Raw genomic sequence first — 57671 nt, 5'->3', positions numbered from 1 at the left:
CACCCCGACACAACGCAGTCGATCCGAACCCGTTCGGGGACGAGTTCCTGGGATCTCCGCCACACTCTCCGGCAGGTCCGGAGATCTGACTGCGTTGTGCGCGGCTACCGGGTCGCGAAAGCCGGCAGGTCGAAGGCCTCGACGCGCGGGGGCTCGCTCGCATAGCGCTCGACGTCGACCCGGGCGGTCTGCGCCGTCGGGCCCTGCGCGAGCTTCGAGGTGCCGCGGTCGGCCGTGAGCACGTTCGGGTTGCCGTGGCGCTCGAGGCCCGTTTCGCCGTCGACGTCGAGCCACGCGCCGGTGGGCAGGGCGATGACGCCGGGCGAGACGTCGGAGGTCACGACGGCGCCCGCGAGGCACGCCCCCCGGTCGTTGAACAGCCGCACGACGTCGCCCGTGGCGATGCCGCGTGCGCCTGCGTCATCCGGGTGGATGCGGCACGCCTCGCGGCCGGCCACCTTGCCGCTGCGGCTGTAGTCGCCGACGTCCATCTGCGAGTGCAGGCGCGTCGTCGGCTGGTGCGAGACGAGGCGCAGCGGGTAGGCGGCCCCCACGGCGTCCTCGTGTTTGTCGAACCAAGCCGGATGCCCGAGGCAGTCGTCGTAGCCGAACGCGTCGATCGTGTCGGAGAAGATCTCGATCCTGCCGCTCGGCGTCGGCAGCGGCGTTCCTGCGACGAGCGCCGCCATCGGGCTGCGCGTGGGTGCGGCGGGCAGGCGCACGTAGCCCCGCTCCCAGAACGCGTCGAAGCCCGGCATCTCGATACCGCGCTCCGCCGCGCGGGCGCGCGAGAGCTCGTAGGCGCTGCGCAGCGTGGCACCGGCGTCGAAGGCCTCCTCGATGCCGAGGCGCGCCGCGACGCGGCGCAGGATCTCTTGGTCGTCGAGCGCTTCGCCCTGCGGCTCGATTGCGCGCTTCATCGCGATGATCCACGTGTCGTTCGATTTCGCCCCGATGTCGTCGCGCTCGAGCGATGTCGTCGCGGGCAGCACGATGTCGGCGCGCTTCGCGGTCGGGGTCCACCACGGGTCCTGCACGATGACCGTTTCGGGCTTCTGCCAGGCCCGCTCCATCCGGTGCAGGTCCTGGTGGTGGTGGAAGGGGTTGCCGCCCGCCCAGTAGACGAGGCGCAGGTCGGGGTAGGTGCGGCGCTCACCGTTGAAGTCGTACTCGGCGCCGGGGGTCTCGAGCGCGTCGACGAAGCGGGCGACGGGGATCTCGGTGCCGGCGAGCGGGTTGCGCAGCTTCGGCGCCTGCGGCACGGGGAACGGCTGCCGGTTCGAGCCGATGCCGTCTTCGGAGCCGAAGCCGATCGCGAAGCCCTCACCCGGCCGGCCGATGCCGCCGAGCATCGCGGCGACGGCGACCGTGAGCCAGTGCGGCTGCTCGCCGTGCTCTGCCCGCTGCAGCGACCACGTCGCCGTGATCAGCGACCGCGTCGACGCGAGGTCGCGCGCCAGGGCCCGGATGGTGTCGGCCGGGACTCCCGTGATGCACTCGGCCCACTCGGCCGTCTTCTCGACGCCGTCGGAGTCGCCCCGGAGGTAAGAGGCGAAGCGGTCGTAGCCGACCGTGTGCGCGTCGAGGAACGCCCTGTCGGCGAGCCCCTCGGCGTCGAGCGTGCGGGCGATGCCGAGCAGCAGCGCCGTGTCGGTGCCGGGGCGGATCGGCAGCCACTCCAGGTTGCCGTGGTCGACGGTCTCCCCGCCGATCGGGTTGACGCTGATGGCGCGCACACCGGCCCGAGCGACCTGCGCCAGGCCCGGCGCGCCGCGGTGCGAACCCATGCCGCCCGATTCGACCTGCATGCTGCGCGCCGGCACGCCCCCGAGCATGAGCCAGGTCTGCGTGTTCTCGGCGACCTCGGCCCAGGTGTGCGAATCGGCGACGTTCGCGTCGTAGCCGATCACGTGCGGCAGGATGAACGACGAGGCCGCGTGACTGTACGTGCCCGCGGAGTCGGTGAAGCCCCCGGTCGCGGCGAGGAAGCGCTTCAGGTGCGTCTGCGCGTGGTGGAAGCGGCCGGCGCTCGCCCATCCGTAGCTGCCGCCGTAGACCGCCGCGGGGCCGTATGCGTCGTGGACGCGTTCGATCTCCCGGGCGACCAGGTCGATCGCGGTGTCCCAGTCGACCTCGACGAACTCGTCATGCCCCCTCGGAGCTTCCCCGCGTGAGCGGCCCTCGAGCCAGCCGCGCCGCACGGCGGGGCGCTTCACCCGGTTCTCGGCGTGCACCGCGCCCGGCATGTTCTCCAGCAGCCCCGCCGGGTCGGCGTCGGCCTCGAACGGCATGGCCTCGACGAAGCGGCCGTTCTCGACCCGCGCCCGGAACGCGCCCCAGTGGGAGCTGTGGATCACGCCGTCTGCCATGCACCGATTTTCCCACAGCGGTCCGCCCGCGGGCATCCGGATGCACGTGGGCGGCCCACCCCGAACCGTACGCAGTCGACCGGCAGTCGCCCGAACCGCACTGCCGCGGGTTCCCGCGGCGAGGCGGCCCCCGCACCCGAGAGCTGACTGCGTTCTGCGCTGCGCTTCGGGGCATCGGGCTCGCCAAGTACCCTGGGAGGCGTGAAGATCCTGGTTCTCGGCTCCGGCGCACGCGAGCACGCCATCGTCCTTGCCCTCGTCAACGAGGGCGCCGGCCACGAGGTGTTCGCGGCACCCGGCAACGCAGGGCTCGGGCGCGACGCCCGGCTCGTCGACCTCGACATGTTCGACACCGACGCCATCGCCGGGTTCGTCGCGGAGAACGGCATCGCGCTCGTGGTCGTCGGCCCCGAGGCACCTCTCGTCGCCGGCGTCGCCGACCCGCTGCGCGAGCGCGGCATCGCCGTATTCGGCCCGGGGAAGGCCGCCGCGCAGCTGGAGGGCTCGAAGGCGTTCGCCAAGCGCATCATGGAGTCGGCCGGCGTTCCGACCGGCCGCGCCGCCTACGCCGCGACGCCGGATGAGGCCGCCGCCACCCTCGACGCCTTCGGCGCCCCGTACGTCGTCAAGGCCGACGGCCTCGCCGCAGGCAAGGGCGTCATCGTGACCGACGACCGCGCAGCGGCGCTCGCGCACGCCGAAGAGTTCCTGCCGGGCGGCCCCGTCCTGATCGAGGAGTTCCTCGCCGGCGAAGAGGTCTCGCTGTTCTTCCTGAGCGACGGCGACACCGTGCGCCCGCTCTCCCCCGCGCAGGACTTCAAGCGCGCGCTCGACGGCGACGAGGGCCCCAACACGGGCGGCATGGGCGCGTACTCGCCCCTTCCGTGGCTCACGACCCAGTTCGGCAGCCAGGAGGCCTTCGTCCGCGAGGTCACCGAACGGGTCGCGCTCCCGGTCATCCGGCAGCTCGACGCCGAGGGCACGCCCTTCGTCGGCCTGCTGTACGCCGGCCTGATCGTCACGACCGACGGCGTCAAGGTGATCGAGTTCAACGCGCGCTTCGGCGACCCCGAGACGCAGATCGTGCTGCCCCGGATGCAGACCCCGCTCTCGCAGCTGCTGTTCGCCGCGGCGACGGGCACGCTCGAGGATCAGCCGGCGCCGGCGTTCTCCGACGATGTCGCCGTCACGGTCGTCGTCGCGAGCGAGGGCTACCCCGCCGCGCCCGTGAAGGGCCGCGAGATCACGGGCCTCGACGAGGCCGAGAAGGTGCCGGGCGTGCACGTCACGCATGCGGCCACGGCCAAGGAGGACGGCGGCCTGATCGCGACGGGCGGCCGCGTGCTGAACGTCGTCGCGACCGCGCCGACGTTCGCAGAGGCCCGCGACCGCGCCTACGAGGCGATCGCGCTGATCGGCCTCGAGGGCTCCCACCACCGCACCGACATTGCCGCGAAGGTCGCCTGACGCGCGGCGCTCCCCGCAGCGATCGCCCGGCGGACCGTCAGCGGCGGCCGAGGCGGGCCGGCACGGCGAGGGCGACGGCTGCGACGCATGCCGCGAAGGCGACCGCCATGCCCACGACGAGCGGCCAGCGGCCGGCGTCCCACGCCCAGCCGAGCGCGAGCGCGCTCACGGACGACCCCGCGTAGTACGACAGCGTGTACCAGGCGGAGCCGACGACGGGCTTCCGCGAGACCGACGGGACGACGGCGCTCGCGACGGCGTGCGCCAGGAAGAAGCCGGCCGCGAGTGCGAGCAGCCCCACGACGATCGCAACGATGCTGTTCGGCAGCGTGAGCAGCTGGCCGGCCGCCATGAGCGCGGCGCCGAGCAGGATGGCGCGCCGTGCGCCGACGCGTTCGAGCACGGCTCCGGCGCGCATCGATGTGTACGTGCCCGAGACATATGCCAGGAAGAGCATCGAGGTCACCGCGACGCCGTACGAGAACGGCGGTTCGAGCATCCGGAAGGCCATGGCATTGAAGACGCCGATGAACGCGCACATGCCGAAGAAGCCGACGGCGAAGAGCGCGGTCGGGACGTACGCCGGTCCGGTGATGCGCACGGCTCCCGTGGTGGGGTGCGCCCCGGATGCCGCCGCGCGGCGGCGCGAGAGCGCCGCGACGAGGCCGACCCCCGCAACGGCGGCGACCAGCACCGCCCCGTCGACCGCGAGGATGCCGACGCGCCAGTCGAACCACTCGGTCATGAATCCGGCCAGCAGACGGCCGAGCATTCCGCCCGCCGTCGTGCCCGCGATGTACGCCGTCGCGACCCGCGCCCTGCGGCGACGGGGTACGGCCCCGCCCGTCCACACGACCGCCGACACGAGCACGCCGCTCATCACGAAGCCCAGCACGACGCGCGAAGCGACGAGGACCGACCACTCCTCGGCGAGCGCCGTGACGACCGTGATCGCCGCCCCGCCTGCCAGCGACACCGCGAGCAGCCGGCCGCGGCCGACGCGATCGGCGAACCAGGACGCGGGGAACACCCCGAGCGCGATGCCGAGCGTCGTCATCGACACGACGAGGTTCGCCTCGAACGCGCTGCGCCCGAAGTGCGCGGCGATCTCGGCGAGGAGCGGCTGCGGCGCGTAGATGGCCGCCATCACGGCGACGCCGATCAGCAGCGCCCCTGACTGCACGCCGCGCCAGCGCTCGTCGGGCGGCGCGGCGGGTGTCATCGCCCCATTGTCTCGCGCGACGGCGACCATGCGGCCCGTCATCACCGCCACCGGCGGCGCGGCGCGCGCCCCGCGCGCCTCTGTACGCGGGCCGCGCCCGGGGATACAGTTCCCGAAGCAACTCGATCTCATGTGCGGCGCACAGAGGGGTGGGCCGCACCGACGCGCAAGGAGCCCCCTATGTCCGCAGCACGCCGGGCCGGCGAACACGCTTCGCTCAACTCCCCGCTGCCCACCGCCGCCACTGAGATAGACCTGACCTCCCCCGGCGAACGGGCCGAGGGCTTCACGTCGCGCACCAATACGACGCGGTGGCTCGGCTTCATCGGAGGCTTCGTCCTCGCCGCCGCGCTGTGGCTCGCCATGCCGCAGGATGTTCCGCACGACGCGCGCCTGACCGCAGCGATCGCCGGCCTGATGGCCGTGTGGTGGATGACGGAGGCGATCCCGATCCCCGTGACGGCGCTCGTCCCGCTCGTCGCCTTCCCGATCCTCGCCGACGGCACGGAGGAAGCGCCCGTCACGGTCTCGTCCGTCGGCGCGAGCTACGGCGCAGACACGATCTTCCTGTTCATGGGCGGGTTCATGATCGCCCTGGCGATGCAGCGGTGGAACCTGCACCGGCGCATCGCGCTCCTGGTGCTGGCCGCCATGGGCGACCGGACGCAGGCGCTCATCGGCGGGTTCATGATCGCGACGGGCTTCCTGTCGATGTGGATCTCGAACACCGCCACCGCCGTGCTGATGCTGCCGATCGGGCTTTCGGTGCTCACCCTCGTCACGGAGGCGATGGAGCGCGACGGCGTGATCGAGAAGGGCGGCGGTCTCGCGGCCGTCGTGCAGACGAAGTTCGGCGCCGCGCTGATGCTCGCGATCGCGTACTCGGCGTCGATCGGTTCGCTCGGCACGCTGATCGGCACGCCGCCGAACGCCTTCCTCAACGGGTACCTCGAGCAGGAGTTCGGCATCGACCTCGGCTTCGGCCGCTGGATGCTCGTCGGTGTGCCGCTCGCGCTCGTGATGATGGTCGCCGCCTGGTTCCTGATCGCGAAGGTTCTGTTCAAGCCGGAGGTCGCGCGGATCCCCGGCGGCCGCGCCATGATTCGGGCGGAGCTCGCGAAGCTCGGCCCGACGTCGACCGGCGAGAAGCTCGTGCTGGTCATCTTCGCCCTCGCGGCGCTGAGCTGGATCCTGGTCCCGACCCTGTTCGACCCCGCACCGATCTCCGACGCCGGGATCGCGCTCGTCGCCGGCGTGCTGCTCTTCATCCTTCCCGCGGGCGCCGCCAGGGGCGTGCGCCTCCTCGACTGGGAGTCGGCGGTCAAGCTGCCGTGGGGCGTCCTGCTCCTGTTCGGCGGCGGCCTCGCCCTGGCAGGGCAGTTCTCGAGCTCGGGCCTGACGACGTGGATCGGCGAGGTGTCCGCTCAGCTCGGCACGCTCCCGGTCATCCTGATCGTCGTCATCCTGGCGACGGCGGTGATCTTCCTGACGGAGATCACGTCCAACACCGCGACCGCGGCGACCTTCGTGCCGCTCGTCGGAGGCGTCGCCGTCGGCATCGGCCAGGACCCGCTGCTGCTGACGATCCCGGTGGCGCTCGCCGCCACCTGCGCGTTCATGCTGCCGGTCGCGACCCCGCCGAACGCCGTCGTGTTCGGCAGCGGCTACGTCACGATCGGACAGATGATCAAGGGCGGCGTCTGGCTGAACGTCATCGGCATCGTGCTGGTCTCGACCGTCACGCTCACGCTCGCGGCGTGGGTGTTCGGCATCGCCTACTGAACCTGCCGTGCGGCGGCGCACCGGAGAGCGCCGCCGCACAAGCCCTACACCGTGACGTCGATGATGCCGCGCACGATCGCGGCCGCGCCGCCGAGGGCCGCCAGGAGCATCGCGAGACGCCGGGCCCGCGCCGCGGGCACGCGCCGGGCCAGGCGCGCCGCTACCAGCACGCCCAGCGCGACCGTGACGACGATGGCTAGGAACATCCATCCGAGCGACAGGCCGATGCCACCGTCGGTGTCAACGGACCCGAAGAGGAGCTTGCTGAGCACCGACACGGCGCCCATCGTCATGAACACGGGCTGCATCGTCGCGGCGAAGCCCGCCTGCTGCCAGCGCGACAGCCGCGAGTAGATGACCATGACGGGAGCCGCGACGCCGGATGTCGTGTTGAAGAAGCCCCCGATCGCACCCGCCAGCACGGCCGCGGAACCGCTCCGCCACTCCGGCAGGCGCCGCAGCGTCACGGTGACGAGCAGGGCCGCGAGCACGATGGCGCCGAGCAGGATCGACAGCCACCCCGCCGGGAGGCGCGAGACGACCCACGCGCCGGGGACGGCGCCGACGACGGCCGCAGGTGCGATCAGCAGGTAACGGCGCCAGTCGACGGCGGCCAGCACGCTCAGCATGATGATGAAGCCCGAGACGACCGTCGTCATGTTCGTGACCAGCACGCCGAGCGCGGGCCCGAACAGCAGCGACAGAACGGGCGCAACGACGAGCCCGACGCCCGTGCCCGAGAGCCGCTGCAGCATCGTGCCGACCAGCACGGCGGCAACGATGATCGCGAGATCCCATCCGGTCCCCATTCGACGCAGTCTAGGCCGACCGCGGGCGCCTCGCCTGGCGCCCGCTCGGCGGCGGGCGTACCCTCGCCGCATGGAGTTCACGGGCGTCGAAGACTGCGGAAATTCCCCCAAGAACCTGCGCCTCGCACAGTGGGAGCGAGCGCTCGCCCTCGGCGCATGGGGCGACGTCGCGGCGATGCTCTCCGACGACACGCGGCTCGAGATCGCCGTGCACGGCTCCCTCGACGCGGTCACCGGCGGCGACGTCTCCGACCGGCTCCGCGACATCCGGGGAGAGCTGGTGGGCGGCGCCGTCGAGGCCGCCCTGTCCCACGGCAGGGAGGGCGCGACCTGGGGCGTGTGGCGGCGACCGGATGGCGCGGTGCAGTTCGCGCACGCGTTCCGGTTCGCGACGGTGAAGGCCGACCGTTTCGCGCTCATCCGGTTCGTGCACGCCTGACCAGCGTCGGTCTCCCCGGCGAGCCTGGATAATGGGGGCATGAGCGATGCCCCGCAGATCCCCGGCTGGACGCACTTCTACTCGGGCAAGGTGCGCAACCTGTACCGACCGGCGGAGGGCACCGACGACCGGATGCTCGTGGTCGCGTCGGACCGCGTCAGCGCGTTCGACTTCGCGCTGGAGCCGCCGATCACGGGCAAGGGCGCGCTGCTCACGGAGCTGAGCATGTGGTGGTTCGACCAGCTCGCCGGTGCCGACGGCGGGCCAGCCGTGCCCAACCACCTCACGGGCGAGGAGCCGCCCGCCGAGGCCGCGGGGCGCGCCATGGTCGTGCGCAGGCTCGAGATGCTGCCGATCGAGGCGGTCGTGCGCGGGTACCTGACGGGTTCGGGCTGGCTCGAGTACTCCGAGCACGGCACCGTCTGCGGCATCGCGCTGCCGGCGGGGCTGAACGACGGCGACCGCCTGCCCGAGCCGATCTACACGCCGGCGTACAAGGCGCCCCTCGGCGAGCATGACGAGAACATCTCGTACGAGCGCACGGTCGAGCTCATCGGTGAGGAGCGGGCGCGCGAGCTGCGCGACCAGTCGCTCGCGATCTACCGCCGCGCGGCCTCGGCCGCCGAGGCGCGAGGGCTGATCCTCGCCGACACGAAGTTCGAGTTCGGCGTCGACGAGGGCGGGGTGATGCGCCTCGCCGACGAGGTGCTCACGAGCGACTCGTCGCGCTACTGGGACCTTCAGGCGTGGGAGAACGGCACGACGCCGAAGGAGCGGATGGCGAGCTTCGACAAACAGATCGTCCGCAACTGGCTCGCGGCGAACTGGGACAAGCAGGGCACCCCGCCCGTGCTGCCCGCCGAGATCGTCGAGCGCACGGTCGCGCGCTACCGCGAGCTGTTGGAGAAGATGACCGCGGCCTGAGCCCTGCCCGGCCGACCGGCCTCCCCGCCGCAGACGGGCGACGAGACGCCCGATGGGCACCTCTTCCGCTTGCCGCGGACCGCGGCGCCACGGCAGACTCAGGGTCATGACGAGCACCGGACGGGCCAACGGCGGCGACCCCAGACTCACGACCGTCCGGATGATCGCCGGCTCGTTCGCCGGCATGGTGGTGCTCCTCGGCGTCGTCGTCGCGCTCATCGTTCCGTCAGAGCAGTGGTTCACCGGCCCGGGCGCCATCGGCCTGGCGCTCCCGGCTGCGGGCGGCGCCCTCGGCCTCGTCCTGATGCTGACGATGGGGCACCACGTGCCCGCACTCCCGCCCACGACGCCGGCGGACCAGGCGGCGTCGACGGCATTCGCCGCCTTCCAGTCCACGCTCTTCGTCCGCCTCGCGGCGGCCGAGCTGCCCACGCTCGTCGGCATCGCCGCGGTCTTCATCGCCGACGAGCCGTCCGCGATCCCCTACCTCATCGGCGGTGCGATCTCCCTCGTCCTGCACGCCGTGTACGCGTTCCCGACCGCAGCGAGCGTGCGGCGCATCGAACGCCGCCTCGACCGCGAAGGCGGGCACTCACGCCTCGCCGACTCGCTCGGCCTCGGCTCCGGGCCCGGCAGCGGCTACACGGGCAGCGCGACGATCATCTGAGCGCGGGGAGGCGCCCGAGCGATCGACCGCTGCCTTCGCGAGACGCGCTTCGATATGCGGTGCGCCCCGCGTCACATCATCCGGAACCGGATGCGCGTGCCCGGCGGGGCCTGGGCGGCTCGTGACAGGTGGGCGCGGGCCACGACGCCGACCACCGGGTAGCCGCCCGTCAGCGGACGATCGGCCGCGAACAGGATCGGCTGCCCGTCGGGCGGTACCTGCAGCGCGCCCGTGACGGTGCCCTCGCTGGGCAGCTCGCCGCCGCCCGCGCGCTCGAGCGGGCGCTCACCCTCGAGCCGCAGCCCCGCGCGGTTCGACCGCGGCGAGACGAGCCAGTCCTGGTCGGCGAGCAGTTCGAGCGATTCCGGGGTGAACCAGTCGTCGCGGGGCCCGGGAACGACGTCGAGCCAGAGCGTCTCTCCCGGCGCCGGGAGAGGATCCGGGTGGCCCGCCCACGGCTCGACGGCACCCGCGATGCGCGATCCGATCGGCAGCACGGCGCCCGGCACGAACGGCGCGGGGCCCAGCCCGGCGAGCACGTCGCGCGATGCGCTGCCCAGCACGGGCTCGGCGTCGAAGCCACCGCGCGCGGCGACGTACGAGTACACGCCGCGCTCCGGCGCCCCGACGATGACCTCCTCCCCCGCGGCGAGCGCGAACGGCGCGTCGAACGGTGCCGGGCGCTCCTGCACGGCGGGCTGCGCCTCGCCGTCGGGCACGCTCCGGATGATCGTGAGCGGCACGGGCGCCCCCGTGACGGCGAGCGTCACATGGCCTCGTGCGCGCAGGCGCAGCCCGCCGAGCGCCGTCTCGATCGTCGGGCAGCCGGGGTCGCCGCCGACGAACGCGTTCGCCCGGCGCAGCGCCGTGCGATCCATTGCGCCCGACGGCGAGACGCCGAGCTCGGCCTTCCCGGGCCGCCCGAGGTCTTCGAGGAGGGCGTGCGGGCCCACGGCGAGGACTTCGAGCGCCGGCCTGAGTTCGCGAACGAGAGCGTCAGCTGCGGCGAGCTGATTCCGCGACGTGAGCGAGTGCGCTGATCTGCCTCCCGTTGCACCTGATGCCGAGGCGTCTTCGTATGCACCGATCGGGCGCCCCGCACCGCCTGCTTCCGGGGCGTTCGGCTCGGCATCGATGCGCGCGGCGGCGCGCACGGAGTCGGCCGCATGCCCGGAGCTCGTGCCGGGCCGCGCTGCTCCCTCCGCCGCAACGGGCACGAACCGCACCCGCATGCCCGGCCGGAGGAGCGCGGGCGGGTCTCGGTCGAGGCTCCACATCTGGTCGAGCGCGCGGCCGAGCAGGCGCCAGCCGCCGGGGCTGTCACTCGGGTACACGCCTGCGAACTCCCCGGCGATCGCCACCGAGCCCGCCGGGATGCGCGTGCGCGGGGTGCTCCGCCTCGGCACGTGCAGCGCAGGGTCGAGCCCGGACAGGTAGGCGAAGCCAGGCGCGAAGCCCGTGAAGGCGACCGCGTACTCGGCGGCCGCGTGGCGCTCGATGACCTGGGCGGGCGTCAGGCCCGTGAGGTCGGCGACCTCCGCGAGGTCTTCACCGTCGTAGACGACCCCGATCTCGACCGCTTCGTCCTCATCCGAGGCGCCTCGCTCCCCTTCGCGCGCCGCGACGTCGCGCCGCACGCTGTCCCGATCGGCCGTGCGGGCCAACTGCAGCAGCACGGTGCGGGCGCCGGGCACGGCGTCGACGACGCCCGGCACCGGCCGCGCCGCGAGCGAGCGCGCCAGCGCGATCGCCTCGTCGGCGTCGGCCAGGTCGACCAGGAGCGCATCGTCGCCGCATGGCAGGAACCTCACCGCGCACCCCAGCCCTTACCCCGCAAAGGGCCGCACCTCGATACCCGCGCCCTCGACCGTCGCGCGCACGGCGCGGGCCATCTCGACGGCGCCCGGGGTATCGCCGTGCACGCAGATCGAGTCGGCCTCGCACATCACGATGCGCCCGTCGACGGCGACGATCTCGCGCTCGGTGACGAGGCGGAGCATCCGGTCGGCGATCTCGCTCGGGTCGGTGAGCACGGCACCGGGTTCGCGGCGGCCGACGAGCGTGCCGTCCGGTGCATATGCGCGGTCGGCGAAGGCCTCGCCCGCGACGCGCAGGCCCGCGGCCTCCGCGCGCTGCACGAAGCGCGAGCGCGCGAGCCCGACGACCACGAGCTCGGGGTCGAAGTCGCCGATCGCGTCGATCACGGCGGGCGCGTGCTCGTCGTCGCTCGCCACGGTGTTGTACAGCGCGCCGTGGGGCTTCACGAACCGGATGCGCGTGCCCGCCGCCCGCGCGATGCCCGCCAGGGCGCCGAGCTGGTAGAGCACGTCGCCGTACACCTCGCGGCCCGTCGCTCCGAGGGCACGGCGCCCGAAACCGGCGAGGTCGCGGTACCCCGGCTGCGCGCCGACGACCACGCCGCGCTCCGCGGCGGCCCTCGTCGTGTCGAGGAGCGTCAGCGGGTCACCCGCGTGAAACCCGCACGCGACGTTGGCGCTCGTGACGATGTCGAGCATCGCTTCGTCGTCGCCGAGGCGCCAGCGCCCGAAGCTCTCGCCCATATCGGCGTTCAGGTCGATCGTGGCCATCCCCACACGCTACCGGCGCGACGCGCCGCGCGGCAGCTGCTCCTCTCTACGCTGTCCGGACCTGGCTACGCGTATGATGATCGGTCACGCACCAGTAAGCACGCGGTGAGGGATCCTTCCCTCACGGCCATCGGAGTTCCGACACCAGGACCAGCCGCTCTCGGGATCGTCCTCAATGACATCGACGCTCTCGCCCGCAACGGCCGGCAGCTCGGTCGTGTCGTATGCGACGCGCACGGTGCCGTTGGAGCCGTCGATATCTATGTGGCGCGCGGGCACCCACCCCGTCCCTAGGGATGCTGTCACGAACACGAAAGCGGGCCACTCGGTGTCCCGATCTCCGACCTGAACGACGTCGCCGGGCCTGATCGTCAACGGGGCGCGCCCTGGAATCTCATGTTCAGCAGTCAATACGTATCGCACAGCACCAATCCTCCCATCAGCGCCACCCCTCGCCGCCTATGGGAGAAACGCCGCAACCGGGCGTCAGGCCGCGAGCACGTCGGGGGAGAGGGTGCGCCGCAGCACCTGTTCGATCTTCGCGCTCAGCTGATCGTCGTCGCTCTCGCCGAGGGCCGCGAGCAGGATGTCCCTGGCAAGAGCGGACGTCGGCTTCCCCGCGCGCGCCGCGCGATCGGACAGCTGCTGCAACTGCTCCTGTGTCAGCCGCACCGAGAGCACCGCGGGGCTGCCCGCGCCCGCACGGCGCTGTGCGCGCACCGTGCGCGGCGGCTCGCCGCGGTTCTGCTCGGCGTCAGCCGACGCCTCCTCGAGCACCTTGTTGATGTCGGTCATCGTTCCTCGGGTCTGCTGTGGGAACAGGTGACAGTTCTTGTTAGGCCGCGAGGGCCAGGTTCTGGTTCATGATGGTCTCGAACTCGACCGGCGTCAAACGGCCGAGCCGGACCTGTCGACGCCGACGGTGGTAGGTCCGCTCGATCCAGGTCACGATCGCGATACGCAGCTGTACGCGTGTGGCCCAGGATCGCCGGTCGAGGACGTTCTTCTGCAGCAGGCTGAAGAACGATTCCATGGCCGCGTTGTCGCCGCAGGAGGCGACTCTGCCCATCGATCCGACGAGGCCGTGACGGGAGAGTTCGCGGCGCAGTTTCCGGCTTCGAAATTGCGATCCACGATCCGAATGCACGATGCATCCGGCCACGTCCCCGCGCATCCGAGCGGCGTTCCTGACGGCCCGAACCGCGAGCGAAGCTTTCATCCTCGAGTCGATCGAGTAGCCGACGATCCGACCGGAGAATGCGTCCTTGACCGCGCAGAGATAGAGCTTGCCCTCGGCAGTGGCGTGCTCGGTGATGTCCGTGAGCCACAGCACGTTCGGACCCTCTGCGATGAACCGATGACTTTCGCGTCCGTCGTCACCGACCACGACGCAGAGATCATCATGAACGGCGGGACCGGACCGCTTACCGTTCTTGCCGCGCTTCTTCCCGAACACGCTCCACCAGCCGTTCGCTGACGTGATCCGCCACGCCGTCCGATCACTCATCGCCTCGCCCGCCTCACGGGCCTCATCGGCGAGGAGGCGATGCCCGAACTCCGGGTCGTCCCGGTGCGCATCGAACAGGGCGTTCGCCCGATACGCCTCGTCGAGTTCACGCCTGCTGATCGGGTTTCTTCAACCACCGGTAGTAGGGCTGGCGAGCGAGCTTCAGTACCCGGCACGACACCACGACAGGGATCCTGTCTGCAGCGAGCTCGGAAACGAGCGGGTAGATCATTTTCCCGGCAGGTTCGCCTGAGACAGATACGCCGCGGCGCGACGCAATACCTCGTTCTCCTGCTCCAACAGCCGGTTCCGCTTCCGCAACTCTCGCAGCTCACCGGACTCCGACACCGTCACACCCGACTGTTCGCCGTCTTCGATGCGAGCCTGCCGCATCCACTTGTCGAGCGTTCCGACATGGACACCGAAGTCCTTCGCGATCTCCGCGAGAGTGACCTCCGGATCACGGTTCTGAGCCACACGCACGACGTCATCGCGGAACTCCTTGGGAAACGGTTTGGGCATGACGACATCCTTCCAGGCCAGCCCCAACGGCTAGCCACCTCAGATGTCACCCGTTCCTACAGCAGACCCTCGGCACAAACCGCACGGATCGTGCCCCGTTGCCTCAGCGCCGGGGCACGATCCGTGTCGACGATTCGCACCTTGGAGCTCTCGGGACTGTGACGATGACTTGCCATAGGCGGAGCAGGCCGATGATGATCAGCACTGCCGCGGACACAACCTCGCAATTACCTAGTACGGCCCGCCGGACCACTTAATCTCCCGGCCAGTACTACTGCATCTCCAACTTTCGGCGGCGTCGTCCCATCGCCCGGTGGTTCGGTGAACACGAGGTGCCGCACAGAACTGGACACGCTTCACCGAGGACTGGACACGCTTCACTGACGGGATCATGCATGACGACCGGACGTTCTCATGACGACTAGCACTGCGCAACTCTGGGTGCAGACCGTTGCCGGACGCGTCGTGCACATCGCATCCGTCAACGACGGGAAGAACGTTCTGCAGTGGAACGCACGCTGGCACCGAAAAGCACGGTCCTCCGCCCGTGGGCCAACCGCAACGAAACAGCGATTCTACGCTCGCGCTGTCGGGGTGCTCTTTGCGATCGGCGCCGCGTGTTTCGTCGTGGCCGCCCCGATCGCTCTCTCCAGGCGCCCGGGGGCTGACGCACTGAATCTCGTAGGTTCCCTTCTCTTCTCGCTCGGCGCGGTATATGCCGTGCTCGAAGCCAACGGGGCTGCCAAGGAACTGTCTGGCGCACGACAGCAACGGTTCCGGACCACAGCTGCCCTTGCCGCAACAGTGCAGCTCGTCTCGGCTGCCGGCGTGTTCCAGATCTCCACGATCGCAGCTTCGGCCGACGTCAGCGGGTCAACCGCGTTGTTCCTCGTGTGGGTGCCGAGCTTCCTCGGCGGCATCGGCTTCGCCTGGTCCGGGTGGCTGTATGCGGCGGAGGCCCGGCCCGCACACGATCTCGGATCCCGTATCGCGAACCTCAACCTCGCGGGAAGCGTGATCTTCCTGCTCTCCGCCGTTCCCGGCCTCGTGGACCCGGACGAAGCTCTGGCGGCGACGCGTTGGCTGACGGCCCTCGGGTATGGGATCGGATCGCTAGCGTTTCTGTGCGCCGGCGTCGCAGCGGTCTTCGAGGTATCGCGATCGCTCCCGCAGGGAAGCACATCCATTCCCGCTCAGATGGAAAGAACGGTCAATTCATGAGCATGCCCGATCGTCAAGCGCACGGCTTGTGCCCCTTCTGCCGTGCTCCGGTGTCCGACCAGCCCACTGAGGGCTCGCGTTTCGGCGAACGCGCTGCGATGCGGGTCGCACGCGCGATCGCGAACTGGCGGTTCGTGGCGATCGTGCTGACGGGCGCGCTCACGTGGATCATCCTGAACATCGCCATCCTTCCGCTGTCACCGTTCCCCATGGTGATGATCAGCGGGCTGAGCGCCGGGCTCTCCCTGCTCGCGGCGCTCTACGGGCCCGTGCTGCTCCTGACACAGCGAGTCGAAGCCGCACAGGACCGTGCACGCGCCCGGACCATCCTCTCGGCGGCGCTCGTCAGCGAGCAGATCCTCGAGGGCGATCAGCGCACGAGCCAGTAACAGCCTCTCCACACTCAACGAAAGGACAGCAAATGATCGTCACAGTTTTCCGTCAGCGGACCGATCCGGCATTCGTCTCCGAGTACGGCGACATCGGCAAGGACGTCGTGGCGGCGGCGCCAGAGGTTCCCGGATTCATCTCATTCAAGCGGTTCCAGGCCGACGACGGCGAGTCGTGCACGGTTGTCGAGTTCGAGGACTTGGAAGCACACAATCGGTGGATCGCGAACCCGATCCACCGCAAGGCGATGTCCCGCGGCCGAGAGTCGTTCTTCGTCGAGTACACGATCACCGTGTGCGAAGCGCTTCGCATCCTGCAGCAGCACCCGAACCCGCATGTCACGATCCCGTAGACCGTTGCTGCCCCGTAACCGATGACAACCGAAACCGAAAGTGAAATGATGACCGAGCAGAACGACCGCGCGATCGACAAGCCCTTCCACTCCGCTGGTGAGACCATTGAAGTGCTCGCGCGCCTCCCCCTTGCAGACGTCGCGCTCCCCGAAGGCACCGCCCCGCTGGAAGAGCGGACGCTGCGCATGCGCAAGGTGGTGGTCGAGTCGGGCGGCGTCATCGCCGCACACCCGCACGCCAATCGCCCCACGATCCTCTACATCATGACGGGTCGCCTATTGGAGTTCTCCTCGTCCAGCGACACCGCGACCGAATACACGGCGCCGGCGATCGCAATGCCCAAGGCCGAGCACTGGTGGCGCAATCCCGGCGACACAAGCGCGATCATCATCGGCGCCGATTTGCTCGATCCCGCGGCTGACGCTGCACAGGGGTGACGGAGCCGGTATGGAACTTCTCCCCACTCCCCCGACCATCGCAGGCTCCCCGTCTCGCTTCTCCGGCGATGCCTGGTACGACCCCATCGTGCAGGGTGAGGCGCCGTCACGCCTTCAGGCGGGGCTCGTGCACTTCGCGCCCTGTGCCCGAACGGCATGGCACAGTCATCCATTCGGGCAGACGATCCGCGTTACGACCGGCACCGGCATCATCGCGACGCACACGAACGTCATCATCATGCGCCCGGGCGACACGGTGCACACGCCGCCAGGTGAGCTGCACTGGCACGGTGCCGTTCCCGACCAGTTCATGAGCCACCTGGCGATGTATGAACAAGAGAACATCGCCTGGCACGACCTCGTCACCGACGAGGAGTACGCGGCCGCGGCGACCCGCTACGACGGTTCGGTCGGGACCGCTCGCTGAGGTTCACGATGCTCGCCGCGTAGCGCGGCGAGCATCGTGAACGCTGGCGCCTAGAAACCTCAGCGGTACTCGGGGTTCGCGTCGTACTGGAACCGCTCACCCTCGTTCCACATCCCACGCAGGTTCCCGTACCCCGGGATCCCACCGGCATCCTTCAGTCGACGCGCTGTGTGCAACAAGTTCCACGTCATGAACGTCGTATTGCGGTTGGTGAAGTCGCTCTCGGGGCCACCGGAACCTTCGTCGAGGTAGCTCGGGCCCGGCCCGATCGGGCCGATCCAGCCGGCGTCTGCGCCTGGCGGGATCGTGTATCCGATGTGTTGGAGGCTGTACAGGAGCGACATCGCGCAGTGCTTCACACCGTCCTCGTTGCCCGTCAGAATCGCCCCGCCGACCTTGCCGTAGTACACGTACTGGCCGCGGTCGTTGAACAGGCCGCTCATGCCGTACAGGCGCTCAATCAGTTTCCGCGTCTCCGACGAGTTGTCGCCGAGCCAGATCGGGCCGCCGACCACGAGGACGTCGGCCGCCTCGATCAGCGGCCAGATCTCGTCGGGCCACGCATCCGTCTCCCAGCCGTGCTCCCGCATGTCCGGGTACACGCCCGTCGCAACGTCGTGGTCGATGAAGCGTACGCTGTCGACCGTCACGCCCTGCGAGCGCATCAGCGCGATGCTGCGGTCCATCAGTCCTTGGGTGTTGCTCGTCTCGGGGCTGGGCTTGAGCGTGCAATTCACGAACACGGCGCGCAAGTCGTCGTAGGAAGCCGGTGGCGTCTTCACTCCACTCATAGTCGAACGCTACTCCTTGTCCGCGCGGGCATGAGCGCCCACGCCTTTGTCGAGCGGCGCCGATTCGGCGCCGCGAACGGCCCGATGCCGACGCGCTTGGGCGATCGAGCCGACGACGATCGCGATCAGGCCGAACGCCATCGGAACCATCGCAGGCAGCACATTCCCGCCACGCCCCTCGGCGTCGGCGGCGTACCCTTCGTGGATCGCCGCAGCCGCTGCCGCGGTCAGCATGACCACGCCGACGACGACAAGCAACAGGCCGCCCCAGGCGGCGAGAACGAGCCGCACGGCACGGCAGCGCATCACACCCGGATCCTTCCGAGCGAGCCGAGCACGAGAGCCGGCTCCGCGTCGAGGTGCAGGATCGTGAACAGGGTACGGGTGCAGAACGGGCATCGCACGATCGCCGAGCGCCGATTCAGCTCGACGACGGTGGAAGCGAAGGCCGCCTCGCGCCCGCACGCTTCGCAGGCGCCGCGGCGTGCGGTCATGTCGGCGCCGAACACGTCGAGCAGGGCGCCAGCGATCGCGTTCCCGTCGACCGTCGTCGTGCCATCAGCCGTACTCATCACTTGCCCCCGAATCGTTCCGTGCGCACGCGCGCTGGGTCGTGGCCCAGTTCGACGAGCAGCCTCGACACGTGCTCGACGAATCCCGTCGGGCCGCAGACGAAGACCGCCGGCTGCCGGTCGGCCGACCACGTGGCCTCGCGTAGCACGTCCGCGTCCACACGGCCGGTGCGGCCGCCCCAGCCCGCGGGAGCCCTCCGCGTGAAAACCCAACTCACGTCGACGCCGCCCGCGTGCGCGCCGTCAAGCTCGTCGCGGAAGATCGCATCCTCCAGGCCGCGCACCGAGTAGAGCAGGCGCATCGACGCCCCGAGCCCCGCGTCGGTCGCCGCGCGCACCATCGCGTGCAGAGGAACGATGCCGGAGCCGCCGGCGATCAATTGCGTAGGCGCGGCGGCCCTCGGCTCCCACACGAAGTACTGCCCGAGGGGCCCCTTTACCTCGAGTTCGTCCCCGACCCGCAACTCGCGCACGAGGTAGGGCGACACTTCACCGTCGGCGACCTCATCGACCGCGAGTTCGATCGTCTCGCCCGGCCCATACGACGCGAGCGAGTACGAGCGCACCGCCTGGTACCCGTCTTCCGCGGTGAGGCGCAGGTCGACGTGCTGACCGGCGATGCTGCCCGGCCAGGCCGACACCTCGAGCCTGATGCTGCGGGCCTTCGCCGTCTGGATCCGGACATCCGACACCCGCGCCGCGTGCCAGCCGCCGACGGTCACCAGTAGCGCTCCTCTGCCCAAGGGTCGCCGTGCATGCTGTAGCCGTTCTGCTCCCAGAACCCTGGCTCGTCGTCATGCATGAGTGTGAGGCCTTTGATCCATTTCGCGCTCTTCCAGAAGTAGAGGTGCGGCACGATCAAGCGCGCGGGGCCACCGTGTTCGGGGTCGAGGGGTTCGCCCTCGTACTCGAAGGCGATCCACGCATTCCCGTCGAGGAGGTCCTCCAGCGCGACGTTCGTCGTATACCCGCCGTACGAGTGCGCCATGGCGAATTCGGCAGAGGTATTGACCTCAGCGAACAGCGTGTCGAGGGAGACTCCGCGCCACGACGTGCCGAGCTTCGACCAGCGCGTCACGCAATGGATGTCAGTGTGCACGTCTTCAGCGGGCAGCGAATGCAGTTGCTCCCACGTCCATACCGACGAATGCCCGACTTCATTCCGGATGCCGAACGTCCATTCGTCTGTGTCGATCTGCGGCGTCGGCCCGGCCGACAGCACAGGAAAATCTGCCGTCAGATACTGCCCTGGCGGCAGGTCCGGATCGGACTCGCGGCGATGGGAACCGAAGCCCCGGGAGATGACTGCCATCAGGTGTCCTCACTACTACTGGGATACATCGTGCAACCATCGCTCAGCCCCCAGGTGGCGCTTCGGGTCGCAGAGCATGGCCTTGTTCCGGAAACAGCCGAGCCCACGAGTTCGCGGGGCTGTGAACACTGCCTCAAGCACACCAGCAACGAACCTGAAGACGACGGTGCTCCCACGTAATTGCGTATCGAATCGCGCCATCTTGCGTAGGCACGCACCAGCTTTTGCGTAGTGCGAGGCTCGCGCTTGCGTAGTTCACGTCGCCAGCATGTGCAGCCGTCCGAACGACGGCGCGCTGACGCATCGGGCAACGGCACGACCGATGCGCAAGTCATCGTCGTCAGGCGCCCCCTACCGCGCGGAGGTCACTCCTTGAATTGGTCGTCGGCCGAGTCACCCTCTGGCTCTGCCGCGCCGCCCTCGCGGCGGGCGCGGCGCGTCTCGCCGCGGGTCTCGCCGACCGTGAGCGATGCCTCTCCCGATGCCGTGTGGCGCGGGTCCGCCTCGCTGCGCGGCTGGATGACCCCAGGATCGAGCGTGCGCGCGACGTCGGTTGCCGTGACGGCCCGCGGGACCTCCGCACCGATGATGTCGAGCTGAGAGGTGGCAGTATCCCACCACTCGGTGAGCTCCGGGTCCTCCGTGTCGACGTTCGCGCCGGCGCCCTCATCCGGCGCGACCTGCGCCGCATCGAACACGAAGTCGTCGCCGTGCTCCTCGATGCCCCTCCTGACGCCCTGGGCGATCGCGGCCTTGGCGAACTTGCGGCGCAGCATGTACGGGTCGGTGCGCAGGTCGCTCGCCCACGAGAACAGCACGCCGATCAGGATGATCACGAACGGCACGGCGGTGACCACCATGATCGACTGCAGCCCGTTGAGCGCGTCCGTGCCGCCTGCCAGCAGCAGCACCAGCGCCGTGCCGCCGAGCAGAACGCCCCACATCACGGTGATCCACGTCGACGGCTCCGGGCGGCCGCGCTGGCTGATCGAGCCCATCACGATCGACGCCGAGTCGGCGGACGTCACGAAGAACACGATGATCGAGAACATCGCGACGACGTTCAGGATGAACGCGATCGGGATCTCGGTGCCGAAGACGACGAGGTTCGACTGCAGCGCCGAGAACAGGCTGTACAGCACCGCCTGCGCCCCGCTGTCGTTGTATGCGGCGAAGAGCTCGCCGCCGGTCTGCTCGTCGAAGTACATCGTCGCGCCGCCCATGATGCCGAACCAGAACACGCTGACGATGCTCGGCACGATGATGATGACCGTGACGAACTCGCGCAGGGTGCGGCCGCGCGAGATCTTCGCGATGAACATGCCGACGAAGGGCGTCCACGAGATCCACCACGCCCAATAGTAATTCGTCCAGCTGCTCGTGAAGGCCGCGGCGTCCTCGCCCTGGGCCGGGTTGCGCGCGAGCATCTGGAACATGTTGCCGAGGAATTCCGGCACGGTCGACGGGATGATGTTCAGCAGGAACAGCGTCGGGCCGCCGATGAACACGATCAGCGCGATGACGCCGGCGAGCACCATGTTGATGTTCGACAGCAGCCGGATGCCGCGCTTGATGCCAGAGACGGCAGAGATGACGAAGGCGCCGGTCAGGATCGTCACGATCAGGATCAGCCCGATCTCGCCGAGGTCCGCGATGCCCGTGACCTCCTGGATGCCCGCCGACACCTGCAGAGTTCCGAGGCCCAGCGTGACGGCGGTGCCGAACAGCGTGACGAGGATCGCGAAGATGTCGATGATCGAGCCGATCGGCCCGTCGGTCTTCTCCTTGAAGATCGGATACAGGATGGCCGAGATCAGCGGCGCGCGCCCACGGCGGTATGCGGCGTAGGCGATGGCGCCGCCGACGAGGGCGTAGAAGGCCCACGGGATCGGGCCCCAGTGGAGCGTCGACTGCGCCAGCGAGGCCATCATGGCCTCGCGCGTGCCGGCCTGGACGCCCCAGGGCACCTGCTCGACCGTGCCGTCGGAGAGCGTGACCTCGTCGATGCCGCCGAGCCCCGGCGGCACGTTGTTCATGTAGTCGAGCGGCTCGGCCGGGCCCCAGAACAGCAGGCCGATGCCCATGCCGGCCGAGAACAGCATCGCAATCCATGCCGTCGTCGAGAACTCGGGCTTCTCCTCGTCAGCGCCGAGGCGCACGCCGCCCGTGCGGCCGTAGCCGAGCACCAGCATGAAGACGAGCGTGACGACCGCGATCAGCGAGAACAGCCAACCGAGGTTCTCCATCGTGAAGCCGAGCATCGCCGTGCCGACGGGCACGATCGTCTCCGGCGCGATGATTCCCCAGGCGATCACGCCCGCGACCGCGAGGCCCGCGACGCCCAGCACGACCCAGTTCGTCGGGAAGGTGCGCGGCGTGTCCTCCACGCCGATACCGGGTATCAGCGCCGGATGCGTCACCTCGCGCACGAGATTCTTCATCGGCTGTTTCTTGGCACGAGCGGCGGCCTCGCCGCCAGCGTCGCCTGTCTTGTCGTTCTTCTCAGTCATGGTCTCTCGTGTCCATCCCGCCCCGCCCGCGGCCGCGCCCCGGGCATCCGATCGTTCCCGACGCTACAGACCCGCTTGCCGTTCGCACGAGGGGCCCGCCGATTCCGCGCGACGCGGCATCGGCGCGAGTATTCCGGAAACCGAGCATCGGCGGCGCTTCGTCCGGCACTACGGCCGCCGCAGTCGCTCCGCGTCGGGCGTCGTCACCGGGTCCCACCCGCGGCGCGGGCCGCGGTTTCCGCGGTCGTCATCGCGGGAGCGGTACACGATGTAGGGCCGGAAGAGGTAGCCGACCGGCGCCGAGAACACGTGCACCAGGCGGGTGAACGGCCACAGCGCGAACAGCACGCAGGCGCACAGGATGTGGGCCTGGAACAGGATGGGCACGCCGACCATCAGCTCGGGCTGCGGCTGGAGCAGGATCAGGCTGCGGAACCACGGCGAGATCGTCTCCCGGTAGCCGTAGCCCCCGCCGAAGACCTGCAGTGCGACGGTGGCGGCCGTGCCGAACAGCAGCACCGCCCCGAGCACGGCGTACATCAGCTTGTCCATCCGCGTCGTCGCCAGGAACACCGCGGCGATCGAGCGGCGGCGGAAGATCAGGATGGTCAGGCCCGCGAGCGTCAGGATGGCGGCGGCCGTACCGAGCACCGTGGCACCGATGTGGTACGTGTGCTCGTCGATGCCGATGGCGTAGAGCCACTCGCGCGGGATGAGAAGGCCGACGACGTGGCCGGCGATCACGAAGAGGATGCCGAGGTGGAACATCGGCGAGCCCCACCGGAGCAGCCGGTTCTCGTACGTCTGCGACGACCGCGTCGTCCACCCGAACTTGTCGTACCGATAGCGCCAGATGTGGCCGACGATGAAGATCGCCGCCGTGATGTACGGCACGGCGACCCACAGGATGATCACGAGGGTCGTCATCGTTCCTCCCTGGCGGCGAAGGGCGCAAGGCCCTCGGGAAAGCTGAGTCCGACCGTCTCGGTCGGCGGCCCCTCGGTCACGAGGGCGAGCACGCGCTCGCGGGTCGCCTCGTCGATCGGCGGAAGCGAGAGCGTCACGGCGCGCACGGCGTCGGCCCACGGGCTGGAGAGCCCCTCGAGCGCGGCCCGCAGCACCTCGATCCCCTCGCGGTGGGCCGAGAGGACGGCGCCGGCGATCGGCGAGTCGCTCCTGGCCGAGAACTCGAGCACCGCCGGCAGGTAGTCGGGGAGCTCGTCGGCGTCGAACTCCCACCCGGCCGCGCGGTAGGCGTCGAGGAACGTCACGAGCGCCGTGCCGCGCTTGCGGGTGTCTCCCGTCGCGAAGTAGCTGAGGTACAGCGAGCACTTGCGCTTCATGTCGAACGTCGCGACGTACCGGCGCTGCCATTCCTCCTCCCCCGCGAGGCGAGCCGCGTCGATGAATGTCACGAGCGGCCGGGACACCGCCTCCGGCAGCTCCGCGGCATGCGACCGGATGACCGGGAGCCTGGCGAACCATTCGGCGTCCGGGTAGTCGAGCAGCAGCGACGCGAGCATGTGGGTCGTGCGGCGCTCGCCGTCGCGGAGCCTCGCCGGTGCGATCTCGGGCGGGAGCTTGCGGCGCGGCGTCGCGCGACCGATCGCGAGCGGGCTCATCGCGGCTCCTCCGCGTGCTCGCTCGGCGGCGGGAACAGCCCATCCGGAGACCCGTTGCCGTCCCAGTTCAGCAGGTTGACGCGGCCCGGCGTCGACGGCCTGTCCGCCGACTGCCGGTCAGCGAGCGCATGGAAGGTCTCGACGGTCGCGGGCGTCGCGTGCCCGCTCGCGGCGCCGAACGGCCCGCCCATGCCCGGCCCGCCGTCGGTGTCGAGCGAGCACGCCATCTCCTCGAGCTGGTGCGCCTGTTCCGTGTGGGCCGAGGGGATCACGTAGCGCTCCTCGTACTTCGCGATCGCGAGGAGTCGGTACATCTCCTCGATCTCGGCGCCCGTCATGCCGACGGCGTTCGCGATCGACTCGTCGCGCCCCTCGTCGAGGTTGATGCCGCGCATGTACGAGCGCATCGCGGCGAGCTTGCGCAGCGATCCGTCGACCGGCGCGGTGTCGCCGGCCGTGAACAGCTCCGCGAGGTATCCGATCGGGATGCGCAGCTTGTCGATCGCGGCGAACAGCGTGCGCGCGTCCTCGCCGTCGTTGCCGGATCCGGTCACGACGTCGACGACGGGCGAGAGCGGCGGGATGTACCAGACCATCGGCATGGTCCGGTACTCGGGGTGCAGCGGCAGCGCGACCTCGTAGTCCCGGATGAGCTTCCAGATCGGGCTGCGCTGGGCCGCGTCGATCCAGTCCTCCGGGATGCCGTCCCTGCGGGCCTGTTCGATGACATCCGGATCGTTCGGGTCGAGCAGAACCTGCCGCTGCGCGTCGAGCAGTTCGTGCTCGTCCTCGACCGACGCGGCCTCCGCGACGCGGTCGGCGTCGTAGAGCACGAGGCCGAGGTAGCGCAGGCGGCCGACGCACGTCTCGGAGCACACCGTCGGCAGGCCGACCTCGATGCGCGGGTAGCAGAGCGTGCACTTCTCGGCCTTGCCCGTCTTGTGGTTGAAGTAGACCTTCTTGTACGGGCATCCGGAGACGCACATGCGCCAGCCGCGGCACTGGTCCTGGTCGACGAGAACGATGCCGTCCTCCGCGCGCTTGTACATGGCGCCGGACGGGCAGCTCGCGACGCACGACGGGTTGAGGCAGTGCTCGCAGATGCGCGGCAGGTAGAACATGAAGGCCTTCTCGAACTCGGCCGAGACCTCCTCGCTCATCTTCTTGAGGATGGGGTCGTCGGCCATCGTCTCGGTCGAGCCGCCGAGGTCGTCGTCCCAGTTGGCCGACCACGAGATCTTCATGTCCTTGCCCGTGACGAGGCTCTTCGGCCGCGCGACCGGGGTGTGCTCGCCGCTGGGGGCGTTCACGAGCATGTCGTAGTCGTAGGTCCACGGCTCGTAGTAGTCGTCGATGCCAGGCAGCGTCGGGTTCGAAAAGATGCTGGCGAGCTTCTTCAGCCGGCCGCCGCTGCGCAGGCGCAGGCGACCGCGCTTGTCGCGCACCCAGCCCCCTCCCCACTTCTCCTGGTCCTGGTAGCCGCGCGGGTAGCCCACGCCCGGCCGGGTCTCGACGTTGTTGAACCACACGTACTCGACACCGGATCGGTTCGTCCACGCCTGCTTGCATGTGACCGAGCACGTGTGGCATCCGATGCATTTGTCGAGGTTCATCACCATCGACATCTGCGCCATGACCTTCATCGGTACTGCACCTCCTGGCTGCGTCGGCGGATCGTCGTCACTTCGTCTCGCTGGTTTCCCGTCGGTCCGAGGTAGTTGAACGCCCACGACAGCTGCGCGTACCCGCCGATGAGGTGGCTGGGCTTGAGCAGGATGCGGGTCAGGGAGTTGTGGATGCCGCCTCGCTTGCCGCTCGTCTCGGCGATCGGCACGTCGACCGTGCGATCCTTGGCGTGGTACATGTACACCGTGCCCTCCGGCATCCGGTGCGACACGTTCGCCCGCGCGACGACGACGCCGTTGCGGTTGTACGACTCGATCCAGTCGTTGTCGCGCACGCCGATCTTCTCGGCGTCGGCGGGGCTCATCCAGATCGTGGGGCCGCCGCGCGAGAGCGAGAGCATGAAGAGGTTGTCCTGGTACTCCGAGTGGATCGACCACTTCGAGTGCGGTGTGAGGTAGCGCACGGAGACCTCGGCACCGGATGAGGTGCCGGGCACGACGTCGCCGAACAGGCGGTGCATGTCGAGCGGCGGCCGATACACCGGCAGGGCCTCGCCGAGCTCGTCCATCCAGTCGTGGTCGAGGTAGAAGTGCTGCCGACCCGTGAGCGTGTGCCAGGGCTTCAGGTGCTCGACGTTGATCGCGAACGCCGTGTAGCGCCGGCCGCCGTGCTCCGAGCCCGACCATTCGGGCGACGTGATGACGCTGCGCGGTTGGATCTGCACGTCTCCGAAGGAGATGTGCGCGCCCTCGTGGTCTTCGGCGAGCTGAGCGATGCGCTGGCCCGTCTGCTCCTCGAGCTGCCGGAAGCCCTGCACCGCGAGCCGGCCGTTGCTCGTGCCCGAGAACGCGAGGATGAGCTCGCACACGCGCTGGTCGGTGTCGAGCCGGACGGCGCCCGCCGTCGGCCCGGATGCGACGGTTCCGTTGAGCCGCTCCAGCCGCGCGACCTCCTCGTCCGGGCGGTACGTGATGCCCTTCGTCGTCATGCCCGCCTTCTGCGCGAGCGGGCCGAGGGAGCGCCACCTCGCGGCGAGGTTCGGATAGTCGCGCTCGACCACGGCGAGCTTCGGCATCGTCACGCCCGGCACGAGCGGGGCGTCCCCGACGCGGCCGTGCGGCGTGGCCATGGCGTCCGGGGTGTCGTGCTGCAGCGCCGTCGCGACGACGTCGCGACGGCGCCCGAGGTGCTTCGCGGCCATCTGGCTGAAGCGGTCCGCGAGCTGACCGAACATCTCGAAGTCGGTCTTCGTCTGCCACGGCGGCGCGATCGCCGGCGAGAACGAATGGATGAACGGGTGCATGTCGGTCGACGACAGGTCGTGCTTCTCGTACCAGGTGGCAGCGGGCAGCACGAGATCGCTGAACAGGGTCGTGCTGGTCATGCGGAAGTCTGCCGTCATCAGCAGGTCGACCTTGCCCTCTGGCGCCTCGTCGCGCCAGACCATGTCGCGCGGCCGCGAGCCGGGGCCCGACTCCTCGGCCCGGATGGACGCGTCCGTTCCGAGCAGGTGCTTCAGGAAGTACTCGTTGCCCTTCCCGGAGGAGCCGAGGATGTTCGCGCGCCAGATCGTGATGACGCGCGGGAAGTTGGCCGGGTCATCCGGGTCCTCCACGGCGTACTTCAGCGAGCCGGCGTTCAGCTCGTCGACGATGTGCGCCGCCGCATCCTTGCCTGCTTCCTCGGCCTCGTCCGCCAGGTCGAGCGGGTTGCGGTCGAAGGTCGGGTAGCTCGGCATCCAACCGCGCTTGACCGACTCGACGAGGCAATCGGCGGTCGTCCGGTCGCCGAACAGCCCCGTGCCGAGCGGCGAGGAGAGCTGGTCGGCGGGCAGGCCGTCGTAGCGCCACTGATCGGTCGCGAGGTACCAGAACGCCGTGCCGATCGTGTGCCGAGGCGGTCGGTTCCAGTCGGCCGCGCCCGCGTACTGCTGGTAGCCGGTGATGGGGCGCACCTTCTCCTGGCCGACGTAGTGCGCCCAGCCGCCGCCGTTGACGCCCTGACAGCCGGTCATCGTCGTCAGCGCGAGGAACGCCCGGTAGATCGTGTCGGAGTGGAACCAGTGATTCGTGCCCGCGCCCATCAGGATCATCGAGCGCCCGCCCGAGCGCTCGGCGTTGTCGGCGAACTCGCGCCCGATGCGTGCCGCCTGCTCGGCCGGCACGCCCGTGTGCTCCTGCTGCCAGGCCGGTGTGCCGGGCGCTGACGCATCGTCGTACCCCGTCGGCCACGCGCCCGGCAGGCCGTCGCGGGCGACGCCGTACTGGGCGAGCATCAGGTCGAAGACCGTCGTGACGACCCTGCCCGCCACCTCGCTCACCGGTACACCCCTGGCGATCGAGCCGGAGCCGCCCGCGTGCTCCTGCCCCGGCGCCGGCGGGAGGTCGAAGCGCGGCAGCGATACCTCGGCCGCCCCGCCCGCCCATCCGGTCGACTCGGCGATCGACAGGGGCGGCACGACGTCGCCGAGGTCGAGATTCCACCTGCCCTTGTCCTCCGCCGAGAACCGGTGGCCCAGCGAGCCGCCCGGAACGACGGGAGCGCCCGTCTGGTCGAGCAGCACGGGCTTGAACTCCGCATGCGCGGCCGATGCCGGCGCGCCGGAGAGGTCGCTCGCCGTGACGAACTTGCCCGGCACGAGCGCACCGTCGCGCTCGACGAGCTCGACGAGGAACGGCGAGTCGGTATAGCGCCGCATGTACTCCTCGAAGCGCTCGGTGCGCGCCTTGACGAAGTGTTCGGTCAGGATGACGTGGCCCATCGAGATCGCCAGCGCCGCATCGGTTCCGGGGTGCGGTGCGACCCATTCATCGGCGAACTTCGTGTTGTCGGTGTAATCGGGCGAGACCGTGACGACCTTCTGGCCCCGGTACCGGGCCTCCGCCATGAAATGCGCGTCGGGCGTGCGGGTGACCGGCACGTTCGAACCCCACATGATGAGGTAGCCGGCGTTCCACCAATCGGCCGACTCCGGCACGTCGGTCTGGTCGCCGAACACCTGCGGGCTCGCCACGGGAAGGTCCGCATACCAGTCATAAAAGGAGAGCATTGTGCCGCCGACGAGATTCATGAATCGGCTTCCGGCGCCGTGCGAAACCATCGACATCGCTGGAATCGGGGAGAAGCCCGCGACGCGATCCGGGCCGTAGGCCTTGACGGTGTGCACGTGGGCCGCGGCGGCGATCTCGAGCGCCTCCTCCCACGTCGTGCGCACGAGCCCGCCCTTCCCCCGCTGCCGCTTGTACGCCGCCGCCTTCTCGGGGTCCTCGACGATCGATGCCCAGGCCTCGACGGGGTCGGGGTGCTGCCGCTTCGCTTCCCGGTAGAGCGCGGCGAGCGCGCTCCGGATGTACGGGTAGCGCACGCGCGTCGGTGAGTACGTGTACCAGCTGAACGCGGCCCCGCGCGGGCACCCGCGAGGCTCGTACTCCGGCGAATCCGGGCCGATCGACGGATAGTCGGTCTGCTGCGTCTCCCACGTGATGATGCCGTCCTTGACGTACACCTTCCACGAGCAGGAGCCGGTGCAGTTGACGCCGTGCGTCGAGCGCACCATCTTGTCGTGCGACCACCGGTCGCGGTAGAACACGTCGCCGGCGCGCCCGCCGTCGAGGAAGAGGGCGCGCAGGTCCTCCGACGTCTCACCCCGGCGCAGGAAGCGCCCCATTCCGACGAGCGCATCCGCGAGCGGCCCGTCCGTTGCCGACCTGCGAGCGGTGCGGACCCCATCCGTCATCATCTGTTCCTTCCGCCAGGTGTACACGGCCCAGTATGGTGACTTCCTGAGGGGAAGGGAATGGGGGTGTGCCGGTTTTATCCGGCGTACCCCGCGTTCTGAACACCGCGTCGCGAACTACTGCTCCGTGCCCCGGCCACCACTGAATTCGAGAGCTCGACTACGCAATTCACCCGCTCCCGATACTCGAATCCGGCGAAAGGGCATCCATACGATCCGATGCAAGGAAAGATGGGGCTTCTCTGGAACTCGAACGGACCCGCACCGGGTGAAGCCGCCATGACCCGCCGCACTTGACGACAACTCAGTGGGGACGGGGCCGTACGCGAGTCCCGTGACGACGACCCACACGCATTGAGATGAGCACCCATGGACAGCGTCGGAAGCTCCTGCCGCGCGCCTCGCTTCGCGCACCTGACATTTGGACCCGTTGCGCATCGAGTACGCCGCCAACGCGAGGAGCGCTGAGGCGTGCGCCGGAACGATATCCCGGTCGTCGTCAACGGAGCAGACTCCGATCTCGTCGATCAGACGAAGCACGGCCTTGCCGGCGCGTTCGAGGAACTCCGTCGTCGCCACTACCCGGCGATGCACGAGGCAGCGGCGTCTCTCACGACCAGCAGACCTACAGCGGCGGATCGCCTCGTCGAGAAGGCGTTCGTCGACGTGCGTACTCGCATCTCGGCCGATCAAACGAACGCCCCATTCCGCTTGCTCGCACTCCACGCGATGTCACAGGAAGCAGCAATAGACATCCCCCGCCGCCTGACCGAGACCGATGCCGCAATGACAATGCGCTCAGTAGTGGCCCTCACGAGAGTTCGACGTCGCGGCCAGCTTGCGCTCTGGCACTTGGACGTCGAGCGACTTCGGCCTCACGACGCCGCTGCGTTCCTCGGCGCACCGACTCACAGGGTCGGGCAGATGGGTTTCGCGGCGCGTCTCGAACTCGGCGAAGCCGTCCTGCGGTCCGAGGGTCGCGTGATGCGGACCTGTCACCACCGCAATCCGATCGCGCATGTGCTCGGCACCGGGAACGCTCCGAGTGACTCAGAGAGCGAACGCGCCGCTGCGATCGAGGCCGACGCATGCCCTCGATGCGACATGCGCCTCGATCGAGCTGATCGCACGATCGTGGAGATCCGCGAATCCGTGGTGCCCGCGTTACTCGGACGTGCCGGCGCCGATCAGTACCTGTCAGCTCGGCTCGCTGCGCCTGCCCTACGTACGACGCCAGTGCGAACCACGCTATCTGCGCGGGCGCTCACCGCACTGAAGTCGCGCTCGATCGGTCGTTTCGAGCGCACACCTGTCCGTGCCCTTGGCGCCGTTGCCGCTCTTGCGACAGCCGGCGTGGTCGCGCTCGGTGTCAACACCATCGGGTTCAGCGGCGCTGAACTCGATGCAGATTCCACGAAAGCTGACCGACCATGCGACGTGCGTCGCTCACTGTGCGTCGACGACTTGCGCACTGAGGTTGTCACGATCCCGGAATACACAACGGGTAGCCCGACGGGTACGGACCGCACGTCTCAACCGCGGCCGCTGCCGCTCGTGCCGACTCCGGACGGCAGAAGTGACGCAACTCCCGGTATCGGTCAGGCTCCCGGCACTGTTTCCTCACAACACCCTTCGGGCACAGCGACACGTTCGGCTGGCTCGTCGTCGGCGTCCGACTCGTCATCTTCGTCAAGCGAATCGTCGGCCTCGTCTGCGGGCGACTCCACACCGTCACCCGACGGATCGCCTGCCTCCGCTGACACAAAGGAACTGTCAGCCGACAATTCCTCCGCTCCGTCGCCCTCGCCGACCCCGTCGGAGCCGGCGACCGACGACACCGATTCTTCCGCTGCTCCCGCTGACGATCCGCAGGAGGTCGCGGCACCGCTGTCGCTGCAACCTGGCACGAAGACGTTCGTCAACGGGCGCTGGGAGTTCCGCGGAGTTGTGGTGGGCGAACCAGACTCGACTGTGCTGTTCTTCGTCGACGGCTCGCCATTGCGTTCCGCGGCCATCGGCGCGAACGGGCGCGGAGAGTTCACCGTGACTGCAACGTACGATCAATTGCGTCGCACCGCGCCTGTACGAGCACAGTACGCGAGATCGAACACCGGCGGGCAGGACCAGTCGCATGCCACGAGCGCCCTGTCCGTGATCGACCTGCTTCAGCGCAGCAGCTTCGTTGAATGACGTAAACAACCACGATCGTCGACTGTTCTCGCGCGCGTCTCCTCGGAGGTCAGGGCGACGGCCACGCGCATCCTCGCCTCGTGCCTGCGACGCTGCATCCGGAATATCTCACGCCGGCGGTCGACGAGGAAAGAGACCGCCGACGCATCGCGTCCGACACCCTGCGACATGAGGTCGGTGCTTCTCCCCGAACCGGAGGAAGCGTTCGGCTGTTCCTCGCCCGCGCACTCGTGCTCCGAGGGCCGGAACTCCCTGCGCACCGTGCACGTTGAACACAACGAGCCCGTCTGACTCAGGCCCTAGAAACCCATGCCGGATCGCAAGTTGACCGCGCACCATCACGGCAACGAATAATCGCGCGGCGGGCGAAGAGCGGGCACGACAGCGGGCACGAACATTTGCGACTCATCGCACCCGGGCTATAGGGCGACCTGAAGCCGTTGACTTCGAGCAGTGACCGGGTCTGCACAGGGCGATTTCCGGAACCGGACGTATCGCCGTGGTGGTTATTGCTCACGCCCGTGCGGTTGCGCGCTGCCGATGGGCCCTGACGACCCGTTCGCGCAGCATTATCGCGCCAAGCGGTGAGGAACGCGCTCAGTCACCCAGTTGGCGCCCGAGGGTCACGGTGCCGCGCTCCTCATGGACGATGAACCGACGGAGCGGCATCTCGGCCGGCCCGTCAAGCACCACCCCCGTGCCCAGGTCGAAGAGCGAGCCGTCACAGGGACACATGATCGCGCGCCGCGCAAGCAAGCCCGATGACAGCGGTGCACCATCGTGCGGGCAGAGGTCATCGAACGCGAAGAGCCCATCGGCCGTCCGTGCGATCGCTATACGTTCCTTCGATACCTCGAGATAGAACGGGATCACGGCCCCGAAGCCGATGTCGTCACTGCCTCCGAGCGCGATACTGGTCGGGAGAGTCATGATGTCGATGTTCCTCGTCGGGTTCTGGAGTCAGTACGGGTATTCGGGGATGATGTCGGCCGCGGTCACATCGAGGCGGTACTCCGCCGGGCTCCCGTCAGGAACGGCCTGTCGGCGAGCCCGGACCGCGTCGACGGGCCGGTACGAGGAACCGAGCGCCGGCCGCGCGTCAGCCTCGCCCTTATTGGGCCAGAGCGACATTGCCCGTTCCGCGAGCGCCGTGATCATCAGCGACGGGTTCACGCCCGGGTTGGCCGGCATCACGCTGCCATCCATGACGTGCAGCCCCGGATGGCCGAACACGCGCTGATACGGGTCGACGACGCCGGTATCGGATGTGTCGCCGATCGTCAGACCGCCGATGAAGTGCGCGGAAGCCGTTCGATTGACAACCTCGAAGGCCAAGGCCTGCTGCTCAGAACCCATGAGCTCCGCAATTTTGTCGGCGAACTGCTCGACGATCGGAATGTGCGGCGACGGGAGTTCTCCCTGGCCGGGCCGGCTTCGAAGCACGCCGTCCTTCCAGAACAGATCGATCGACGTGTCGGTGGTCTGCATGCAGAGCAGAATGTGCATCCGTTCGGACCAGTGCCGCGCGTCCTCCGATTCGAGAAACTTCACCGGGTGTTCGAGCATGTGCTTCACGAAGTTCGCCGTCGGATGTGCCTGAGCGCCGTGCTGATGGTAGCTCAGCAGGAACTCCATGACGTTGCTGCCGACGCCGTAGGTCACCGGCTCGATGCTCGTCTGCGCGTCGGGCCACACACCCGATGTGATCGAAACCGCCCCCGGCGCGACGTGGTATCTCTCAGGATCGCGCTTCCATTCGTCATACGGGCGCTGAATGCTGATGAGCTGTTCGGAGTTCGTCCGCGCCCTCTTGCCCAGTTCGTCCGACAGCACCGTCAGTCGGTTCTTGGCACGCATGTGATGAAGGAGCTTCGACGAGCCGTACGCGTGCGCAGCGATGATCACCTGATCGGCGGTGAATCGGCGCCGTCCCGCGTGCACCGCTCGCTGAGCCCACCCGGGGTGACGGGCGCTGACAGCGTACCCCCCGCCATCGAGCGGCTCGATGTCATGCACCTCGCTCAACTCGTGGACATCAACGCCGAGCTTCTCAGCGAGGTACAGATAGTTGACCGTGAGCTTGTTCTTCGCACCGCGCCCACACCCGATCATGCAGTTGCCGCAGTTCACGCAACCGGTGCGCCGCGGCCCCGCCCCGCCGAAGTACGGGTCGTCGGCCTCGACGCCCGGCTTGCCGAAGTACACGCCGACCGGAGCACGATTGAACGTCTCGCCGTGCCCAAGAGCTTGAGCAGCCTTCTGCATGTACCGGTCAACGTCGGTCGGCAGGTATGGAACCCGTACGACACCGAGCATACGTTGCGCCAGGTCGATGTAGGGCGCCAGTTCCTCCGCCCAGTCCGTGATACCGGCCCATTCCTTCGCTGCGAAGAACTGTCGCGGCGGCACGTAGAGCGTGTTGCCGTAGACGTGTGAGCCGCCGCCCACTCCGGCGCCCGAGAGCACGAGCACGTCATCGAGCACCTCGACGCGCTGGATGCCGTAGGTCTCGAGTTCCGGTTGCCACACGAACCTTCGCAGGTCCCAGTTCGTACGGGGAATCTCAGAGTCCGGCCACCGACGCCCGGCCTCAAGCACCCCGACTCGGTAACCCTTCTCGGCCGCGCGCAACGCGGCGACACTACCACCGAAACCAGAGCCCACGACGATCACGTCGTAATCAGATGTTGACATACGTTCCCTCAGCTCTCGATACCCTTCGCGTCGACCGAACGTACGTCGGCCGCGCGCACCGATGAGGATCGGCCGGGGACGTGCAGTGGCGAACGGCGTGGAGTTCAGTACTCACAGGCGCCGGTGCAGTAGTCGAGGCCCACATCCTGTCGTATAACCCGCAGGCGGCCTCGCAGCGGTCTTGCGCAGCGTGCGCGGACATCGCCGACCGCCGGCTCGCGCACCCGGATAAGGTTCGATCGCTCAGCATTCGCCTGCGGTTCATCAGACCAGCCACTCGGTACCGCGCATACGAGTACCTCCGGAACCTGTGCCTTCATTGCCGCGCGACCACGTGGCGGTTCTCGCGGCGCACATATCCGCGAAGGCCAAGAGCTCGTCGCACTGACTCCACTGCGGCCGCACCCGGCCCGCGAGTGAGTTCGCCTCGGCGACCCGCGCTCGAAAATCAGCGATCGACCCACGCCATCGATCGAACCTGATCTCATGCCCCGTTCCCGTGCGCACGAGCGTCGCCCATACCGGCCTCGCCGCGCCCCACAGCGCGACCGCAAGAAGCTCCCTTTCGTCGCTGATGCGCGCACGTGCTCCGATGTCCGAGCTCCCACGGGCCCACGCGGTACCTGACAAACGCGCGGACCCCCACACCGCGGCCTGTTCGCTTACTCGGGCGCTTTCGAGAACGTGCGCGTTCCCGAACACCCAGGCACGATCTTCCACGACGGCGGTGTCCGTGATGCGCGCGCAACCGAACACCCACGCTCTCCCGCGCGTCTGCGCGTTCTCCGAAACGCGCGCCGCATCGAACACGAGCGCGTCGTCGAACACCCATGATGCCCCGACCTGCGAGAGGTTGTCCGCCGACGCGACGTATCCACCGAGGTCTCCGGCGCGGACTCCAGCTTCTGGTACATCCGTGAGCGCTCGGATACGGCGCAAGGCGGGAAACTCGGGGTGAGCAGAGGTCGTGAGCTCGAACTTATCCATGATGGCATCCGGTGTTCTCTGATGTCGTCGGCGTCCGTCGGCGAAGCTTGTTCTGGCCGCAGTTCATGTGCGCTCTCGCCCTGGTGGGAGCAGCCCAGTGAGCACGAGCGCGAAGGCGGCCGAAACCACCAGGAGCCAGAGCCCGAGATGGTATGAGTTGGACACGGGATCGTACGTGGCTCCCATCACCAACGGAGGAATGTACCCCCCGAGACCACCGGCCGCGGCGACGACACCGGCGACGGCTCCCGCGCGACCCGGAGGTGACGACGACCCGATCCACGCGTACACGGACCCCATGCCCAGGCCCATCGCGGCCGCGAGCAGAATGAACGTCAAGCCCGCCACGATCCCTTCCGCGGGCTGCTGACCGACGACGTAACCGAGCGCCACGAGGGACGCCAAGGACACGAGTGTGATGAGCTTCGGCCCGAGCTTGTCGGCCAGGACCCCACCGATCGGTCGCGCAACCACCGCGGCCGCCGCGAACGTCGCTGCGCGGGTGCCGGCGCCGACAACATCGACGTCATCGGGGTAGATCGTGACCAGGTACTTCGGTAGGAACGTCGAGAACGCGACGAACCCGCCGAACACGATCGCGTACAACAACGACATCTCCCATGTGATGCGCAGCTTCAACGCGCCGACAACTTTCGGCACGACCGGTTCCGTACTCTGCCGCCACGCAGGAGACTCGCGCAGAAGCACCCAGGTCAGCACCGCCATCATGAGCAGCAGTGCCACGACGATCAGATGCGTGGGCACGTAGCCGACGACGCGTTCGAGCCGCGGAGTTGCAAAGGCCGCGAGCGCGGTGCCGATCATCCCCATTCCGAAGATCCCCGTTGCGAGCCCACGCTTGTCAGGTGGGAACCATGCGCTCGAGAACGGTATCCCCACGGCGAAGATCGTTCCCGCGACTCCTAAGACAAAACCGCCTGTGATGAGCAATCCAAAGCTGCCGTTCTCACCAGCGACCACCACGAGAAGCACGCCAGGCACCGATGCAAGAAGCAGGGCGGTGAACATCCTCCGACCACCGAGACGATCAGCGAGGGCGCCGACCACGACCCGCCCGAGCGAACCCACGAGCACCGGGGTTGCGAGCATGAGCGATATCTGCCCTTCGGTCAGGCCCATCTCGGTCGCGTAACGCGCTTGCAATGGCGCGATGATCATCCACGCCCAGAACCCGACCGCGGATGCCAGGGTCGCAAGCACGACGTTGGCCATGCCGCCCCGCAGATCCAGCTCACCCACGCCGGACATTGATCGGGTGTGCATCGTGCGTGCGGCCATCGCCGGCTCCTTCTCGGTTGCAGCGCCGTGGTCACGATTGACGAGGGGCGCACGGCGCGAACGCCATACGCCGGTTCGGCCGCGAGTACTCATGTCTGTCGTACCCCCGGCGCCAGCGACAGCACCGTTGACGCAGGCTCCCGAGTCAGTACGCCTGCGTCCCAGGCCGCATCATCGAGTTCGGCCAGGATTGCGCGGGCGATCACGACATCCCATCGCGTCCCTTGCATGTCGAACTCGAACAGAACAGGTCGGTGAAAACAACGGGCGAGCTCGCGACAGGCCGCCTGATGCGACTCGTCGAAGCGGCTCTCGCCGGAGCTCATCACCCCCAGCAACCGGCGACGCGTCAGCGGGCTGCGCATGAAACGGCGCAGCGACTTCGGCATCGCGTCAGCCGCCGGATCGCTCATGGCATACAACGGCATGATCAACACGTAGTTTGTCTCCGGCACGGACGTACGCACCGCCCGCTGGCCGATATCGTAAACGGGGCGTTCCAACCTGTGCGCGAAGCTGCGGACGTTTCCCGAGGAGTTGGAATAGAAGTACACCGGCAGATTCGCTTGCCTCGGACGAGGCCCGCGCCGAGCACCATTGTTCGAGCACACCTCGGTACCCATCATGTTCCTTCCGGTGTCGCCACGCATCCCCTCAATGTTGGGGCACCACCCGACTCGACGGACGTTCCGGAGACCGGTAAAAAGCTGAATTCCGCAACGCGCCTCGTCCCCACCGCTGATGCCTCGATCGTGCTCGCGTTCGGCAGTCTCACGCCGTCCGCCACGACACGGTTTACACCCCGGGGCGGCTGCGCGCGATGCTCAGATATTATTCACGGCCCGCTCCCCCACAAGTTTCAGTAGAAACCGAGAGAATGCGAACATGGACAGCTTCCGACCTGCTTGCGGCCCGATCTCGAGCTACTCACGGGTGCGAATCCTGCATCACCTTCAGGAGCACCCTGGTTGCGCGATCACGGAGCTCTGCGACGCGACAGGTCTTCACCAGAACACGGTGCGTGAACACCTCAAACGGCTCATTGACGGCGGCTACGTCATTGCTGCTCCGGAGCACGCCGGAACCCATGGGCGCCCCCGTTCGCTCTACACGGTCGTCACCGGCGAACCCGAGGCATCAAGCATGATCGCCCGCGAGCGCGTCGCGGCCGCGGCTCGACGCGGAGACCTGATGCGGCGTGTACTGCACGAACCGGAGTCGAAGCTCGGCACGGAAGCTACGCACCAGCTGGACGCGCTCATCGAAGATCTCGAGGACAGCGGCTTCGAACCACACATCGACGAGATCGCACTTGAGATCGACCTCAGCCCGTGCCCGCACGCCGCCGCACTGCCAGAGCATCGCCCAGTTCTGTGCCAGGTCCACCTCTCATTGATGCAGAGTGTGCTCAACGAGGCCGGCGGCCCGCTGTCGGCGGATTCCATACTCGAGGCCAAGACTCCTGAGGAATGCACCGTCCGCTTGCGCAGATCGTGAGCGGGGTGTTCGCCCCGCCAACCTGCGCGCAATAGGACACAAGCCTTCTATGCGAGCCAGAATGACCGAGGCATGACATGCTGCAGTTAACCCCTCACCCTGTCGGAGAGGAGGCACTGCGAAACACCTCGCTGCTCACCGACGGGCGGACTTTTCAACTTATCCCGTCGAGGCTTTTGGTCTCCAACTGATACTGAGCGCGACGACATTGATAGCGTCGCTCGGCTTTACGATGCCTCGGGGTTCTCTGTGAGCATGGTGTCATCAGCCTCCAAAAGGGGGCCATCACCATCACTCGCCGGTTCCACATCGGTTTCCGCCATCGCGGTGAGCGCACCATCCGGACGGATGAGTTCACGCACTTCGGCCATAAAACTGTCCAGCTTCTGTTGCTGCCAGCGGAGTTGGCGCGTGCGATCCTCCGCATCGCGCAGCACCTCAGTGCTATGACCGATCACGGTGTCGACGATCTTCTGCGCCTTGACGCGTGCGCGGTCCAGTACGTCACGGGAACGGACGTGCGCCTCGGCCATGATCTCCTGCGCCTGCGCTCTCTTGAGCCGCTCGTAGTCGTCGGCCTTCCCGGAGATGAGCTTCGCGTGCTCGAGGGAAGACTGCACTTGGTCGTTCGCGTCCGAGGTGATCCTCTCCGCATGTGCAACGGCCTGGTTATGCAGTGCCAGGAACTCCTGCTGCGCGTCATTCTGTCGGCGCGCCAAGCTCTCCTCGAACTCCACAACACGCGTGTTCGTCTCTCGCACGTCGCGTTCGGCATCTGCTCGCTGCTGTTGCGTCTCCCGCGCGACCATCGAGCGGAGCGCGGTCGCGGCCTTCTCCGCCTCGACCCGGATCGCCTCTGCCTCTTGCTCGGCTTGTTTGACACGCTCAGCGGCGTGTGCCGCTTCTCGCGCGATGCGTGCTTCATGGCCGACGAACTCCGTCTCGATACGGAGGCGCACCTGATCGGCCTCCTGCTCGGCCTCCGCCCGGATGCGCGCCCCGTCGGCTTCGAGCTCGACGCGTCTGGCATCGATCTCTTCGCTGGCAATCGTCAGTAGTCGTTCGGACTGTACCGTCGCATTGCGGAGCAATGCGTCCGCCTGGTCTTCCGCAACCCGCAGTACCGCCTCGAACTGGATACGTGTATCCGGGTCGACGACTCCCTCCGCGGGCACCGTTGCGAGCTGATTCGTCAGCGTCGCGACCTTGTCCGTCGCATCGGCGGCCTGCGCCCGCGCGGCAGCGAGTTCTTCCTCGAGCGCCGCGATGCGGCGCGTCGCCTGTTGTTGTGCCGCCGAGGCTTCGTCCCGGAGTACGTCGGCCTCACGCCCCGCCCGCGTTCGAGCCAACGCCGCCTCACTCTCCGCGCGCTGCAACCGCTGTTGCAGCGTCCCAAGTGCCGCGTCCACCTCATCCTTGTCGTACCCGCGGAACGCGGTCGCGAAGGTCTGCTGCTCCGGCGCTGTCTCCCCTGCCAGGAGCTCGTGGAAGTCGGGACCGGCGTCCGCAACACGGTGCTCGTGGGGTTCGTTCATGTTCTTCTCACCTTCTGCGAATCGTCTGCGCCACATCTCGGCGAGACTCGACAACTGTCGGAGTGATCACATGACGCGGGCCCCGGGTCGAGAAGACCCAGGACCCGCGTCATGCACTACTTCGGATTACTCCGCGCGGCGACGCCGCAGGAAGGCCATCACGCCGGCGAAGCCAGCGGCGATCGCCGCAGCGAGCGCACCGAGCAGGGCGAAGATGCCTCCACCGGTGTTGGCCAGCTCGCCGCCCGTGTGGACCGAGGCGCCGTCGGAACCGCCGTCAGCACCCGTGTCATCACCGTGACTACTACCGCCGTCGATGTTCCCACCGTCAGTGTTCCCACCGTCAGTGTTCCCACCATCCGTGTTCCCACCGTCAGTGTCACCACCGTCGGTGTTGTCACCATCCGTGTCGTCACCGGGCACCTTGGGCACCTCATTGACAACCCAGTTGAACGTGGTCTCGACCGGCTTGATCGTGTTCGACGACACCGACACCGTGACCGCGTAGTCACCCTTCGTCGTCGGCGAACCCGAGATCACACCCGTGGCTGCATCAATCGACACACCCTCCGGCAGACCCTCCGCCGAGAACTCCAGCTCCGAACCGTCGTTAGACGACGCCTTCACCGGAACCTCAACCTCGTCACCAACCGTGTTCTCCTGGTCAGCAACATCCGCCACCGCAATCGCGGGAACCGGGTTCACCTTCCAGTTGAACGTGGTCTCGACCGGCTTGATCGTGTTCGACGACACCGACACCGTGACCGCGTAGTCACCCTTCGTCGTCGGCGAACCCGAGATCACACCCGTGGCTGCATCAATCGACACACCCTCCGGCAGACCCTCCGCCGAGAACTCCAGCTCCGAACCGTCGTTAGACGACGCCTTCACCGGAACCTCAACCTCGTCACCAACCGTGTTCTCCTGATCAGCAACATCCGCCACCGCAATCGACTTCACGATTCCGGCGTCGATGTGGCGCAGCTCGTCGCCCGGGGTGACCGACACCGCAGCCACGCCCTTGGCGTCGACATCCGAGTCGAGAGCGCGGTTCGAACCGGCCTTCTGCGGAGCCGTCTCACCGTTCACGTCGAACGTGACCGTGTAGTCACCGCCGTAGAGACCTGAGAAGGCGTACTGCCCCTTCGCATTGGTCTTCGTCGTCGCGGTCTCAGACCCGTCGGCGCTCTTGAGCGTCACGTCGATACCGCTGGCGATCGCCTCGCCGCTCTGTCGGATACCGTCACCGTCATCGATCCAGGCCACGCCGCGGATCGCCGAGTCGGCAACTGCGACGGGCAGTGCCTCCGAGGTCAGCTCGGTCTCGGAAGTCGTCTCGGCCGAGATGCCGTTGACGAGCTCATCACCAGCGTCAAGGCCGTCGGCCTCAGCACTGATGGTCACCGTCCCAGCGAACCCTGCGCCGAAGTCCTCCGTCGCCGCGCGGAGCGCCGTCACGTCTTCGCCGACGCTCGCCACGTCCGCCGGAAGCGGCTTCCAGTCGGCCGCGTCCGGCGCCGCCTCAACTGCTGCCGGGGCATCCGTCGTGTATTCGAACTGCAGGTCTGCCGCATCGCCCGACGCGCTGATACCGGTCAGGTCGAGTTCACCCGCGAAGTCAGACCCGTGCGGGTCACCTTCATATGGCAGCACATCGAGGAAGTTGGTCTCACCCTGTGTCTGCGCCAGAGTGTTGATCATCTCCACGTCCCACGTGATGTCGTGCGCGCCGGGACCGCTCACGAGTGCGTCGGAGGTCAGAATCTTCTGAATACCCGCGAGCTTCGGCGCAACGGTCGTGACGTTCGCCTTCTCCTTCCGCGTGTCAAGAATCGAGTCCGAAGGGGCGGCGTTGGCGGCATCGGCCCGCGATGTCACGAGCACCTGCTCGCCATCCTTCACCAGAAGTGAAGTCTGTGCGTCAACCTCAATCATCGGCCACTCATCCGACTCATCCGCGTATACCGGAACAGTCGGGCGGAATTCCGCCGTGAAACCGTCCTTCGCGTTGCCCGAGATCGTCATCTCCCAGAACGGATCCAACCGGCTATCGTCGACACCCACAACACCGCTGTCTGCTTCGAACGCTGTTGTGATCACCAGATCATTGATCTCACGCTCGGCCTGACTCTCATTCAGACCGGGTTGTGCCCCCGCAACGGCCTTCACGGACACGGGGAAGGAGTTGCTCCCGATCACCGACTCAGCCGTTGTCAGTTCCGTACGCACCTGATGGTCGTCATCAACCACGACCCTGGCCTTGGATTCCCGCTCCTGTTGTCCAGAAGCCCGGACCTCGCCGTAGTCGAAGACCTCAGCACCGTCCACGTCGCTCACGACGTCAAACGGCACGAACATTGCTTCGGCGCCAGTTGAGTCAGCGGTGCCGGCAAACTTTCCGCGCACTGCATTGACCTTCGCCGGACCACCCGCAGCTGCGACGGACGAGTGCCACGTCGCATTCTCAGGGTCTCCTTCACGATCGGCATCGCTCGAGTACTCGATGCTCCAGTTCTCGGCATCGCTCCGGAATTCGACTGCTGCGTCAGCAATCTGCTGCTCGTCAGGGTTCCAGTAGTCGTAGAGAGTGAACGCTGCGTCTTCGCCCTTCCCGAGATCGTTCGCATTCACAGATGCCCAGATTCGGCTCCCGGGCGATGCCGTCTTCACGCCACCTTCTCCGGCGACCGGGTTGGCGGTCCATTCAGCGTTTGCACGGACGGGGGACGAAGAGTCGGCGTCCGTTCCGTCCTTAGGCACATAGATGGTCTTCAGAACACCGTACTGGTCCGTTCTCGGACCGAAAACGGGCTCTCCGGCACTGTTGTTGTTGGAGAAGACTTCTTCGAGCCTCTGCCCCTCCGCTGGCGCGTAGGAGACCGAACTCCTGAAAGAGGCAGAAGCTTTGCTACCGGGAACGAGGTCGGCGTCGGGCATCAGGAGCGACACATCGGCGTGGAGCGGGTCGCTCTGAACGTTCCCCGACCAATTCTCCACGAGCAGAGTGACAATCGCACCGCTTGCGCCGACGGTGACGTCCTTGACCTCTACGGTCGCACCGGACGGGCTCGTCGACGTCACCAGCGCCGCGACGCGATCAGGTGACGTCCAACCGAACTCCGGCTTCAAAAAAGCCAAGTTCATCTTGACCTCGATCGGACCAGCCATCGACGTCACCGCATCAATGCCGGCCGGTTCGGATGCCCTCTCATTGCCCGAACCCGCAACGCGCACGTCAGTGAGAACCTCATCCGAAAGGACATCGACAATGTCGAACCCCGTGTCGATGCTCGTAGCTGGCTCAGCACCGGAGCCGAAGTCATACGTCTTCGACGTCACTGAGTTCTTCGTCGGGACTGCCAACTCCGGCACGTCCACCTTGACGACATCGACAGACGTCGCATCGGCAGTCTGTACACCCGTCTCGTCCGTTGCGGCGAGTTCCGCCGCGTACGACTGACCCACTGCGGGCCTGGTCGGCTGTGCATAGATCTTGTCGAGCGTGATCGTGCTGTCGGATCCCACCGGCACATCGACGGTGGCCGACAGCGTGCGGCCGTCTTCGCTCACCGTTGCCGTGCTGGAGTACTGCTCGAGATCGGTGTTCACGAGATCCAGGCGGTTCTCGTCCCATTTCCAGCCCTCAGGAAGGGTCTGGCTCAGCAGGAGGTCGTCCGTTCCCGTGGTCGCGAACGTCCAGGCGTACTCGACGTAGTCATTGAGACCAACCTTGCCGTTCGACGTGTTGTCGTCGGCTGGGTTCGCCGGGTCGCCACCGTCGTTGGCGACCTTGACCGACAAGTCACGGATGCTGCCCGTCGCCGCATAGGACGCGGGGGCGCCCGCTACGAGCGCACAGCTGGCGAGCACCACGCCCGCCGTCAACATACCCGCGCCTCGCAGAGCGACGGGCGAGAGTGATTTTCTCATGGTTCCCCTTGTACTTGCGCACGGGCCACCCGGCCCGGCGTACTCCCCCACGCCCGACGGGCGCAGTTCGATACATCTATCGTCCGGCGCCACCCGCGCCCGTGCGGGTCGTCACGTCGGGATTACGTACCGCAGAGCTCGCAATTGCGTAGCCGGAGGAACCGCTCTAAGTAGTCGGACGCCCCTTGTTGCGGTCTGCACGCCCAGCGTTCGCTCAGGAACGCCACGTTCGTCGATGCGGCTCCCGGGGTTCTCCCATCGTTCACGAGCTCCGCGGAACGCGTCCGACTCGCGCGCTCACTCAGGTTCCGGCACATTCGCGTCCGCGAGAAAACGCGCAAGATCACGCCGGTTGTTCGCAGACACCTTCTTCATGATCCTGTGGATATGACTCTCGACGGTGCGTACGCTCAAGACGAGCTCGCTGGCGATCTGCTGATTCGATCTCCCGCTTGCTGCAAGACGCGCCAGTTGGATCTCCCGGGGCGTGAGCAGGATGTCGGCGCTGCGGAACCGAAGCGCGTCAAACGAGCCCGGTTCGAGTTGCGCGACCAAGCGTTCGCTCGCCCGCTGCACTCGGCGCGCGCTCTCGGTATCGGCCGCGTTTTCGAAGTGGGCCCGCGCGCGTTCATAAGCGGTGATCGCGAACCCCGGCCGGCCTGTGCGCACGAGCCTCGGCGCAGACTCCTCCAGCCGCGTCGGGTCCGAGAACACCAGGCCTTCGACATACGCACGCAGCGCCGCCACAAGTTCGCCCTCGACTTGGTCGAGACGGGGCGCCAGCTCCTCCAGCCGCTTCGGCTCCGGCCACAGTTCGAGCTCGATCAGATGTTCAAGCGCTGCGTTCCAACGCGCTCCCCTGCTCCAAAGACGGTCCGCGCCTTCCCGGAGTTCTTGCCGCGCCATCGCCATCTGACCTTCGACCATCCGCAGCTGGCTCCGCGGCCAACTCGTCGTCATCCCGGGAAGAGAGCCATCAGCGATGGGAAGCTGCTCTGCCTGCCGCAAACGAACCTCGGCCAACCCCGTGTTCCCTCGTCTACCGGCGACGATGCTCCCCATACACAGGACCCCCAACAGCGACGCCGGTGCGTTCGCATTCGGTGCTCCGACCGCCACCGCGGTCTCGACCAGGGTCGTCACTTCTCGATAATTACCGTGCAAGAGCTGGCACAACGACGCGAAGTACGCCGCGGCACGGATCGCGCTGCCAGACAGGTTCGCCCGTGCACGCTCGAGCGCCCGGTAGCCCAAGATCGTCGCCTCAGAGTGCTCGCCTTTGGCGAGACGGATCAAGCCGCGCAAAAGCTCGTACTCCACCCAGTCGCTACCGGCGCTAGCAGGGTCGACCGAAGCGAGCTCTTCTTCAGCGGCGGCAACCCGCCCCTGTACCAACAGCGCCGCAGCACGCACCCCGTAGACCGTCGCCTGGGTAGCGGGATCCATGCCAACCGGCTCGACCACGTCGGCACGCACGTCACCTGTGTAGCCGTCGTACACCAGACACAACCGGACTCGCGCAGCCTGCGCCAAAGACTTATACACGACCGCACGAGCCTCTGCACGCCGCAACAGGTCTTTCGCCCCGGCCAGGTCGCCGCGCGACGCGAGCCAGCTCGCCCGCCAGACGGTGAGTCGGATGCCCGCCTCAGACACGTCGTCAGTGTCGACAGTGCGAAGGACCGCGTCGATCGCGCTCTCGTCGCCACCGGCGTCACCCAACGCGCTGAGGTACGTGACGGCGCTCTCCAATGCAGGCGCGCGCCGCCATTCAGCTCTCGCGTCGTCCACACGCGCCCGGACCTGGTCCTGCACGGCCCTCACGAACATCGCATCCGGTTGTGCGGCTGATAAGGTCGCAACGTCGACCGGAGCATCGAACATGCGCCCGACGAGGTCGGACTTTCGCTTCGAGAGGCGCGCCGCTCTGCCCGGCAGCATCAGATGACGGTAGTACTCCGTGATCAAGGGCGGCATTACGCCTGGCCTGGTCTGGCCGCCGGTCGACTCGTACGTCAGCAACGAGCGCTCTTCGAGCCGCTCGACGGAGTCGGCTCCAATCAGCTCGACTAAGGCGTCGAGGCTCTGCGGGCCGACGAGGCTGATCGTCTCGAGCGCCTCGCGGTCTTCGCGGTGCAAGGGCGCGATGTGCCGTTCAACGAGTCTTGCCAGGGCCGGGCTCCACAGTTCCTGACGTGCGACCCATTCATCACCGTTCTCGGCAAGCCGCCCCTCCTGCACACCGATGTCAACCATCCCGCACGCCAAGCCCGGCAGGCCGCCGGACTTGCCGAAGATCCGACTCAGCGTGACGGATTCAATCCTGCCGCCGATCCGTTTCTCCAACAGGGCCTCCATCTCGGCAAGCCTCAACGACTGCACCTCGAGTTGGTAAGCCCGAGCCAGATGACGATTCTTCGCCCCCTGGAAGAGCTCGCGCGTGCGCAGATGCCCTGTCACGATAGGAAAGCCCACCCGATATTGCGCCGCGCGGATGACACCCCACGAGGTGTCGTCGAGCAGCTCAGCGTCGTCGACGAGCACCACGTACTTACCTGCGGTGCCTTCGTCGACCATGCGCTGTGTCGCGCTCGCCAAATTCAGCACGCGACTGGCGTTGGTCGGCTCGGGGAAACGATCCGCCAGTCCTGCCAGTGGGATCGCCTGCAATCCCGCAGTTCCCGCGACCAGCCGAGTCTGGAAGCCGTTTGCCCTCAGTTTGTCTGCAATCGCACGCAACAGCGTCGTGCGTCCGCTGCCCGGGCGCCCGTACAGTGCGACGTCGACCCCGAGCTGAACGTATGCCACGGCGTCGCTGAGTGTCGCCTGGTTTCCGATCATTGTCACCATCATGTCAGCGCGACGGCTCACGCGAAAGGGGGGGAGGCCGTGAAAACGGAGTGTCAGCGGTCGACCAGGTGCGCTTCGATCACCGAGTTCTGCACCGAGGGCGCCCCAGATGGCAATTGCTGACAGGTGATGACGACGAGTCGACCCGGGACGTCCTTCCAGACGTCCTCCCGCGACGGCAGCTCGTCCTTGTCGACGGTGTAGGCGGAATCTACAGCGTAGGTCTCGTCCCCTAGCACGACGCGCGCGCCCGGCGAAACCGACGGCATGCCGCTATCGACGTCGATCAGAAAGTTGCCAGGCGCCAGCCCCGGCGCAGGGATGGAATGCATGGCGACGTAGGTGGTGCCGGCCGTCGGCTCGTTTGGCGTGCCGACGTTGCGCACGACGTACGCGGACGAGAACCCCGGGGGCGTGATCGCGCCTTCGACGAGATCCAACGAACCCAGAGGGACGTCCAGCGCTACCGAGGGAACCTGCAGCCGCTCCCCGTCGTCCTCGGACACGCGCATGCGCTCGAGCACGGTGGGGTCACCGATCGGATCCTGCAGCTCCACGGCATTGCCCTTCATGTCGATCTGCGCCCGACCAGCGGCCGTCGAGGCATCGCCGGCCCCCGAAGCGAGCAGCAGGGCCACGGCAAGCGCTGCAAGACCGACACAGGCCAGCACCCACACCGCACCAGGCGGGTGCGCCCGGCGTACGGACGCGCCCTCCTCGTGCGATTGGCTCTGGCTCACGCTTCCCATGATGCCGCGACGACCTGTGTCGATCTCCGTTTAAGAGGCGAATGCGTAGTCTCACACCGATTCACGAAGCAGATACCGTATGGAATCTTCCCGACTAAGTACTGCGGCGTCCCCGTTTGCGTGTTCTTCCTCGTGGCGCACGTAGTCGCCGCACTGATCGGCAGCGCCTGTCGACGCCGACGAACCAGGCATCGGCGCGCACCCGCGCCTACGCACCAGGACCGTCGCGGATACGCAATGCGACTCGGCCGACTACTGCATGTTCCCACGCCTCGTACGGCAAGTTCGCTTCGACGCGCGCACGTCGGCGCGCGTGCAGAAGTCAACCAGCCCCTCAGCAGGTCCAGGCCGCCCATCGGGCGTTGCACCACTCTGCAGGACTCTTCTTGACCCGCACGCCCGGACCCCTCGAGCACACCGACATTAAACACGGCTGATCCTTCCGCATGGTCGGTAGCGCTGAGATACGCTTCGCGCTATGAATCCGTTGCTCCCGGCGTTCGTCGACATGCTCTGGGCGCTCGGTGCGCTGACGCATGCGGCGCTGGTGTTTGCAGCGCTTGCTCGGCGGGCGCGCGCCGGACGGCCGCGTCGTCAGCTGTACGACGTTCTGGTAATCCTGCTCGTGCCGATAGTTGGATCGGTGCTATCGCTTATGGCTAATCGACGCCCCGAGCGCCGTCGAACGGCACGGCGGTAACGCGATGTCGAAGCGCCTCAGGATCACAACGCCGAGTTCCAAGGTTGGAGCGGTCCTGGTCGCTCTGCTCCTTGCTTTCACTGCGGGGGTGGTCGTAGGTGTCGGGCTCGGTTTTGACCTCTGGATCAGCCCAACCGCTCTCACCGTCTGGGCAGTGGCGATACTCGTACTGACCCGTCTGTTCCGAGGTCCTTTTGAGTCGATCCCGCCCCGGCGAGCCTGGTGGCGAGCCACCGCCACCACCAAGGGCAGCGCATGGCTGACTGCGTACTTCGTGACATCCGCCGCCTCGACACTCATACCGGCGAACGAACCGACCTGGGTCAGCATGTATTCAGGCGTCGTGCATCTCACACTCGCGTGCTACTTCGGATACTCCTTCTGCAGACTGCGCAGGCTGAACCCGAATCGCGTAGGAGCAACGACTCCAGAGCGGAGCGACCCATCTTGAAGCACTTGTTCAAGCAACACGCGGGGAAGAGCATCACGCTCACCGGTGTCGCGCTGTCAATCGCTGGCGTCGTGTTGTCGATCGCTGGCGTAGTACTCAGTATCTGGGACGGCTACGCCGCGGATGCGGAGATGCGAGACGGCAACACTGCACGTTGGTTCGTACTGATCGCTGGCATCGTCGTCCTCACCCTCGGCACCTTCATCGCACAGTCCCACAGCTCGAATGACGAAACTGATCGAAACTGATCGACGACATCAGCACCGGCTCCCGACCGCGCTCGTCGAGGTCCGCAAGCTCGGCAGCACACTCGCACGCCGCGCGGTCGATGTCCTGGCCTACGTCGACCGGCCGGGAGACCTGGAACGGTCCCACCGAGGCCATCAACGGCCGCCTCGAGCACCTACGCGGGACTGCATTGGGCTTCCGGAACACCACGAACTACATCGCCCGGTCGCTCCTCAAGACCGGCGGGATCAGGCTCCACCTACGCCCTCATTCATGAAGAGCCCCATTGAGTTGCTGGGTGCGTTCATTCCGGCCTCTCGCTATGCACATCACGCGAACCAACGCCGCGAGACGATTGCTGAGGGACGTCGGTGGCAGTACTGAGTCTGACCGGGTGAACTACTGATAGCGGCTGCACTCGATACTCAGTTCGGCAGTTGCCGGTACTTAACGTGCGACGGGAACCACGCAACCAGTCTTTCTGCACTGGCGGAGTTCGGCTCGTCACAGGTGACATGAAGACGAGCAATCACGAGGGGGTGAACACTATGGATCTTCAGATCGTCGACATCCCGCCGCAGGATGCCTGGCAGTACCGCGTCGGTCAGCAGTGATCGGCCCCAATGCGGTGCGCATGGCTCAACGCAGAATCATGCGCACCGCAGTACCAGGAGAAGTCAATGAGACCACGAATTCGCTCTGGTCACTCGATCGTCCACCTCGAGCGGGGCGATTCGGTGATCGGCTCCATGACCTACGGCCTCGGGCAGTCGATCAGGGACCCGGACGCGCAGTTGCTTGAACTGAATGACCTGCTGGACGGTAGACGCACGCGCGAGCAGATCATCGAACAGATCTGCCGGCTCGCGAGTGTCGATGCCCCTGCCGCGCATGAGTTCTTCGATGCGCTCGTTGAGAACGGTCACATCGAGGATGCTGACGCCCGCACATCGCTGACACCTCAAGAGCAGGATCGATACTCGCGGAGCGCGCACTTTTACGCGTGGATCACGAAGCACCGCGAGCCGAGCCGGTGGCATGCACAGGAGGCGCTCGGGGCGGCGAGTGTGACGATCGCCGGTGTCGGCGGTATCGGCGGCGCGATCGCCATGCACCTTGCGGCCGCAGGAATCGGCGCGTTGCGACTGGTCGACTGCGACTCGGTCGAGCTGTCGAACCTGAATCGGCAGTACCTGTTCTCCGAAGCAGACGTCGGGGCGCGAAAGGTGCACGTCGCGGCGGAGCGGCTGCGCAGGGTCAACAGCGACTGTGAGATCGAGGCGATCGATACGTCGATCGATAGTGCGCAGCACGCAGCGGAGCTGCTTCGAGGCGCCGACCTGTTCTTCCGTGCCGCCGACACACCGCCATCCATGCCCTACTGGGTGTCAGACGCCGCGCTCGCCGTCGGGACGCCATGGATAAATTGCAGCTACGCCGGCCCCGTGATCAACTGCTGTACTTACGTGCCCGGAAAGACAGGTTGTTACCGGTGTCTGCGTCGCGCGGAGCGAGAGTGCCTGGTGGCGGAAGGGCGATCACAGGTCATTTCCGATGATCCACCTGCGTTCAACGCTGCTATCGGGCCGGTGGTGCACGCAGCAGGTTCGTTGGCGGCATACGAAGGGATCCGATTGCTCGCAGGATTGAATCCGCGAACGGTCGGTCGTGCGTGGCACCAGAACATGTACGATTACGCGCACTCATACGCAATTGACGTGCCGGAGGATTGCACGCATGGCAGCTGATGGCGTGCCGTTGAGGAAGAACTGGGCATTCCAACGCCTTGTCGTCGCAAAGGTCGCCAACGAACTCTCGTCGTCGATAGGAAACCTAGCATTACCACTACTCGTCGTGGTTGTGAGTGGCTCTGCAGCACTTGCCGGCTTTGCGCTCGCCGTTCTGACGGGCGCGCTGATCGCGTCCCAGACGTTTGCGGGTGTCCTTGTCGACCGATACTCCCCGTCCTTAATGCTGCGCGGGTCATCGGCGGTGCAGGCCATCGGCTGGGCTATCGTGGTGATTGCGCTGTACGTGCCGGATGCATCCGTGGCTCTTGTGTTGGTCGGTGCCGGCGTGGCCGGTGCTGCCTCGGGGGTTGATGGGCCGAGTGAGCACGCGCTGTTGAAGGTGATCGTGCCGCAGGACCAGTACGGCCGAGCCGCGGCACTGGGTCAAGGGCGAGAGGCCGCGGCAGGCCTGCTTGGGGCGCCGGCGGGCGGGATCCTCGTCGGTCTGGCGCCCGCGCTCGCGCCCGCGTCTCAAGCCGCGCTGAATATGCTGGCGGCGGTGTTCGCCCCGCGCGTCCGACACTCATCGCCACCTGCCGCCGACGAGCGATTCCTCAGCCAGTTGGTCATCGGGTTTCGCGCCGTGTTTCACCACGACGGACTCCGAGGGATCGCAATCGTTTCGGGGCTCGCGAATCTCCCTGTCGTCGCGCTGCCGTTGACACTCATCGCTGAGTATCAGTCGCAAGGTGTGTCCCCCGTGCTCATCGGCGTCATGGCGAGCGCCTTCGGTGTCGGGATGGTGCTCGGCTCTTTCGTCGCGGGGCTGCTTGCCACCAAGGTCCGATTGGGTGTGCTCGGGGTTCTGTCGCTCGCCGGCTTCGCGGGCGGACAGATCGCTGTTCTCTTCAGTTATCAAGATTTCTGGATCACCACAACGGTGCTGACGCTGTCCGCGCTGCCGCTACCGTCCTTCAACGCCGCGATCAGCGCGTACACGGCCGCTGTGACTCCAGCTGCCTACATGGGGAGGATCGCCGCAGCATCTGGTGTTCCGGGAATGATTCTGATGCCGGTCGGCTCTTTGGTCGCCGGTGTGCTCTTCGACCACTACGGCGCCTTGGTTGCGCTCCTGGTCTCCGCTGGCGCCGCGATTGTCACAGTTGCAGTGACGCTTCTGAGTCGCGCGTTGCGCGCTATACCCAGGCTTGCCGTGCTTCGAGAGACAGACCTCACCCAGATCTCAATGCCGGGCCGGACATGACGGAGCGATGGGGGCTCTTCGCGGATGAGGGTGTTGCGGTCGGTTGACGGTGCGGCGGCGTAGCGGTCGCGGAGACGAGCTCGAGGCTTCCCGAAGATGGAAGTTCCTACGCTCGCCATCCGAAAGACCTCGACGTGTCCCGCGGTACCTTCGCCGACCCTGATCTCTCTGCGTTCTGCCTCCTCGACGACCACGGCCTGACCGCGACGGGTCAGGAGAACTCGCCTGACAAGGCGGTGCTGGAGTGCCGAGTCATCGAGCGTGCCCCGTTCTGCCGCGGGTGCGGCGCCGAGGCATCGCCCGCGGGACACAGGCTCGCCGTCTCGCGCATGTGCCGCTGGGCTGGCGACCGACGCCTCTCCTCGTTCGCGTCCGCCGATTCGCGTGCTCCTCGTGCGGGACCATTTGGCGCGCGGACACCACGACCGCGGCCGAGCAGCGCGGGCGGCCCACCCGCGCCGCCATCAGGTAGGCCCGTGAGGCCATCGTCTGCCAGCGTCTTCCCGTCGCTCGCGTCGTGGAATCGCTCGACGCGTCCTGGCATGCCGCGAACGACGCGATCCTCGCCGAGGGGCAGCAGCTCCTCATCGACGATCCGGTCAGGTTCGACGGGGTGACCACGATCGGTGTCGATGAGCACGTCTGGCGCCACACGCGCCTGGGCGACAGGTACGTGCCCGTCATCATCGACCTCACTCCGGCCCGCAGAAGACGGGGCCGGTGCGGCTGCTCGACATGGTCCCAGCACGGTCAGAGAACGCGTTCAAGATCTGGCTCGCGCAGCGCCCGAAGACGTGGCGTGATGGCGTCGACGTGGTCGCGATGGACGGGTTCGCCGGTTACAAGACCGCCGCCGGTGACGAGATCCCGGGTGCGACAGCGGTCATGGATCCGTTCCATGTCATTGCCTTGTTCGGCGACGCGCTCGACCGGACTCGCCAGCGTGTTCAGCAGGAGCCCCTCGGCCATGGAGGCCAGACCGGCAACCGGATCTACGGCTGCCGACGCCTGTGTCGACGCCGCGTGAACACTGCCCCGTAGCGTCGGATGAATCTTGACCCGCTCCGACACTCTTAGAGGGTGATTTCAGTGCAAGACTGGGCGGAGATCCGCCGACTGCACAAGGCCGAGAGCATGCCGATCAAGGCCATCGCCCGCACGCTCAGCGTCGCCAGAAACACGGTGCGGGCCACGCGCGCGTCGGACGAGCCGTCGGCGTATCGACGCGCGAGAAAGGGCTCGCTCGTCGACGCGGTCGAGCCCGAGGCTCGTCAGCTGCTCGCGGTGGACGCGAAGATGGCCGCGACGGTGATCGCGGAGCGCATCGGTTGGGAGCACTCGATCACGATCTTGAAAGACCAGATCCGGCGGATCCGCCCGGATTACGCCGGCTTCGATCCGGCGGACCGGATCGTTCACCAGCCCGGGCGGTCGGACTACTGCACGCACGCGGTGCAGCCTCGCAATCGGGGCATCGGGAGTACTGCATCCGGTGGCGTCGAGTGCGTAAGAGGGCGGAAACCGCCCCGCAGCACCGCGCCCTCATGACACGGTGGAACAGGTTGCCGCCCTGAGTCGGTGTGCAAACTGAAGAGGGCGTCCCAAGACGTACTCACTCCTGGGCGGCAACCACCTCGCAGTTCAAGCGCGTCGTCAGCGCCAGAGGCCGTCTCAGGCCACGGCCCCGGCATGCATCCCGACGGTTACCGGTACGCATCACCCGTTGCCGACGTCGAAGACGCCACCGCAGCTGTCGGCGACGATTCTGGCGAGCCGCATCCGCGATCATCGGCGCGGAGCGATCATCGAATGACCGGCGACACATACCAGCGCCTGCACCGGATGCGCCGCGAGGCGGTACGCGCACTCATTACCCGGGCAAATCCGATGCCGACGGCAACACGCCGGTCGGGAGCATCCGCGTCCGGACGTGCGGCTGGATCGCAAACGACCACCGGCCTGTAAGAGTTGGGCGTCGACCGTGCCCGGTACTCTCGCGCGCGCACTACTGAAACGTTCTGTCCCAACCACTGCATCGGCACGCTCGGACTACGCAAACTGTGACTTCTGGGCGCAGCGCCCGCGGGACCGGTATCTACTGGAAATGCGCCGGGCCCCCATCCCGACGCCCCGAGCGGGCGGCAATGATCCCACCCACATGGGAGATGTTTCTGCTTCATCCTTGCCATCTCCCGATCGCCGCCCGCTCACTGGGCTATGCAAAGGACTCTGGATGAGCGCACGCACGATGTCACGCGTCACCGAGGGCACCGACTCGTCGTCTCCCTCCGCACGCGCACAGTTCTATTGCCTGGCGTCCGACCTCGAGGCCGTCGTCGCCCGCTGGCCGGATCCGCGCATCGTGCGTGCCGTCGAAATCTTCGGGGGAGCGCACGTGCCACGCGCCGGACAACGTGGCCAGGCCCGGTCGCGCCTGTGGCAGCTCCGGACTGATGAAACCCCACTGGCATTGATAGATCTCGGCGCGCTTACCGCTTCCGACGGCATGCGAGCGACGACGTCTCGCGTCCCTCGTCCTGACGTATTCCGTTCGCAGCGAAGCCTCGCGCTCGTCACCGACGCGCGTCTCGTCGTGCGCGGGCCCGGGGCAGAACACATCGTCCGCGGTGCGGTCCGCGACTATCCCTGGTATGCAGACACCCGTGGCCTGATGCACTCGGCTCGGGCGCTTGTCACCACTCTCGGTGCGGTGAAGCCTCATGTCGCGAGCTTCCTGGAGAAGTTCTTGCACACAGTGCTCAACTCGCTCGACGAGCTGGGCATGCTCCGCATTCGCGCGTTGGCCACACCCGGCACGCTGCGCGACCGCGCATACGATCTTCGCCTTGCGCGGATCATGAAGCTGCCGAGTGTTCCCCGCTTTGCCAGGCATTTCGAGTCACTTCGCGTGACATTCCCGGAGCTGCGGGATGAGCGTGTGCTCGCCGGCTTCACGTACGGTACGGTTGCTGGCCCGTACGGACTTGTACTCACGGACCGCCGGCTCCACTCCAAAGTGCTCGGTCAGCCACCCCGCACGATGCCTCGGGAACACGCTCGCGCTCTTCGACAGAGCGACATCGATGTACATCGACTCATCGCGAACCAAACCGAGGTCCACGATGCGCCGGAGTACTGGCGGCTCCGAGACGTGCAGGGCTTCACCCAATTGGCCCGAGAATGGGCCTCAGGCGCCCTCGAATAGGGTCGTATGCCGGGGTGCTCACTCTCCGGCCGACGCGCTACTCGCTCGTGAGAACTGAACTTCTATGACTCTGCAGAATCATCCCGGGGACCGAACATTCCCGGTGCGTGCGCGGCTCACCAATGTCCGGCTGACCAGAGACAGCCGACATCGGCGTGCCTCGGCGCTTGACCGCAGGCGCGGGGCGTTGCTGTCGTTGGGAAGCGTCGCGCTCGCGATTGCGACGTTGTTCATCGTCGAACGCCAGTCGAAACCGACCGAACTCGGCACCGACGACCGCGCACTCCACCTCTTCGTTTCGGGAATCAGTCTCGCCGCCATCTTCGCGGCGGTTCTCGTGCTTCCGCTCGTGATCGCCGACATCTGGCGACCCATCCGCGACCAATCTCGCTACCTGAGTCTCGCGGGGATCCGTCCGCCGACCGAACAGCAACAGCGCATCCTCGCGTTGAACGGTCGTGATGACTACGCGAAGGGGCTGTGGAACTCGACGCTCGAGCGCCTGCCAACGGACGCCCGGTTTCCGAGCGGTTCCGCGCCGAAACTCCTGACGCTGCCGCTCTGGGCCTCGGCGGACGACCGACTCGCTCTCGACGAAGACGCCCGCGTACTCGACGCCGCAGACCTGGGCCGACGAGTTCACGACGCATTCGAGCAGGACAGCCTCAGCCTCCGCTTCGTCGACATGTTCTCTGAGCTCGGCGCGCAGGAACGCGTCTGGCGCATCGCGCGATTGTGCGACACGAACGCCACCGAGATCGAGGCCCTCGGCCATGCCATACCTGGTCGGCCCGCGCGATTGCTCTGGGCCGAGGATGTACGCCGCGCGGTCACGCTCATCCGACATGCCTTCGAGGCCGGTCTCGTATCGGAGGCTCGGGCTTGGGAACTGCTCGAGCTCCCGGCGGCAGTTGCTGCAGCGTGCTTCGCCTCCCCAGCGGATTACTGGCGGAACGCTCAGATCGCCACCGCTTTCGCGCTCGATTTCCTCGCGGCGACTCGAGAAGCTGGGACCGCCGCGAAGGAGTTCCTGCAGAGCGACTGGCCGGGCGCATCCCTCCCGCTCCCCGATCCGAACCTCACCGCGGTCCCCGCGATTGTGCAACACCTTCGCCCGCGTTTGCCGTGACTACTGCCCACGTCCATCCCGGCTCGGCGGCAATCGCCTCGCGCCGGTTGCGTGAGCCCAGTGCACGTCCGGTACCGAGGAACTACGCAAGGGGCCGCACGCGACTACGCAATCGGTGGCTGCCGAACACGCAACATACAGGCCACCGCTACGGAAGATACGAGGGAATCACCTTCGTGCGCGTTGTCGAGGCGGAGCCTAGAGTCATGCAAGCTCCTTCATCCCCCTGCCGACATGGCGTGGGTTCGTTCATCCTGCGGTGTGCCGTCATCACGTGCTGTGCCGTTGCTGGTGTGGTCACGCTGTTGAACCTGATGGCAGGCGTACTGGTGCGCGATGATACAGACTTCCAGCCTGACGGGCGGGCGACCTGGCGGTAGCCCTCGAACCAATCTCTGCGGAGTTCCACGCCGCTCGATTGTAAGAAACAGAGCCGCGGCTGTGTGCACCGCCCTTCACCGTTCGCGAGCGCGCCGCTACGCTCGGCCTCAGGTCACTTGTCACACCGGTACACCGATGAAGGGACGAACGATGTCGACAGAATCCGTCGGGTCGGGCACCGCTCCAGCGCTGCGCGGCGGCATGTTCCAAGTCGTCCTCGCGATGATCGCCTCGGCCTTCGGGTTCTGGGCATGGATGGTGATCTCGCCGCTGCAGGCCTATTACGCGAGCGAGATGGGCCTCAGCGAGGGGGAGATCTCCCTGATGCTCGCCACGCCGGTTCTGGTCGGCGCGCTCGGGCGCATCGTGACGGGCGCGATGACTGACCGCTTCGGCGGGCGACGGATGTTCACGATCGTGCTGCTCGCGTCGGTGCCGGCCGTCCTGATCGTCGCGCTCGCCGGCGAGATCGGGAGCTTCCCGCTGCTCATCCTGGGCGGCTTCCTGCTCGGCATCGGCGGCACGATCTTCGCCGTCGGCATCCCGTTCTCGAGCGCGTGGTTCCCCCCGGCCAAGCGCGGGCTCGCGAACGGCATCTTCGGCATGGGCATGATCGGCACGGCGGTCTCGGCGTTCTTCACGCCCCGAATGGCCGAATCGATCGGGTACCTGACGACCCACCTGATCCTCGCCGGCATCCTCGTCGCGGTCGCGGCTCTCGTGTGGTTCGTGATGCGCGAGTCGCCGACGTGGCAGCCGAGCCGTCAGAAGCTCGTCCCGAAGGTCGCGAGCGCTCTGAAGCTCCGGATCACGTGGGAGATGTCGTTCCTCTACGGCATCGTGTTCGGCGGCTTCGTCGCGTTCTCCACGTTCCTGCCGAAGTACCTCACGACCCTCTACCCCGACGAGGTCGACGCGGTCGGCGCCGGAACGCGCGCGGCATCGTTCGCCGCGGCCGCCGTCATCGCCCGCCCGATCGGCGGCTGGCTCGCCGACAAGCTCGGCCCCAAGCTGATCTCGCTCATCTCTCTGGCCGGCATCGTCACGTGCGCCTACGTCGTCGGTCAGCAGCCGCCCGAAGGCGTGCTCACGGGTGTGACGTTCCTGCTGATGGCCGCCGCGATGGGCCTCGGCATGGGCGCCGTGTACGCCTGGATCGGCCCGTCGACCCCGCCCGACCGCGTGGGTGCGGTCTCCGGCGTCGTCGCGGCGGCCGGCGGCCTCGGCGGATACTTCCCGCCCCTGGTGATGGGGGCGACCTACAACGCCGAGACCAACTCGTACGGCCTCGGCCTCTGGCTCCTCGTCGTCGTCGGGGCCGTCGCCCTCGTGGTCGCCGGCATGCTCCAGAACGTCGGCGGGAAGACGTCGAAGTAGTCGTCGGTTCGCGACGCAGAACCGCCGCGGTCGCAGGATCCGCGCTTTGCGGGCGGGCGGGTTCAAGTTTCGAGTGCAACGCCTATTGCTTCTCGTAGCTTCTCACTCGGGGTCCAGTAGTCGAGGGTCTTCCGAGCGCGTGTGTTCAACAGGTGTTGTGCTCGGGCGAGGTCGTCATCGGT

45 protein-coding genes and 3 pseudogenes are annotated in these 57671 nt (G+C 67.4%); 21 read left to right on the top strand and 27 right to left on the bottom strand.

Annotation, left to right across the window (positions count from 1 at the left end):
- Positions 1-104: 104 nt before the first annotated feature.
- Positions 105-2369 carry a molybdopterin-dependent oxidoreductase gene (locus tag C0010_RS12955; RefSeq protein WP_105567512.1) on the bottom strand — a complete coding sequence of 755 codons (2265 nt, stop codon included), beginning with the start codon at positions 2367-2369 and terminating at the stop codon, positions 105-107.
- Between the two features lie 201 nt (positions 2370-2570).
- Here C0010_RS12955 and purD point away from each other — a divergent pair, with 201 nt between their 5' ends.
- Positions 2571-3836, top strand: a complete 1266-nt coding sequence (gene purD, locus C0010_RS12950; RefSeq protein WP_105567511.1) for a phosphoribosylamine--glycine ligase — start codon at positions 2571-2573, stop codon at positions 3834-3836.
- A 37-nt stretch (positions 3837-3873) separates the two neighbouring features.
- On the opposite strand, the gene C0010_RS12945 is transcribed toward purD, so the two are convergent.
- Positions 3874-5058: an MFS transporter gene (locus tag C0010_RS12945; protein ID WP_158685514.1), complete on the bottom strand. Its 1185-nt coding sequence runs from the start codon at positions 5056-5058 to the stop codon at positions 3874-3876.
- Positions 5059-5238: 180 nt separating this feature from the next.
- On the opposite strand from C0010_RS12945, the gene C0010_RS12940 reads away from it, so the two are divergent.
- Positions 5239-6840: an SLC13 family permease gene (locus tag C0010_RS12940; protein WP_105567509.1), complete on the top strand. Its 1602-nt coding sequence runs from the start codon at positions 5239-5241 to the stop codon at positions 6838-6840.
- Between the two features lie 44 nt (positions 6841-6884).
- On the opposite strand, the gene C0010_RS12935 is transcribed toward C0010_RS12940, so the two are convergent.
- On the bottom strand, positions 6885-7649 hold the full coding sequence (locus tag C0010_RS12935; protein ID WP_105567508.1) for a sulfite exporter TauE/SafE family protein: 765 nt from the start codon (positions 7647-7649) through the stop codon (positions 6885-6887).
- Positions 7650-7719: 70 nt separating this feature from the next.
- Between C0010_RS12935 and C0010_RS12930 the strand changes: the two genes are divergently transcribed.
- From C0010_RS12930 to C0010_RS12920, 3 genes are all read left to right on the top strand, one after another.
- On the top strand, positions 7720-8088 hold the full coding sequence (locus C0010_RS12930; RefSeq protein ID WP_105567507.1) for a hypothetical protein: 369 nt from the start codon (positions 7720-7722) through the stop codon (positions 8086-8088).
- Between the two features lie 39 nt (positions 8089-8127).
- Positions 8128-9012: a phosphoribosylaminoimidazolesuccinocarboxamide synthase gene (locus C0010_RS12925; RefSeq protein WP_105567506.1), complete on the top strand. Its 885-nt coding sequence runs from the start codon at positions 8128-8130 to the stop codon at positions 9010-9012.
- A 106-nt stretch (positions 9013-9118) separates the two neighbouring features.
- Entirely contained in the window at positions 9119-9679 is a 561-nt protein-coding gene (locus tag C0010_RS12920) for a hypothetical protein (RefSeq protein ID WP_105567505.1), read from the top strand.
- A 71-nt stretch (positions 9680-9750) separates the two neighbouring features.
- Here C0010_RS12920 and C0010_RS12915 read toward each other — a convergent pair whose 3' ends face one another.
- The 5 genes and pseudogenes from C0010_RS12915 to C0010_RS12895 form a co-directional block, all read right to left on the bottom strand.
- Positions 9751-11490, bottom strand: coding sequence for a 5-oxoprolinase subunit B/C family protein (locus tag C0010_RS12915; RefSeq protein ID WP_105567504.1), 1740 nt, complete (start codon positions 11488-11490; stop codon positions 9751-9753).
- A gap of 15 nt (positions 11491-11505) precedes the next feature.
- Complete coding sequence (locus tag C0010_RS12910; protein ID WP_105567547.1) at positions 11506-12267, bottom strand: LamB/YcsF family protein; 762 nt, start codon at positions 12265-12267, stop codon at positions 11506-11508.
- 84 nt (positions 12268-12351) lie between these two features.
- Positions 12352-12504 carry an SH3 domain-containing protein gene (locus C0010_RS15400; RefSeq protein ID WP_324999047.1) on the bottom strand — a complete coding sequence of 51 codons (153 nt, stop codon included), beginning with the start codon at positions 12502-12504 and terminating at the stop codon, positions 12352-12354.
- A gap of 249 nt (positions 12505-12753) precedes the next feature.
- Entirely contained in the window at positions 12754-13062 is a 309-nt protein-coding gene (locus C0010_RS12900; protein WP_105567502.1) for a hypothetical protein, read from the bottom strand.
- Positions 13063-13102: 40 nt separating this feature from the next.
- A pseudogene (locus C0010_RS12895) lies at positions 13103-14296 on the bottom strand (IS3 family transposase).
- Between the two features lie 414 nt (positions 14297-14710).
- Here C0010_RS12895 and C0010_RS12890 point away from each other — a divergent pair.
- The 5 genes from C0010_RS12890 (at position 14711) to C0010_RS12870 (ending at position 17124) form a co-directional block, all read left to right on the top strand.
- Positions 14711-15517, top strand: coding sequence for a hypothetical protein (locus C0010_RS12890; protein ID WP_158685513.1), 807 nt, complete (start codon positions 14711-14713; stop codon positions 15515-15517).
- Between the two features lie 98 nt (positions 15518-15615).
- A complete protein-coding gene (locus tag C0010_RS12885; RefSeq protein WP_158685512.1) occupies positions 15616-15906 on the top strand; it encodes a DUF1003 domain-containing protein in 291 nt (96 codons plus the stop codon).
- A 32-nt stretch (positions 15907-15938) separates the two neighbouring features.
- Positions 15939-16259 (top strand): antibiotic biosynthesis monooxygenase family protein, encoded by a 321-nt coding sequence (locus C0010_RS12880; protein WP_105567499.1) that lies wholly within the window; start codon positions 15939-15941, stop codon positions 16257-16259.
- A 48-nt stretch (positions 16260-16307) separates the two neighbouring features.
- The gene (locus C0010_RS12875; RefSeq protein WP_158685511.1) at positions 16308-16697 is read left to right on the top strand and encodes a cupin domain-containing protein; all 390 of its coding nucleotides are present in this window, start codon (positions 16308-16310) and stop codon (positions 16695-16697) included.
- Between the two features lie 10 nt (positions 16698-16707).
- The gene (locus C0010_RS12870) at positions 16708-17124 is read left to right on the top strand and encodes a cupin domain-containing protein (RefSeq protein ID WP_105567497.1); all 417 of its coding nucleotides are present in this window, start codon (positions 16708-16710) and stop codon (positions 17122-17124) included.
- Positions 17125-17183: 59 nt separating this feature from the next.
- On the opposite strand, the gene C0010_RS12865 is transcribed toward C0010_RS12870, so the two are convergent.
- From C0010_RS12865 to C0010_RS12820, 10 genes are all read right to left on the bottom strand, one after another.
- Positions 17184-17915, bottom strand: coding sequence for a flavodoxin family protein (locus tag C0010_RS12865; RefSeq protein ID WP_105567496.1), 732 nt, complete (start codon positions 17913-17915; stop codon positions 17184-17186).
- A 9-nt stretch (positions 17916-17924) separates the two neighbouring features.
- Positions 17925-18224 carry a hypothetical protein gene (locus C0010_RS12860; RefSeq protein WP_105567495.1) on the bottom strand — a complete coding sequence of 100 codons (300 nt, stop codon included), beginning with the start codon at positions 18222-18224 and terminating at the stop codon, positions 17925-17927.
- Complete coding sequence (locus C0010_RS12855) at positions 18221-18487, bottom strand: DUF6510 family protein (RefSeq protein ID WP_105567494.1); 267 nt, start codon at positions 18485-18487, stop codon at positions 18221-18223. The genes C0010_RS12860 and C0010_RS12855 overlap by 4 nt, the downstream gene beginning before the upstream one ends.
- Entirely contained in the window at positions 18487-19209 is a 723-nt protein-coding gene (locus tag C0010_RS12850; RefSeq protein ID WP_105567493.1) for a ferredoxin reductase, read from the bottom strand. The genes C0010_RS12855 and C0010_RS12850 overlap by 1 nt, the downstream gene beginning before the upstream one ends.
- A complete protein-coding gene (locus C0010_RS12845; RefSeq protein ID WP_105567492.1) occupies positions 19206-19799 on the bottom strand; it encodes a sulfite oxidase-like oxidoreductase in 594 nt (197 codons plus the stop codon). The genes C0010_RS12850 and C0010_RS12845 overlap by 4 nt, the downstream gene beginning before the upstream one ends.
- Before the next feature lie 365 nt (positions 19800-20164).
- Positions 20165-22309, bottom strand: a complete 2145-nt coding sequence (locus tag C0010_RS12840) for a BCCT family transporter (RefSeq protein ID WP_105567491.1) — start codon at positions 22307-22309, stop codon at positions 20165-20167.
- Between the two features lie 168 nt (positions 22310-22477).
- Positions 22478-23236 (bottom strand): respiratory nitrate reductase subunit gamma, encoded by a 759-nt coding sequence (narI, locus tag C0010_RS12835; protein ID WP_105567490.1) that lies wholly within the window; start codon positions 23234-23236, stop codon positions 22478-22480.
- Complete coding sequence (gene narJ / locus C0010_RS12830) at positions 23233-23931, bottom strand: nitrate reductase molybdenum cofactor assembly chaperone (RefSeq protein ID WP_105567489.1); 699 nt, start codon at positions 23929-23931, stop codon at positions 23233-23235. Before narJ ends, narI begins: the two co-directional genes overlap by 4 nt.
- On the bottom strand, positions 23928-25574 hold the full coding sequence (gene narH / locus C0010_RS12825) for a nitrate reductase subunit beta (RefSeq protein ID WP_105567488.1): 1647 nt from the start codon (positions 25572-25574) through the stop codon (positions 23928-23930). The genes narJ and narH overlap by 4 nt, the downstream gene beginning before the upstream one ends.
- Entirely contained in the window at positions 25571-29293 is a 3723-nt protein-coding gene (locus tag C0010_RS12820) for a nitrate reductase subunit alpha (protein WP_105567546.1), read from the bottom strand. The genes narH and C0010_RS12820 overlap by 4 nt, the downstream gene beginning before the upstream one ends.
- Positions 29294-29764: 471 nt before the next feature.
- Here C0010_RS12820 and C0010_RS15065 point away from each other — a divergent pair, with 471 nt between their 5' ends.
- Entirely contained in the window at positions 29765-31483 is a 1719-nt protein-coding gene (locus C0010_RS15065) for an RNA polymerase sigma factor (protein WP_158685510.1), read from the top strand.
- A 597-nt stretch (positions 31484-32080) separates the two neighbouring features.
- Here C0010_RS15065 and C0010_RS12810 read toward each other — a convergent pair.
- The 5 genes from C0010_RS12810 to C0010_RS12790 form a co-directional block, all read right to left on the bottom strand.
- Complete coding sequence (locus C0010_RS12810) at positions 32081-32413, bottom strand: Rieske (2Fe-2S) protein (RefSeq protein WP_105567486.1); 333 nt, start codon at positions 32411-32413, stop codon at positions 32081-32083.
- A 30-nt stretch (positions 32414-32443) separates the two neighbouring features.
- Positions 32444-34177: a GMC oxidoreductase gene (locus C0010_RS12805; RefSeq protein ID WP_105567485.1), complete on the bottom strand. Its 1734-nt coding sequence runs from the start codon at positions 34175-34177 to the stop codon at positions 32444-32446.
- Between the two features lie 264 nt (positions 34178-34441).
- A complete protein-coding gene (locus tag C0010_RS12800) occupies positions 34442-35164 on the bottom strand; it encodes a hypothetical protein (protein ID WP_105567484.1) in 723 nt (240 codons plus the stop codon).
- Between the two features lie 63 nt (positions 35165-35227).
- Positions 35228-36463: an MFS transporter gene (locus tag C0010_RS12795; protein WP_232531953.1), complete on the bottom strand. Its 1236-nt coding sequence runs from the start codon at positions 36461-36463 to the stop codon at positions 35228-35230.
- Positions 36464-36552: 89 nt separating this feature from the next.
- A complete protein-coding gene (locus tag C0010_RS12790) occupies positions 36553-37017 on the bottom strand; it encodes a class Ib ribonucleoside-diphosphate reductase assembly flavoprotein NrdI (RefSeq protein ID WP_232531952.1) in 465 nt (154 codons plus the stop codon).
- Between the two features lie 331 nt (positions 37018-37348).
- On the opposite strand from C0010_RS12790, the gene C0010_RS12785 reads away from it, so the two are divergent.
- Positions 37349-37960 (top strand): helix-turn-helix transcriptional regulator, encoded by a 612-nt coding sequence (locus C0010_RS12785; RefSeq protein WP_105567483.1) that lies wholly within the window; start codon positions 37349-37351, stop codon positions 37958-37960.
- 227 nt (positions 37961-38187) lie between these two features.
- Here C0010_RS12785 and C0010_RS12780 read toward each other — a convergent pair whose 3' ends face one another.
- From C0010_RS12780 to C0010_RS12765, 4 genes are all read right to left on the bottom strand, one after another.
- A complete protein-coding gene (locus tag C0010_RS12780; protein WP_105567482.1) occupies positions 38188-39495 on the bottom strand; it encodes a DivIVA domain-containing protein in 1308 nt (435 codons plus the stop codon).
- Positions 39496-39621: 126 nt separating this feature from the next.
- On the bottom strand, positions 39622-43425 hold the full coding sequence (locus C0010_RS12775) for a putative Ig domain-containing protein (RefSeq protein WP_105567481.1): 3804 nt from the start codon (positions 43423-43425) through the stop codon (positions 39622-39624).
- A gap of 297 nt (positions 43426-43722) precedes the next feature.
- On the bottom strand, positions 43723-46266 hold the full coding sequence (locus tag C0010_RS12770) for a LuxR C-terminal-related transcriptional regulator (RefSeq protein WP_158685509.1): 2544 nt from the start codon (positions 46264-46266) through the stop codon (positions 43723-43725).
- A gap of 62 nt (positions 46267-46328) precedes the next feature.
- Positions 46329-47015, bottom strand: a complete 687-nt coding sequence (locus C0010_RS12765; RefSeq protein WP_158685508.1) for a class F sortase — start codon at positions 47013-47015, stop codon at positions 46329-46331.
- 1156 nt (positions 47016-48171) lie between these two features.
- On the opposite strand from C0010_RS12765, the gene C0010_RS15060 reads away from it, so the two are divergent.
- The 9 genes and pseudogenes from C0010_RS15060 to C0010_RS12725 all read left to right on the top strand — a co-directional run bounded on the left by C0010_RS15060 (position 48172) and on the right by C0010_RS12725 (position 57489).
- Positions 48172-48423, top strand: a complete 252-nt coding sequence (locus C0010_RS15060) for a hypothetical protein (protein ID WP_158685507.1) — start codon at positions 48172-48174, stop codon at positions 48421-48423.
- Between the two features lie 19 nt (positions 48424-48442).
- Positions 48443-48680 (top strand): annotated as a pseudogene (locus tag C0010_RS12760) (transposase); the annotation flags it as partial.
- A 472-nt stretch (positions 48681-49152) separates the two neighbouring features.
- On the top strand, positions 49153-50151 hold the full coding sequence (locus C0010_RS12755; RefSeq protein ID WP_158685506.1) for a HesA/MoeB/ThiF family protein: 999 nt from the start codon (positions 49153-49155) through the stop codon (positions 50149-50151).
- Positions 50141-51397 (top strand): MFS transporter, encoded by a 1257-nt coding sequence (locus C0010_RS12750; RefSeq protein WP_105567477.1) that lies wholly within the window; start codon positions 50141-50143, stop codon positions 51395-51397. The genes C0010_RS12755 and C0010_RS12750 overlap by 11 nt, the downstream gene beginning before the upstream one ends.
- A 134-nt stretch (positions 51398-51531) precedes the next feature.
- A pseudogene (locus C0010_RS15320) lies at positions 51532-52405 on the top strand (ISL3 family transposase); the annotation flags it as partial.
- Between the two features lie 126 nt (positions 52406-52531).
- Complete coding sequence (locus C0010_RS12740) at positions 52532-52945, top strand: hypothetical protein (RefSeq protein ID WP_158685504.1); 414 nt, start codon at positions 52532-52534, stop codon at positions 52943-52945.
- Between the two features lie 685 nt (positions 52946-53630).
- Positions 53631-54602, top strand: a complete 972-nt coding sequence (locus C0010_RS12735) for a hypothetical protein (RefSeq protein WP_158685503.1) — start codon at positions 53631-53633, stop codon at positions 54600-54602.
- Between the two features lie 64 nt (positions 54603-54666).
- Positions 54667-55731, top strand: a complete 1065-nt coding sequence (locus C0010_RS12730; protein ID WP_158685502.1) for a DUF1266 domain-containing protein — start codon at positions 54667-54669, stop codon at positions 55729-55731.
- A gap of 531 nt (positions 55732-56262) precedes the next feature.
- Positions 56263-57489 (top strand): MFS transporter, encoded by a 1227-nt coding sequence (locus C0010_RS12725; RefSeq protein WP_105567472.1) that lies wholly within the window; start codon positions 56263-56265, stop codon positions 57487-57489.
- Positions 57490-57671 lie beyond the last annotated feature (182 nt).

This window comes from Microbacterium halophytorum, assembly GCF_002970975.1.
In the GTDB taxonomy this organism is placed as follows: domain Bacteria; phylum Actinomycetota; class Actinomycetes; order Actinomycetales; family Microbacteriaceae; genus Microbacterium; species Microbacterium halophytorum.
Note: the sequence above shows the minus strand (reverse complement) of the source record. Positions and strands in the feature narration are given on the sequence as shown.

Coding starts and splice junctions, on each gene's coding strand:
- C0010_RS12955 (WP_105567512.1), bottom strand. CDS start 2,369: ATGGCAGACGGCGTGATCCACAGCTCCCACTGGGGCGCGTTCCGGGCG.
- C0010_RS12945 (WP_158685514.1), bottom strand. CDS start 5,058: ATGACACCCGCCGCGCCGCCCGACGAGCGCTGGCGCGGCGTGCAGTCA.
- C0010_RS12940 (WP_105567509.1), top strand. CDS start 5,239: ATGTCCGCAGCACGCCGGGCCGGCGAACACGCTTCGCTCAACTCCCCG.
- C0010_RS12935 (WP_105567508.1), bottom strand. CDS start 7,649: ATGGGGACCGGATGGGATCTCGCGATCATCGTTGCCGCCGTGCTGGTC.
- C0010_RS12930 (WP_105567507.1), top strand. CDS start 7,720: ATGGAGTTCACGGGCGTCGAAGACTGCGGAAATTCCCCCAAGAACCTG.
- C0010_RS12925 (WP_105567506.1), top strand. CDS start 8,128: ATGAGCGATGCCCCGCAGATCCCCGGCTGGACGCACTTCTACTCGGGC.
- C0010_RS12920 (WP_105567505.1), top strand. CDS start 9,119: ATGACGAGCACCGGACGGGCCAACGGCGGCGACCCCAGACTCACGACC.
- C0010_RS12910 (WP_105567547.1), bottom strand. CDS start 12,267: ATGGCCACGATCGACCTGAACGCCGATATGGGCGAGAGCTTCGGGCGC.
- C0010_RS12900 (WP_105567502.1), bottom strand. CDS start 13,062: ATGACCGACATCAACAAGGTGCTCGAGGAGGCGTCGGCTGACGCCGAG.
- C0010_RS12890 (WP_158685513.1), top strand. CDS start 14,711: ATGACGACTAGCACTGCGCAACTCTGGGTGCAGACCGTTGCCGGACGC.
- C0010_RS12885 (WP_158685512.1), top strand. CDS start 15,616: ATGCGGGTCGCACGCGCGATCGCGAACTGGCGGTTCGTGGCGATCGTG.
- C0010_RS12880 (WP_105567499.1), top strand. CDS start 15,939: ATGATCGTCACAGTTTTCCGTCAGCGGACCGATCCGGCATTCGTCTCC.
- C0010_RS12875 (WP_158685511.1), top strand. CDS start 16,308: ATGACCGAGCAGAACGACCGCGCGATCGACAAGCCCTTCCACTCCGCT.
- C0010_RS12870 (WP_105567497.1), top strand. CDS start 16,708: ATGGAACTTCTCCCCACTCCCCCGACCATCGCAGGCTCCCCGTCTCGC.
- C0010_RS12865 (WP_105567496.1), bottom strand. CDS start 17,915: ATGAGTGGAGTGAAGACGCCACCGGCTTCCTACGACGACTTGCGCGCC.
- C0010_RS12855 (WP_105567494.1), bottom strand. CDS start 18,487: ATGAGTACGGCTGATGGCACGACGACGGTCGACGGGAACGCGATCGCT.
- C0010_RS12845 (WP_105567492.1), bottom strand. CDS start 19,799: ATGGCAGTCATCTCCCGGGGCTTCGGTTCCCATCGCCGCGAGTCCGAT.
- C0010_RS12840 (WP_105567491.1), bottom strand. CDS start 22,309: ATGACTGAGAAGAACGACAAGACAGGCGACGCTGGCGGCGAGGCCGCC.
- narI (WP_105567490.1), bottom strand. CDS start 23,236: ATGACGACCCTCGTGATCATCCTGTGGGTCGCCGTGCCGTACATCACG.
- narJ (WP_105567489.1), bottom strand. CDS start 23,931: ATGAGCCCGCTCGCGATCGGTCGCGCGACGCCGCGCCGCAAGCTCCCG.
- narH (WP_105567488.1), bottom strand. CDS start 25,574: ATGAAGGTCATGGCGCAGATGTCGATGGTGATGAACCTCGACAAATGC.
- C0010_RS12820 (WP_105567546.1), bottom strand. CDS start 29,293: ATGACGGATGGGGTCCGCACCGCTCGCAGGTCGGCAACGGACGGGCCG.
- C0010_RS12810 (WP_105567486.1), bottom strand. CDS start 32,413: ATGACTCTCCCGACCAGTATCGCGCTCGGAGGCAGTGACGACATCGGC.
- C0010_RS12805 (WP_105567485.1), bottom strand. CDS start 34,177: ATGTCAACATCTGATTACGACGTGATCGTCGTGGGCTCTGGTTTCGGT.
- C0010_RS12800 (WP_105567484.1), bottom strand. CDS start 35,164: ATGGATAAGTTCGAGCTCACGACCTCTGCTCACCCCGAGTTTCCCGCC.
- C0010_RS12795 (WP_232531953.1), bottom strand. CDS start 36,463: ATGGCCGCACGCACGATGCACACCCGATCAATGTCCGGCGTGGGTGAG.
- C0010_RS12785 (WP_105567483.1), top strand. CDS start 37,349: ATGGACAGCTTCCGACCTGCTTGCGGCCCGATCTCGAGCTACTCACGG.
- C0010_RS12780 (WP_105567482.1), bottom strand. CDS start 39,495: ATGAACGAACCCCACGAGCACCGTGTTGCGGACGCCGGTCCCGACTTC.
- C0010_RS12775 (WP_105567481.1), bottom strand. CDS start 43,425: ATGAGAAAATCACTCTCGCCCGTCGCTCTGCGAGGCGCGGGTATGTTG.
- C0010_RS12770 (WP_158685509.1), bottom strand. CDS start 46,266: ATGATCGGAAACCAGGCGACACTCAGCGACGCCGTGGCATACGTTCAG.
- C0010_RS12755 (WP_158685506.1), top strand. CDS start 49,153: ATGACCTACGGCCTCGGGCAGTCGATCAGGGACCCGGACGCGCAGTTG.
- C0010_RS12750 (WP_105567477.1), top strand. CDS start 50,141: ATGGCAGCTGATGGCGTGCCGTTGAGGAAGAACTGGGCATTCCAACGC.
- C0010_RS12740 (WP_158685504.1), top strand. CDS start 52,532: ATGCCGATCAAGGCCATCGCCCGCACGCTCAGCGTCGCCAGAAACACG.
- C0010_RS12735 (WP_158685503.1), top strand. CDS start 53,631: ATGAGCGCACGCACGATGTCACGCGTCACCGAGGGCACCGACTCGTCG.
- C0010_RS12730 (WP_158685502.1), top strand. CDS start 54,667: ATGACTCTGCAGAATCATCCCGGGGACCGAACATTCCCGGTGCGTGCG.
- C0010_RS12725 (WP_105567472.1), top strand. CDS start 56,263: ATGTCGACAGAATCCGTCGGGTCGGGCACCGCTCCAGCGCTGCGCGGC.